Genomic DNA, 56,403 nt, shown 5'->3' with positions numbered 1-56,403 from the left:
GATGAAGCTCTCCAACGACGCGAAGTCCTTGATGTTCCTGGTGTGGAGCCGGGCGTCGTGGGCGTGCGCGGTCGCCGCGATCAGGAGATCCATCGTGCGTGCCCGCGGTTGTCTTCCCGATCTCGCCACGGCGGCGGCGAGCTCGCCGTAGCTGGCGGCGACGGCGTCGTCGATCGGTAGCGGATCAAACCGCTTCGAGAGAGCCGAAAGACGACGAAGCCGATCTGCCCTCGCGTGCTCGTCCTTGGCGACCAGCACGCCGAAGTGAAGCTCGGCCATGGTCGCGGCGCTGATCGCCAGCTCGCCGGGGATCGGTGCGGCGTCGCTGGCGATGACGACGCTGGTGTCGAGGATCGCTCTCACGCCTCGTCCCAGGGGTCGCGGAGTTGCTGGTCGATGAGGTCGCGGTCGGCTTCCCAGTCTCGATCGGGCGCGCCTACGAAGATGTCGGCGATCCCTTCGAAGGTCTGCCAACGCTGCGGGCCGGTGATCGGCACCAGTCGTGCGCTCGGACGCCCGGCGACCGTGATGGTGACCTCGTCGCCGGCTTCGACCTGTCGAACGAGATCGGAGGCGTGCTGACGAAGTTCCCGCAGGCCTACGGTGGTGGCCTCTGCTGTCATGGAGCCATGGTAGCGCATGTGCTACATCCGGGGACGCGGATGTGCTGGAGCCTCCACACCGGTCGTTCCACCATGTGGACCTGGGGGTTCGTGCGGATAGGCTCTTCCTTCGCGATTCGAACGGTTCGCAGCGTCGCGGCCGGCAGACCCCCCGTGCGAAGGAGTGCGCGTGTCCACGCAATCGGCCGCCGAGCGCCCTGCGGTGCTCATCCGCTCGGCGCAGGACGTCACCGAACTGGTCAACTCCGGTGCGGCGCGCGGCAGCCACGCGAAGATGATCGTCTTGCTGGCGCTGGGCGGGATCTTCCTCGACGCCTACGACCTGACCTCGCTGGCCTACGGCATCACCGACATCAAGCAGCAGTTCGGGCTGAGCTCGGTGGGCGCGGGCGCGGTGACGGCCTCGATCAGCGTGGGTGCGATCTTCGGTGCCTGGTTCGGCGGCGTGCTGGTGGACCGGCTCGGCCGCTACCGGGTGTTCATGGCCGACATGCTGTTCTTCGTCGTCTCCGCGCTGGGCTGCGCGCTGGCGCCCAACGCCGAGGTGCTGATCGTCTGCCGGTTCCTGATGGGAATCGGCGTGGGCATGGACATCCCGGTCGCGATGGCCTTCCTCGCGGAGTTCTCCCGGCTGCGCGGCAAGGGCAGCAAGGGCGCGCGCACCGCGTCCTGGTCGACGGCCTGGTACGTGGCCACCAGCGGCTGCTACGCGGTGATCATGGCGCTGTACTTCCTGCTGCCGGAGGCTCACCACGGTCTGCTGTGGCGCTTCACGGTCGGTTTCGGCGCGGTTCCGGCGCTGGTGATCCTGCTGGTGCGCAACAAGTACATGAACGAGTCGCCGTCCTGGGCGGCCGACAACGGTGACCTCGGGCGCGCGGCGGAGATCCTGACCCGCTCCTACGGCGTCAACGCCACCGTCGCCGAGGACGCGCGCGTCCCGGAGAAGCCGAAGCGCAAGGGACTTCCCGAGGTCAAGCGTCTCTTCGAACGCCGCTACCGGGCTCGCACCTTCCAGGCCCTGACGATCGGCCTGGCGCAGACCTTCGGCTACAACGCGGTCGCCTACGGACTCCCGGTGATCATCGGGAGTCTCCTGGCGCAGGGCGCTCTGAACACGATCAGCGCGTCGCTGGTGCTCAACCTGGTCTTCGCGGTCACCGGCGGTGTGCTGGGGATGCGGCTGGCCAACCGCGCCGGGGCCTGGCGGTTGAGCTTCGTCGGCTTCGCCGTGCAGCTGGCCTCGCTGGTGGCGCTGGCGCTGATCGGCAAGCCGGACGGAACCGCCTACGCGCTGTTCGGCATCGCCGCTCTCGGCGCGTTCATGTTCGCCCAGGCATCCGGCCCCGGCGCGCACTTCATGGCCTTCGCGTCGCTGAGCTACCCGACGTCGATGCGCGGCACCGGGCTCGGCTTCAACCAGGGCACGATGCGCGTCGGTTCGACCCTGGCCCTGTTCTTCTTCCCGGTCCTGAGTACCGCACTGGCCAGCGGTGTCTTCTGGGTGATCGCGATCGCCCCGCTGGCGGGCATGGCAGCCCTGCTCGCCAAGCGCTGGGAACCGGTCGGCTACGACGCCGACGCGGAAGCCGAGCGAGTCGGCGTCTGAGCGGGTTCGGATATCAAATATGGATGAGTAGAAACCCGGTCATGACAACCCCTCGCGTTCGATACCGTGTCAGCGCCCAACGATCCGAGGGGGATCACGAGCAGCATGGTTTACGGGGACGACCACGTGATGCGCGCGCACGACAACGTCGCGCCGTCCGTGATTGGAGCGGAGTACGTGACTCCGCCGGACGATGAGGAGATGCCCGAAACGGCATACCTGCCGACCGACCGAGCTCGCACCGACGATGACGTAGAGCTAGAGCTTCGAGACACCACCGACGGACACCGAGCGTTGCTTGCGTTCACCTCGCTGGAGCAGCTCGTCCAGGGGTGCGGGGACGGGCAGCCCTGGATTGCCGTACCCGGTGAGACGGTCACCGATATCAAGGCTCGCAGCGGTTCGGACCTGGTGCTGTGGGATGCGGCTCTGCCAGTGGAAGATCGACGCACGCGCTATCAGGGGGGCAACCAGTGAGCGAGCTCCACGCAGATCCCGGCGTACTCGAAGCACTGGCGAGCAGGCATCGCAACGCCAGCAGCGACATGGACAGCAACGCCACCCCACCCCCGGACGTGCAGGCTGGAGTCGTGACAGGTGCTGTGACGGGTGCCCTGGCATTGCTCATGGATGGGCTCGGCAACATCTCAACGGGTATCGCGGCCGTAGGCGACGCGACAGCCGACTCCCAAGCTCTCTACGTCGAAACCGACTACGAAGAAGCAACTCGGCTCAAGGCTGACGAACTCAACGCCGAGCAACCGCGTTAGGACTGGGGAACGTTGTCATGGCTCTCGATACCGAGGTGAAAGGCGACCGTATGCGACTGGGCGCAGAAGCAGTCTGCAGGTGCCGAGCAAGCGGGTAGCCAGGTTTTGGGCGCACGTGGAGAGTCCGAGTCCGGTTGGCAACACGCTGCCGGCGAGGGCTTTCGATCCGTGCTCACTGCTGCGGGCAAGATGATCGACGCTGAAGTTCACGCACTGCAAGCCATGGCTCGTGCGTTGCAGACCCACGCGGACGACCTCACCACCGTGAAACGCCGAATGCAGGACGCCCGGGATGTCGCCGTCAAAGGCGGCTTGGCGATCGACGGGTTCAAAATCCAGGAGCCGGGACCTGCCCCAGCGGAACCGGCGGCACTTCCGACGGATCAACCGGCCACGCCCGAGCAGAAGGACGCCCACGCGTCCGGCGTCGCAGCACAAGACGCGTTCCAGCAAAAAGCTACCGCGTATGCGCAGGCTTCTCAGATCGTCAAAGACGCTCGTAAGCACGAGTCCGATTCACAGCACATCCTCGTGACGTTCATCAAGGACAACTCGGATGCCGTGAAGCTCTCGCTCACGCTCACCGACATTACGGGCGGTGTACTGGGTGCGACGGCCGTTCGAACCAGGAAGTACAAGGAACTCGCTGAGTCCGAGATTCTGAAGTCCGAGCGGGCAGCGAAACTCACGACCAGCCAGAACCTCAGCATGGCGAACCGCACCAAAGCGGCCGCGATCGAAATCACCACGGATCTCCGTGCTAAAGACTACGCGGACGCGGCTACCGCCACCCGCACAGCGCGAGTCATCGAACGGTTTCCGCCGAAGGTGCAGGTGGCTATCCGAGCCCTTGACGTTAAGCTAGTCCCAGGCGGGGTGAAAGCACCAACTCCGTGGCTTGGTGGCGCGACGAAGTTTGGCAAGATTATCCCCGGTGCTGGTCTCGTGCTAACCGGCATCGGCGTCGGTTACGACATTAATCAGGGGAAAGACCCAACCCAAGCCGTTTCCAGCGCAGGCGCAAGCCTTGTGTCAGGTGCCGCTGTGGGTGCCTGCATCGGCGGCCCGGTCGGGGCAGTCGTTGGTGGTGTTGTTGGTGTCGGAGTCGGGTTCGCGGTTGACCAGAACTGGGATGCCATCACCAGCACTGGTGAGAAGCTGCAAGAGATCAATCCGAAGATGACGCGATGACAGCGGGGAACCAGTGACTACAGGACTGCCAGGTCGGCCCAACCCTCAGACCGGCGAACCGCGCCCGCCTAAAGCCCCGGTCTTTAGCGTCTGGGGGGACCTTGAGCGGACTTCGCCAAAATACGCGCGGTATCCAAAGGCGCCGGAGGGTCGCGGCCCCGTACTGGAGTGGTACCAGACCACGGCAACGGGCTTCATGCTTGGCGGGCTAATCATCTCCGTTCTCGGGTTCGGCCTTCTGTGCCTGAAAGACTGGGGATTCGAATGGATGGGCACGTGGTGGCTCTGGGTTCTTGTGCTCATCCCGATCCCGCTCTGGGCACTTATCGGGCGTCGGCATGGTATTTCGGCCGGCGCGGACTGGTTCGCCATGAAAAAGGGCTACGTCGACACGTATGAACTCACCGAAGTGAAGGTGGAAGGCGCTAGCGGCGGGCTGGCGTGGACGCTTGAGCTTGCCGACAAAAAGGGTACCGAAATGTCGGTCGATGCGGCGGACGCTCAGGCAAATTCGAAGCTGTGGGATCTCGTCTACAACGGGATCTTGCACTCCGTGCAGCAGGGGAGCGCCAAGACGAACCCGAAGGCGCTGGACAAGCTCCGATTGCGGTAGGCGCAACCGGAAGCCAATCGACGCCCGGCCGGAGCCCCTCGCGGATGTGGCGGAGTTTGGCAAGATTATCCCCGGTGCTGGTCTCGTACTAACCGGCGCAGGCATCGGGTACGACATCAGCCAGGGGAGAGACCCAACCCAGGCCGTTTCCAGCGCAGGCGCAAGTCTTGTGTCAGGTGCTGCTGTGGGTGCCTGCATCGGCGGCCCGGTCGGGGCCGTCGTTGGTGGTGTTATTGGTGTCGGAGTCGGATTTGCGGTTGACCAGAACTGGGATGCCATCACCAGTACTGGGGAGAAGCTGCAAGAGATCAACCCGAAGATGACACGATGACGGCGAGGACTACGTGACGATCCCCCGGCCTAACCCCCAGACCGGCGAACCACGGCCTCCAAAGGCTCCAGTCTTCAGCGTATGGGGGGAGCTCGAACGAACCTCCCGCAAGCGACCGAAGTACCCTGAAGCTCCAGCGGGGCGCGGTCCTGTCCTGGAGTGGTACCAAGGCACGGCAAGCGGATACGCGCTGGGCGGGGTCTTCGCTTCGTGTCTCCTCTTCGGTTTTATGTGCCTGAAGGACTGGGGATTCGCTTGGATGGGCACGTGGTGGCTTTGGATCTTTGTGCTCATCCCGCTTCCGATCTGGGCACTACTCGGCGGAAAGAAGCACGGAATCTCCGCCGGAGCGGACTGGTTCGCCTTGAAGAAGGGTTACGTGGACACGTATGAACTCACCGAAGTGAAGGTGGAAGGCGCTAGTGGTGGGCTGGCGTGGACGCTTGAGCTTGCTGACAAAAAGGGCACCGAAATGTCCGTCGATGCGGCGGACATTCAGGCAAACTCGAAGCTGTGGGATCTCGTCTACAACGGGATCTTGTACTCCGTGCAGCAGGGAAGCGCCAAGACGAACCCGAAGGCACTGGACAAGCTCCGATTGCGGTAGGCGCAACCGGAAGCCAATCGACGCCGACCGAAGCCCCTCGCGGATGTGGCGGACTCAAGGAGGGGCTTCACCGGGCCGGTGTTCGTCGTGGCCCGTGCGAAGGTGTTCGGCGTCGACGCTCGCGACCTGCACGGGGTTCGGGCTGCCGACGCCGTCGGCGATGCGGTGGAGGCGATCAGGCGGGGTTCGCGCGTGGTGATCTCGGATCCCGGTCGGCCGGAGCGTGTTGCTCATCACCACGTCGACCAGGCGCGGGCTTGGGTGTTGGAGGGCGACCGGGAGCGGGCGCTGGGGGAGCTCAACGCGGCGCGCGACGTTTCTCCGTCGCAGGTCCGGGGGCATCCGTCGGTGCGGGAGACCGCGTGGTCGCTCCTGCGGCAGCCGCGGGTGTCCGCCGGCGCGGTGGAGTTCGCGCGCTGGGTCGGGCTGAAACCGAACTGAATCGACGCCGACCGGTGCTCGGGGGGCCGAGCGGTGGGTGTGAGACTGAGCTCCCGCCGAAAAACCAGTGGCGTCGAGCGCCTATTCTGGTCCGCGTGAACTGGACCGTCGACGTCCCCGTAGATGACCTGCCCGAGTTGCCTCCGCTGCCCTCGGAGATGCGCGCCCGTCTCGATGACGCCTTGGCTCGCCCCGCGGCTCAGCAGCCGACGTGGCCGGACCAAGAGGTCGGCAGCGTTCGCAAGGTGCTGGAGAGCGTGCCGCCGGTGACCGTGCCCTCCGAGGTGGACCAGCTGCGCCACCACCTCGCGGCCGTCGCCCGAGGCGAAGCGTTTCTGCTGCAGGGAGGTGATTGCGGCGAAACGTTCGCGGACAACACCGAACCGCACATCCGCGGCAACATCCGGACCCTGCTGCAGATGGCCGTCGTGCTGACCTACGGCGCGAGCATGCCGGTGGTCAAGGTCGGACGGATCGCCGGTCAGTACGCCAAGCCGCGTTCCAGCAACACCGACGCCCTCGGTCTGCAGTCCTACCGGGGCGACATGGTCAACTCGCTGGTCGCCACCGAGGAAGCCCGTCGGCACGACCCGTCGCGGCTGATCCGGGCCTACGCCAACGCCAGCGCCGCGATGAACCTCTCGCGCGCGCTGACCAGCGCCGGCATGGCCGCGCTGACCAAGGTGCACGACTGGAACAAGGACTTCGTGCTCAACTCGCCGGCCGGGGAGCGCTACGAATCCGTCGCCGCCGAGATCGACCGCGGCCTGCGCTTCATGCACGCCTGCGGCGTCGACGACTCCAGCCTGCACTCGGTGGAGTTCTTCGCCAGCCACGAAGCCCTGGTGCTCGACTACGAGCGGGCCATGCTGAGGCTGGACACCAGCGGCGACCAGCCCCGGCTCTTCGACCTGTCCGGTCACTTCCTGTGGGTCGGGGACCGCACCCGTCAGCTCGACGGCGCGCACATCGCCTTCGCCGAGCTGATCTCCAACCCGATCGGCCTCAAGATCGGCCCGACGACCACGCCCGAGCAGGCCGTGGAATACGTCGAGCGGCTCGACCCGAACAACGAACCGGGTCGGCTCACGCTGATCAGCCGGATGGGCAACGGCAAGGTGCGCGACGTGCTGCCCGCCATCGTCGAGAAGGTCACCGCCTCCGGGCACCAGGTGATCTGGCAGTGCGACCCCATGCACGGCAACACCCACGAGTCCAGCACCGGCTACAAGACCCGTCACTTCGACCGCATCGTCGATGAGGTGCAGGGATTCTTCGAGGTGCACAACCGGCTCGGCACGCACCCGGGCGGCATCCACATCGAGCTGACCGGTGAGGACGTCACTGAGTGCCTGGGCGGTGCCCAGGAGATCTCCGACTCCGACCTGTCCGACCGCTACGAGACCGCCGTCGACCCGCGTCTGAACACTCAGCAGTCGCTGGAGCTGGCCTTCCTCGTGGCGGAGATGCTGCGAGGCTGACCGAGAGAGCGGCTGCACCGCTCGCCTGACACCGAACAGGGCCCGGAATCGCTCCGGGCCCTGTTCGGCGTTTCAGCGGCGGATCAGGGGTTCTCTGCGCAGGTCTGAGGTGAAGTCCTTGATGGGCCCGCTGAGGCCCAGCGGGTCGAAGCGCACCAGGGAGATGCCGCCCAGCACGGCTGCGCCGATGCCGACCGCCACGAACGGCCAGTTGTACATCGCCTGCTCGCCGTCCGGGTAGTAGGCGAGGACCAGCGCGATCGAGGCGCCGACCACGTAGGACAGGGCGCGCGGAGTCCAGGCGAACGCCGAGGCCAGCGCCAGCCCCCACGTCAGGTACCAGGGCAGGACGACCGGTGAGAGCAGCGCGCCGCAGCACAGCACGATCGCCGCGCGGCGGACCGCTTCGGTGCCACCGTCGCGGGCCTGCCACCAGTTCCAGGCCAGCAGCGCCAGCAGCAGCATCGAGCCGAGCGTGCGGGTGGTGCCCACGATCGGCCAGATGTTGAGGTCGCCGAACAGCGAGAGAACGGTGTGCACGGCCTGCCCCACGCCGGTGGGCGAGGACAGGTAGTTCACGATCATGCCCGGCGCGGACAGGGCGGACAGCCAGCCGAAGCCGACCTTCGCCAGCGCCGTGCAGCCGCCGAAGACCACCGCGAACACGCCCAGCGCGGGCACGACGGCGTGGGAGAACCGGCGGAGCGTCGGGCCCTCCAGCCGGGCGGCCCACATCCACACCAGGAACGGCAGCGCCAGCCCGGCGGTCGCCTTCACGGCCATCGCCGCCGACACCAGGCCGATGCCCAGCACGTTGCGGCCGTTGAGCATCGCCAGCGTCCCCGTCGCGAGCAGGCCGATCATGAGCATGTCGTTGTGCGGGCCGCCGACCAGGTGCACCACGGTCATCGGGCTCGCCGCCACGAGCCACAGCGCGATCGGAAGGCGTCCGCCCAGGTGCCGGACGAGTCCGGGCAGCGCGCAGATCAGCAGCACCAGACCGCCGAGCAGCACCAGCCGCATGACGATGACGCTGGCGATCACGTCGTGGCCGGCCAGCAGGATCACGCCCTTGGCCACGCCCATGAACAGCGGGCCGTAAGGCGCGGGAGTGGTCTGCCAGGTGGGGTGGACGTTCTCCGGGATCGGGCCGGTCAGCATCGCCGGACCCACGCCGTAGGGGTCGAGGCCGTGCAGCGCGAGCAGACCCTGCCCGAGGTAGCTGTAGACGTCGCGGCTGAACAGCGGCGGCGCGGCCAGGATCGGCGCGAGCCACGCGGCCGTCGCCCACAGCACCCCTCGTGCGGACACCAGCTCCGCGATCACGCCACGGCCGAGCCGCACCCACGCCCACACCAGCAACGCGAACCCCACGTAGACCACGGTGACCGCGAAGTCGCGGCCGTGCCCGTAGCGCAGCACCGACAGCGGGCCGTCGCCCAGGATCGGGTCGTGGATGAGAGTGCCCCCGGCACCGACCGAACCGGCCAGCAGCAGCACGGAGCCGATCGCGCCGAGAAGGATGGTGCGCAAGGGCAGCGGACGTCCGGGGTGACGTCCGCCGAGGCTGATCAGGTCGGCTGGTGTGCTGCTGGTCCGATCGGACGCGTTCGGGGCCGACTCCACAGAGACAATCGGGGCCATGTTGGGATCAATAGTTCCACAAGCTCGCACCCGTCCGGCTCTGACCAGGTCAGATCGCGTTTCGCGAAACGACGGTCGATGATCTTCGAAAGCCGGGTCGCCCCTGGTAGATCCACGCCTCGGAAAAACGTTACAACTCAGACACGAGATCAGGATCACGCTGGCGGGTGGAGATCTTCCACCGAAGAGGCGACCTCGGTCACGGGTGACGAGCCGCCTAGAACGCGGTCACGTGGATGGCCGAACCGGGCTGGACGCGGCTCCCCGGGAGCGGGTACTGACCCAGGATCACCATGTCGTCGCGCTGGAACAGGGCTTGCACGCTCAGCTGGAGCCCGAGCTGCGCCACCTGCACCTGGGCCTCGGTGACCTTCATGCCGTTGAGGCTGGGCACCGGAACGGCGTTGGAGACCACCACGCCGATGCGCGGCCGACCGACGAGCTTGACCTCGGAGCCGATCGCCGGATCCGTGCTGATCACCTTCCCGGCATCGACGTCGCCGTCGAACTGCTGACCCGCCTCGTAGGGCTCGAAACCGGCGTTGCTCAGCGTCGTGAAGGCGTCCTCGCGGCTCATCCCGCGCACATCCGGGACCTGCACCGGCGGCGGGCCCTTGCTGACCACCAGCGCCACCTCGGAGTTGAGGTTCACCCGGGTGCCGGGAGCCGGATCGGCGCTGATCACGTGCCCTTCCGGCACGGTCCGGTGGTACTGCGCCGAGGAGGAGTCCTGCTTGGGCTGGAGCTTCGCGTTGCGGATCAGGTTCTCGGCCTCGGCGACCGTGATGCCCGCCTCGATCTGCGGGACCGCGGGCTTGCCCAGCGAGACCACGACGTCCACCGAACTACCGCTGCGCGCCTGGGAACCCTCCGCGGGATTCGAGCTCAGAACGATGCCTTCCGGCACGTCGTTGTCGTTCTCCCTGGTCACGTTCGCGGTCAGCTCGGCGCCCTGCAGCGACTGGACGGCCTGCTGCTCGGACACCCCGACGATCCGGGGGACCGAGACGTAGCTGCCGAAGCCGAGCCAGAACGCCGCTCCGCCCACCAGCGCGACCAGGACCAGCACGATCGCGGCCCACATCGCGCCGTTGCGGCGGCCCCTGCGCCGTTGCGGTTCCATGCCCGCTCCCGGCGGCGGCGCGTCGTACTCGTCGGTGGCCGGGCGGGCGAGCGCGCGCGTGTGGTGGCGCGGCTGCTGCTCAAAGTTCTGCGGAACCGGTTCGACCCTGGTCGGCTGGGCGCGCACGGTCGGGAACTGCTCGGTCGGCGGGTCCGCCACCGGCGGCATCAGCGCCGTCCGAGCCTCCGAAGCCGGCACCGGGACGGCCACGGGCGCGATGCCCAGGTCGCTGCGCACCTGCTCCAGCTCGGCGGAGAACGCCTCGGCGTCCGCAGGTCGCTGCTCCGGGTCGCGCCGGGTGGCGCGCAGCACCAGCGCGTCGAGCTCGGCCGGCACCTCAGGCGAGGTCTGCGCTGCGGACGGCACGTCGTCGTTCACGTGCTGGTAGGCCACCGACATGGCGGTGTCGCCGACGAACGGCGGCCGCCCGGTCAGCAGCTCGTAGAGCACGATCCCGGCGGCGTAGACATCGGTGCGCGCGTCGGCGGCACCGGTGGTGACCTGCTCGGGGGAGAGGTAGGCGACGGTGCCGAGGATGACGCTTCCGCTGGTCGTGCCCGCTTCAGCCGCCGCGCGCACCAGCCCGAAGTCGGCGACCTTCACCGAACCGTCGTTGCCGATGAGCACGTTCTCCGGCTTGACGTCGCGGTGGACCATGCCCGCGCGGTGCGCGGAGGCCAGCGCCGAGAGCACCGGCTGCATCACGCTGATGGCCATGGCCAGCGGCAGCTTCCCGCCGCGGTCCATGATCAGGTCACGCAGCGTGCACCCCTCGACGAGCTCCATGACCAGGAACACGTGGTCGCCGTCGGCTTCGCGGTCCACGCCCTGGTCGTAGACGGCGACGACGTCGTTGTGGTGCAGCTTCGCCGCGGAACGGGCTTCGCGTTCGAACCGGTCGACGAAGGAGCGGTCGCCCGAGTAGCGGGCGTCCATCACCTTGAGCGCCACCGGGCGCTCCAACCGGGTGTCCAGACCTCGGTAAACGGTGGACATGCCGCCGCGGGCGATCACCGAGTCCACGCGGTAGCGACGTTCGAGAAAGGCTCCGACGAGGCTGTTGCCCTGTCCTTGCCGTGTCTCAGGTGTCATCGCTCGCCATTCCCCGGGTTCCTTGCCACTACCGATTGTGGCAGGTACGCGCACGATACCGGCGTTCGGTGGGGCGGTGGCGTTGATCAACAAGATAACCCGCGCGGTGCGCGGCACGCGCGAGCGCGATGTGGCAAGGTGTGCGGCGTGGTTGCAATCCCCGCTGCCCCGGACGTGCTGGCTCCCGACGTGGAGGTTGTGCCGCTGACCGCTGTGGCTGAGAAGCTCGGTCGGTCCGTCACCCGGGTGCATCAGCTCATTCGTGATGGTCATCTGCTCGCCCTGCGCCGGAACAAGGAGCTGGGGGTGCCGAGTGCCTTCTTCATCGACGACGAGATCGTGAAGGGGCTGGGCGGCACGATCACCGTGCTCCGCGACAACGGCTACCACGAGGACGAGATCCTGCGCTGGCTGTTCGCCGAGGACGCCACGCTCCCGGGCTCTCCGATCGACGCGCTGCGCGGCGATCGTGGCCGCGAGGTCAAGAGGCGCGCGCAGGCCATGGGCTTCTGACCGGCCCCCTGGTGGTGCGCGTCGAGGCGCACCACCGGGAGGGACGTTCAGCCGGGCTGGTCGTTGTCCTTCAACGATCCCCAACCGTGCCACTTGTCGATCTCGATCCAGGCGCTGACCCGCGGGTTCTCCCGGTTCGGGTACTGCTGGCCGAGGTAGTGGTTGGCGAGGCGGTCGATGTCGACGAGGCCTTCGTCATCCTTGAACTCGGTCACCCTGCCGACCACGGTGACGTGGGTGTACCAGTCGCCGGAGTCCAGCACGCTCAGCGTCACCCGAGGGTCGCGCCGGATGTGCTTGAGACGAACGCGCTGGGCGTCCATGTTGATCAGGACCCGGCCGTCGTCCCACAGGTACCAGGTGGGCGTCGACACCGGCGTTCCGTCGGAACGCAGCGTCGTGATCACGGACGGGTTGGCGCGGCGCAGCAGCTCGACGGCGTCGGGCGGCAGCGGCGGCTTGGACATGAGATCTCCTCGATCGCTCGGGTGCCGTTGCGGCGGAGCCGTGAAGATCACCGACCCCGCGATGAGCATCATCGCCACGCCGGCAGCGCGCCGCCATCCGGGGGAGCGTGCCGACCGCGGCTCAACCCCGGTCGGTCCCGCCGAGGACCCGCTGCGCGGCGAGCTTTCCCGAGATCAGGACCGGGGGAACCCCGACGCCGGGCGTCGTCCCCGAGCCCGCCAGCACGACGTTGCTCAGCCCGCGCACCAGGTTCTTCGGCCGGAACGGTCCGGTCTGGGAGAAGGTGTGCGCGGCGGAGAACGGGGTGCCTGCGGCATGGCCCTCCGCCGCCCACTCCGCCGGGGTGACCAGTTCCGAGGTCTCGATCGCGGCGTCGAGGCCGGAGAACCCGCGCCGCTCCAGTACTCCCACCAGCTCGTCGCGGTACCGGGGACCGATGCGGGACCAGTCGATCGGTCCGGCCTCCAGGTTCGGGCACGGCGCGAGAACGTAGTGCAGGTCGCGGCCTTCCGGAGCCAACGTCGGGTCGCTCGCGGTCGGCCGGGTGACCAGCAACGACGGGTCCGTCATCGGCTTGCCGTCACGGATGATCTCGGTGAAGGTGTCCTGCCACGCCTCGCCGAACGAGATCGTGTGGTGCGCTGAGGACCAGTTCCTGGTCGTGCCCGCGTGCAGCACCACGGCGGAGGGCGACCAGCGCAGGCGACGTCGCGGCCGCCTGCCCAGCAGCCGGTGGACCACGGGCAGGTCGGGGGTGAGCACCACGGCGTCAGCGGGGATCCGCTCGTCGGCGGTGCGCACGGCGGTGATGCGGACACCGCTGCGTTCCAGGTCGGTCACCTCGGTCCCGTACCGGAACCGGACACCGGCACCTTCGGCGGCTGCGGCCATGGCGGTCGGCACCGCGTGCATGCCGCCGCGCGGGAACCAGACGCCGTTGACGGTGTCCATGTAGGAGATCACCGCGTAGAGCGCGAGCGCGCGCCGCGGATCCAACCCCGCGTAGAGGGCTTGGAAGGAGAAGACCCGCCGCAACCGCTCGTCGCGCAGGAACCGGCCGATCGCCGGGCCGAGCCTGCCGAAACCGCCGAGCGCCACCAGCCGGGCCAGCTCGGGGGAGACCAGGTCGAGCGGTGAGTCGAAGTTGGCGTCGATGAACCGGTGCCTCTCCGCCCGGTGGACGTCGGTCAGCCAACGCCGAAGTCGCCGGTACCCGTCGGCTTCCCGAGGGCCGGCCAGCCTCCGCACCTCGTGCTCCATCGCCTCGGCATCGGTGTGCACGCCCAGCGTCGAGCCGTCGGCGAACCGGGCCTCGTAAGCCGGGTGCAGCGGGATCAGGTCCAGCCGTTCGCGAACCGACGAGCCGACGGCGGCCAGCGCTTCGTCGAGCAGGTCGGGCATCGTCAGCACCGTCGGGCCGGTGTCGATCCGGTACCCGTCGAGGGTGCGCAGACCTGCCCGGCCGCCGGGGGCGTCGGCGCGTTCCACGACGGTGACCTGCCGTCCCGCGCCGGCCAGGTGCAGCGCGGCGGCGAGCCCCGCCAGTCCGGCGCCGACGATCACCACGTGGTCGGTTCGGCCGGTGACCGAGCGCACGGCGTCAGTGGTTGCGGTCGGTGACCGCGATGGCCAGCTCGGCCAGCCGCGACGCGGCGGGCTCGTCGAGCCCGGCGGTGTGCAGCGCGAGCATGGCCGAGCCGGTGAGCTCGGTGATCCGCTTCTCCACGGCTGCCACCGCCCCCAGTTCGGTGAGCACCTCGCGCGCTGCCGCCACCCGCTCCTCGGTGAGCTGCGGATCGCCCAGCACCTCGTGCAGCAGGTCGAGCTTGGCCTGGTCGCCCCGCTCCTGGGCGGTCGCGACGGCCTCGGCGATCAGCACCGTCCGCTTGCCTTCGCGCAGGTCGTCACCGGCGGGCTTGCCGGTGACCGCCGGGTCGCCGAACACGCCGAGCAGGTCGTCGCGGAGCTGGAACGCCACGCCGATGTCGGAACCGAACCGGCGCAGCGCGGCCAGTGCCTCCGGCGTCGCCCCGGCGATCTCCGCGCCGAGCTCGAGAGGCCGCTGCACGGTGTAGGAAGCGGCCTTGAGCTGGCAGATCTTCAGCGCCGCTTCCGGCGACTCGTCGACGTTGACCTGTCCGAGCACGTCCAGGTACTGGCCGGAGAGCACCTCGGTGCGCATCGCGCGCCACGGCCGCAGCGCACGCTGCATCGCCTCGGCCGGGATGCCGGCGCTGTGCAGCAGGTCGTCGGCCCAGGCGAGCGCCAGGTCACCGAGCAGCACGGCGGAGGCCATGCCGAACTGGGTGTCGTCGCCGGTGAATTCGGAGTCCCGGTGCTGCTGCTGGAAGCGGCGGTGGATGGTGGGCTTGCCGCGCCGGGTGTCGGACTCGTCGATGAGATCGTCGTGCACCAGAGCGCAGGTCTGGATCAGCTCGAGGGCACTGGCCGCCTGCAGCATCGCTTCGGCTTCCGGCCCGCTCGCCGCGCCCCCGCAGGCCCGCCAGCCCCACCAGGCGAAGGTCGGGCGGATGCGCTTGCCGCCACCGAGCACGAAGTCGTTGAGCTCGGCCACCGCCGCCCCGACCGCGGGGTCGAGGTCGGCCGCCTCGTCACGCCGGGACTGCAGGCAGCTCCTCAGCACCCGCTGGATGTGACCGGGCAGATCAGCTTCGAAATCGGCGTTGCCGCCGACGGCCCGCATGGTGGCCGAGTACATGGGAGGCACACCTCCATCCTGCGCGATGCCTCCGCGTCGCTTCCTGCGGGGCCACGGCATCGCTCCCCGTGCGCGGGGCGCTCCGGAGGGTGACCGGCGGTCTCGATCAGAGCTTGGCGCCGGGCCTCGTCCGCAGGTGGTTGCGCAGCGCGAGCCCGCCGATGAGGCCCGCCGTGACGACGGCGACGCCGCACACCAGCAGCGCCCAGCCGACCCAGTCCATCCCCGTGCCGGTCATGAACTGGAAGGTCGCCGAGGGCTGGGTGACCTCGCCCGGTTCCAGCAGCCAGGTGACCGTGCCCGCGCTCTCCTCGCCGTTGGTGGTCGTGATCTGCCCGGGAGCGCTCAGCTTGACCTCGATGCCGGAATCGGTGTCGGCCAGCGGGGTCAGGTCGGCCTCGCCCTCGAAGATCACCAGTGAGCCGGAGCGGTGCATCTTCAGCGAGAACCGCGAATCGGACGGGCTCATCGCGGTCGCGAGCTGTTCGACCTCCTCGTAGGAGAGGTCGTTGAACGAGAGGTTCGCCCCGACCCGGGTGCCCTCCTTGTACGGCGTGACGTGAACCCGGTCGGCGAGATCGGGAGGAGGCCGCAGGTCGAACGGCACCTTGCCGTCCGGGGTTTCGGTGGCCACCAGCACCTCGCCGGAGACCTTGTCCTCGCCGGAAATGGTCATCGCTGCCCTGACGTGCAAGCACCCGCTGAGCATCGTGCTGAGCAGGATGATCAGCAGGACCAGCAACGTTCGGCGCGGTCTGTTCCCCTCCACGCGGGGGATGTTGCCACCGACAGGAGAAGTTTGCCGATCGTGTGATCATCGCCGGTGTCCGCTTTTCGTCGTATCGCGTCGCTTCCACGTGCGCGCGCTAGCGTGGCGGCATGGGAGTTGACCACAACGGCGTACACGCGATCAGCGACCGGTTCGTCGACGAGCTGGCGGCGCTCGACCCGATCGCGAGCACCTACCTGGGTTTGCCCGGTGGGGAAGAGGAACTGACCGACTACTCGCCCGACGGCCACCGGGCGCGCGCCGAGCTGGCGGCCCGGAGCCTCGCCGCCGTGCGGGAGGCCGAGCCGGCCGACGAGTCCGAGCGGATCGCGAAGGCGGTGTTCACCGAGCGCGTCGGGCTCGACCTCGAACTGCACGAGATCGGCGCGGACATGTCCTCGCTGAACGTGATCGCCAGCCCGGCGCAGGAACTGCGCCAGGTCTTCGACCTGATGCCCGGTGACGGCGACGCCGACTGGCGGACCATCGGCCGCAGGCTCTCGGCGATGCCGGAAGCCGTGCTGGGGTTGCGCGCCGGGCTGACCGAAGCCGCTGCGGCGGGCAACGTCTCGGCGGCGCGGCAGGTCCGCAAGGTCGCGCAGCAGTGCGACACCTGGTCCGGGCGCGACGGCGGTGACTCGTTCTTCGCCGCGATGGTCGGCCGGGCGGAGGGCATCGAGGACTCGCTGCGCCGCGAGCTGGAGACCGCCGCGGAATCGGCGGCCGAGGCCTACGCCGGTCTGGCCGACTTCCTGCGAGGCGACCTGCTGCCCCAGGCTCCCGAGAAAGACGCGGTGGGCGAGGAGCGCTACCGGCTCTGGTCCCGCTACTTCACCGGCGCGAAGCTCGACCTGCGCGAGGCCTACGAGTGGGGCTGGCAGGAGTTCTCCGGCATCGAAGCGGAGATGAGGGAAGTCGCGAACCGGATCAAGCCGGGCGCGACGCTCGCGGAGGCCGCAGCGATCCTCGACGCCGACGAGCGCTACCAGGTGCGCGGCCAGCGCGAGTTCGAGCGGTGGATGCAGGGGCTCTCCGACCAGGCCCTCGCGGACCTGCGCGGAACGCACTTCGAGATCCCGGACGCCTTGATGCGGCTGGAGTGCAAGATCGCTCCTCCCGGCGGTGGCGTCGGCGCCTACTACACCGGGCCCACCGACGACTTCTCGCGACCGGGTCGGATGTGGTGGTCGGTGCCCGCCGACCGGCAGGACTTCCCGACCTGGCGCGAAGTGTCCACTGTGTACCACGAGGGCGTGCCGGGCCATCACCTGCAGGTCGCGACCTCGGTGCACGAGGCGGAGCGGCTCAACAAGTTCCAGCGGCTGGCCTGCTTCGTCTCCGGGCACGGCGAGGGCTGGGCGCTCTACGCGGAGCGGTTGATGCGCGAGCTCGGGTACCTCTCCGACGACGGAAACCTGCTCGGCATGCTCAACGACCAGCTCTTCCGCGCCGCCCGCGTGGTCGTCGACATCGGCATGCACCTGGAGCTGGAGATCCCGGGCGGGACCGGGTTCCACGAGGGCGAGGTGTGGACGCCCGACCTGGGGCTGGAGTTCATGCTCAGCCGCACGATCACCGACCCGGCGCAGGTGCGCGACGAGATCGACCGCTACCTGGGCTGGCCGGGTCAGGCCCCGTCCTACAAGCTCGGCGAACGCCTGTGGCGCGCGGCGCGCGACGAGGCCCGCCACCGCCACGGCGCGAGCTTCGACGTCAAGGCCTTCCACACCGAAGCCCTCAAGCTGGGCTCGATGGGCCTGGACACGCTCCGCGAACAACTCGCGGAGCTCTGACCTCCCGGACCCCGCCACGAGAGCCGCGGCCTTCGCGAAGGCCGCGGCTCTCGCCGTCTCAGGGGTTCAGGGGCAGCGGGCGGCCGAGGACGGCGAAGGGGCGGGGGTCGCCGGTAAAGCTGTAGTTGCGCAGCACGTCCTCGAAACCGACGCGCTGGTACAGCTTCCAGGCGCGGGTCGGACCCTCCGGGGTCGACAGCAGCACGCGGCCGCCGGGCGCGCCGGAGAGCAGCTTGCGCAGGATCTCCTCGCCGAGACCCGCGCCCTGGGCGCTCGGGTGCACGTGCAGCTCGGTGAGCTCGAAGTAGTCCTGGAGCCAGGCGTCCGCGTCGCCGCCCGTGTCCTCCAAGCCCCGGCGGACCTGCTCGTGCCACCACTGGCCGGGCGCGCCGAGGTAGCCGTAGCCGATGCCGGTGAGCTCGTCGTCCTCGTTGAACGCGCCGATGCAGCGCCAGCCCGCGCGCAGCATGTGCGCCGACCACATCGGTGCGCGCTGCTGGGCGGTCACGGGCGGGTAGCCCATCGCGGTCACGTAGATCCGGAGAGCTTCGGGGAGTCTCGCCCGCAACTGCTCAGCGGTCAGTTCGAACACCCGGTCGCAGCTGGGGGATGGCGCAGCGGTCACGGGCCGAACACTAACGCCTCTCGTGCTCGGGGTCTTTCCTGCGCCCGGGCCACGTCGATCCGGACGGGATCCGTCGATCCCGTCCATGATCATCTTCGCAGCTCGTGACTCGAACAGGTGAGCTACAGCGCATCGCTTGAGTCGATCTCCGCTCGGCGCTAATCTGAACTCGTTCGAACGCGAGTTCGACGAACTCGCGTTCGAACCACGGTCCGGCGGTGGGGTGGGGGAAGCACCCCGCCGCCGGACCCCACCGCTGAAGGGAGAGCCGATGTCTTATCCCACCGACCTGTCGATCCCGTCGCCGCGATACTCCGTCGAGAACGCGGGACCCACGCCTGAGGCGGACACACCCGCGGGTGCGCTCTCGCTCCTGCTGCACGCGCGCACCTGCCTGCACGAGGCGGAGACCGCGGAACGTCCAGGTGAGCGGTTCATCGCGGCGCACCTGGCGGCGTTGCGGGCTGCCGCGGCCGTCGTCGTGGCGCGGTCCGCGCACCGCGAGGACAAGCGCCCGGCGAGCGTGTGGCAGCTGCTGACCGCGGCCGCGCCGGAGCTGCGCAAGTGGGCGGCCTACTTCGCCGCGCGCTCCAACCGTCGCGCCGCGGCCGAGGCCGGGGTTCCGACCACGACCGACGCGCACGCCGACGAACTGCTGGACAACAGCCGGGAATTCCTCGGCATCGTGGGGCGGAGCCTGCTGGGGGCGACCCGTGAACGGTACTGACGTGGGCATCGAGTACGGACGCATGCTCGATCAGCTGGGGATCGAAGCCCAGCTGATGACGGCCGCGACGCACGACGTGCACGTCGACGCGCCGGTGTACAGCGCGTCCGGCCGCACCGTCGGCCAGACGCTCCGGCACCTCGGTGATCTGTGCGAGGACGTGCTGTCCTGGCTCGGATCGCCCGAGGCGCAACGACGGTGGGATCTGCCGGCCGAGGCGGACCTGCGAGAGCTGACCAACCGGTTCGCCGTGCGGATGGCGGACCTCCTCGCCGAGTTCGTCTCCCGCCCGCCGGACGATCCTGCTCCGACGTGGTGGCCGGAGCAGCACACCGTCGCCTTCTGGGCGCGGCGGATGCTGCACGCCGCCACGGTCCACCGCGCAGACGTGCAGACGGCGGCCGGTATCGAGCACACGCCGATCGATCCCGAGGTGGCCGCCGACGGCATCGACGAGGTGCTGCGGGTCTGGTTCGGCTATCGCCTGCACTCGCTGCAGATCACCGCGACCAGGCCCTGCTCGGTGGGCGTGCACGTGCCCGGACGCAATTGGCTGGTCACCGCCGACCCGTCCGGTGCCGCGGTGACCAGCTCCCAGGACGTCGCCACCACCACGCCGGACGCGGTGGTCGGCGGTGAGCCCGGCTCCGTCTACCTGTGGATGTGGGGGAGGCTGCCCAGCCGGGCGGTGGAGACCAGCGGCGATCCGGACGCCATCGCCCAGCTGTGGGGCTTGTTGCAGCTGGCGACCCGGTGACCGCGCGCTCGGCGTGGCCGGTGCGCAGGAATTCGGTTGCTCGAATCCCGCGGAGGGCACACTGTGGGCGGATGCTGATCCGCCGCGAAACCCCTGCCGATCACGCCGCCATCCGCCGGGTGCACGCGGCGGCGTTCGCCGATCCTGATGCTCCGCAACGGGTTCCGGTGGAGGTCGGACTGGTCGACGCGCTGCGCGAGGACGGGTCGTGGCTGCCCGCCTTGTCGCTCGTCGCAGAACGCGATGGTGAGGTCGTCGGGCACGTGGTGTGCAGCCGGGCGCACGTCGGTGCGGTCCCGGCGCTGGCGCTCGGGCCGATCGGCGTGCCACCGGAAACGCAACGCGCGGGCGTCGGTTCGGCGCTGATGCACGCGGTGCTCGGCGCCGCCGACGCGCTCGGCGAACCGCTGGTGGCGCTGCTCGGCCACCGCGAGTACTACCCGCGGTTCGGCTTCGACCCCGCCGGGAAGTTCGGCATCACCCCTCCGGTCCCGGAGTGGGCCGAGCACTTCCAGGTCCGCCCGCTGGCCGGGTACGACCCGGCAGTGCGTGGCGAATTCGCCTACGCGGCACCGTTCATGGACCTGTAGTGCCCGATCACGCCCGCAGCCGGAGCCCTTTCGGCGTTGCCCGGAATCCCGCTTCCGTGAGGACCTCCGCGAGCTTCGACCCCCACGCGCCTTCGCCGTCGGCGCGCTCGACCGCGAGCTGATCCAGCCAGCCCTCGCGCACCACTCGGGCCAGCCCGTCCGCTGCGGACCGCAGAGCGGCTTCGTCCTCGGTGAACGACAGCAGCGACTTGCCGCCGCGTTCGACGTAGAAGACCACCTCGCCGGCCACCAGCACCACCAGCGCCCCGGCCTTCCTGCCCGGCCGGTGCCGGGTGTCGCCCATCGGCGCCGGCCAGGCCAGCGCGCCACCGTAGGGCTGCGCGGGGTCGGCGGCGGCCATCACCAGGGCATTGGTGTCCACCTCGTCGTCGCCCGAGAGGGCGCGCAGCCTGTCGATCGCGCCCGGGATGGCGAACTGCGCGGCACCGAGCCCTTCGACGACGTACCCGCGGCGGCAGCGCCCGGACTCCTCCATCGCGCGGAGCACCTTGTACACCGCGGAGAACCCGCCGGTCACCCGCTCGACGTCCAGCGCGCCCCGGGTCAGCACGCCGTGCCGTTCCAGGAACGCCTCGGCTCGGGCGTGCGCGCGGCGTGTGGGCTCGGCGGCGGGTTGCGGCGCCAGTGACCAGCGCCCCGAGACGGTCGGCGGTCCGCTGCGCGGAGGCATCGACGGTCGCCCCGACCGCAGCCGCGCGTAGCGCCCGCGCGGCGCGCTGCGGCGCGGTTTGTGCGCGGCGCCCCGGCCGGAGACCAAGGCGCGCAGCGGTGCGAGCGTGTCGTTGGTGACCGTCCCGGCCCAGACCAGGTCCCACAGGGCGGTGGTGATCGCGTCGTCGGCGGGCGCCTCCTCGTCCTGTTCGAGCAGCAGCGCGCCCGCCCGGTCGGCCAGCTGCCGGAAGAACTGCGCGCCCCCTTCCAAGGACGACAGGACCGCCCGGTGCAGCGGTGAGTCCGGTGGTTCCTCGACGAGGTCGGGCAGCAGCAGGTCGGCGACATCGGTGGGCGCCAACGCGATCCACCCGTCACCGCCGGCGAGGGAGCCCGACCCGACCCAGCTCACCTCGCCGGTCGCGGTCAGCTCGTCGAGCAGCGCGGGGGAGTAGCCGGGCATCCGGGAGGGCAGCACGAGGGACTCCAACGCGCTGGCCGGGATCGGCGCCCCGGCCAGCTGCTCGACGACCGAGTACACGTCGTCGACGGTCGGAGCGGTGCGCACTCGGGCGCCGATGCCGTGCCACACCGGCAGGAACCTGCCCAGCGCAGCGGGTTCCACCGGTTCGACCTCGGCGCGCAGCCGGGCCAGCGAAGCCCGCCGCAGCCGGCGCAGGACCTCGGCGTCGCAGTAGTCCAGCGGACCTCCGCCACCGGCCTCCAGCGGGCGCAGCTCGCCGCGCACCAGCCGTCCGGACCCGGTCAGCCGGTCCAGCACGCCGTGCACCACGGCCACCCCCAACCCGAAGCGCTGCGCTGCGGCGTCAGCGGTGAACGGGCCGCGGCAGCGGGCGTAGCGGATCAGCAGCTCGCCGAGCGGGTCGGCGACCGGCTCGGTGAAGGCCTCCGGCACTCCGACCGGCAGCGCGACGCCGAGCGCGTCACGCATCTTCCCGGCGTCCTCGATCGGGATCCACCGCTGCTCGCCGGCGATCCGGACCTGCAGGACGCGGCGCTGCTCGGCGAGTTCGGTCAGCCATTCCGGTCGTGCGCCGCGTTTCTCGGCCTCCGTCGTGGACAGATCGCCGAGGAAGCGCAGCAGGTCGGCGGTGCCTTCGGCGTCGCGCACGTGGCGGTCGGGGTCGAGCCGCTGCAGCTGCTGCTCGATCTCGGTGAGGGCCTCGGTGTCCAGCAGTTCGCGCAGGGCCTCCGAACCGAGCAGTTCGGCGAGCAGCGTGGAGTCCAGGCTCAGCGCGGCGGAACGCCGTTCCGCCAGTGGAGCGTCGGTCTCGTAGAGGAACATCCCGACGTAGCCGAACAGCAGGTTGCGCGCGAACGGCGACGGGCTCGGGGTCTCGACCTCGACCACCCGCACCTTGCGGGCCGCGACCTGCTGCATCAGCTCGGACAGGCCCGGGACGTCGTAGACGTCCTGCAGGCATTCCCGCATGGCTTCCAGCACGATCGGGAACTGCTCGTACTGCGCCGCGACGGCGAGCAGCTGAGCGGATCGCTGCCGCTGCTGCCACAGCGGCGTGCGGCGGCGCGGGTCTCGGCGCGGCAGCAGGAGCGCCCGCGCCGCGCACTCCCGGAACCGCGCGGCGAACAGCGCCGAACCGCCGACCTCGTCGGTGACCAGCTGCTGCACCTCGGCGGGCGGGAGCAGCACGTCCTCGGCGGTCGGCAGCACCTCGGCCCCGGACTCGTCGAGCGCGTCGGCGAGCCGCAGCACGATGCCGTCGTCGGAGGAGGCGATCTGCGGTTCGATGCCGCGTCGCTCCCGGATCCGCGCGCCGACCGCCAGCGCCCACGGACCGTTGACCTGCGCCCCGAAGGGGGAGTGCACCACCATCCGCCAGTCGCCGAGCTCGTCGCGGAAGCGCTCGACCACGATCGTCCGGTCGTCGGGCACGTGCCGCGTGGCTCGGCGTTGTTCGTCCAAGTAGGACAGCAGGTTCGCGCTCGCCCACTCGTCCAGCCCGGCGGCCGCGACGCGTTCCTGCGCAGCGGAGGTATCAGCGCTGCTGAGCTCGCGGACGAAGGCGCCGAGCGCCCTGCCGAGCTCCAGCGGGCGGCCGGGTTGGTCGCCCTTCCAGAACGGCATCCGGCCCGGCTGGCCCGGCGCAGGGGTGACGATGACCCGGTCGTGGGTGATGTCCTCCACCCGCCACGCGCTGGTTCCGAGCAGGAACGTGTCTCCGACGCGGGATTCGTAGACCATCTCCTCGTCGAGCTCGCCCACCCGCACGCCGCCGCGGCCCGCCTCCTCGTCTCCGGGCGTGGTCACGGTGAACAGGCCGCGGTCGGGGATGGTGCCGCCGGAGGTGACCGCGAGGCGTTGCGCGCCCGGGCGGGCGCGCAGCTCGTCGTTGACCCGGTCCCACACGATCCGCGCGCGCAGCTCGCCGAACTCCTCGCTGGGATAGCGCCCGGCGAGCATGTCCAGCACCGCGTGCAGCGCCGAGTCCGGCAGACCGGCGTAGGGGGCGGAGCGGCGCACCAGCGCAGCGAGCCCGGCCACCGGCCAGTCGTCCATCGCCGCCATCGACACGACGTGCTGGGCCAGCACGTCCAGCGGGTTGCGCGGATAGGCGATCGATTCGATCAGCCCGTCGGCCATGCGTTCCGACACCACCGCGCAGCCGACGAGGTCGCCCCGGAACTTCGGGAAGACGACGCCGCGGGAGACCGCCCCGACCTGGTGCCCGCCGCGCCCGATCCGCTGCAACCCGGAGGCCACCGTGGGCGGTGTCTCGATCTGCACCACCAGGTCGACCGCGCCCATGTCGATGCCCAGCTCCAGCGAGGAGGTGGCCACCACGCACGGCAGGCTCCCGGACTTGAGCTCCTCCTCGACCACGGCCCGCTGCTCCTTGGACATCGAGCCGTGGTGCGCTTTGGCCACCGCGGGCGGCGCTCCCGAACCGATCCCGGATCCGCCCACGGCTTCAGCGGGGAAGCGGCTCATCGGTTCCGGTTGCTCGGCGGCCAGCTCGTTGATGCCCGAGGTGAGCCGCTCCGCCAGCCGCCGCGAGTTGCTGAACACGATCGTCGAGCGGTGCTGCCGGATCAGTTCCAGAACGCGTTCCTGGACCGAGGGCCAGATCGAGGTGTGCTGCTGCGCCGCCTGGTCGCCGGGGTCGTCGGTGGAAGCGCCGAGCTCGGTCATGTCCGGCACCGGCACCTCCACCCGGACCTCGACCTCCTTCGGGTGGGCGGGTTGCACCGTGCGCACGGGTCTGCCGCCGGCCAGGTAGGTCCGCACCTCCTCGACCGGTCGCACCGTCGCCGACAGCCCGACCCGCTGCGCCGGGCGCGCCAGGAGCTCGTCGAGGCGTTCCAGCGACAGAGCGAGGTGCGCGCCGCGCTTGGTGCCCGCGACTGCGTGCACCTCGTCGACGATCACCGTCTCCACCCCGGCGAGGGATTCGCGCGCTGCCGAGGTGAGCAGCAGGAACAGTGACTCCGGCGTGGTGACGAGGACGTCCGGGGGCTTGCGGGCGAACGATCGTCGCTGGTCGGCGGGGGTGTCTCCGGTCCGGATGCCGACCTGGACGTCCGGTGGTTCGCCGCCCAGCCGCTGGGTCGCCTGCCGGATCCCGGCCAGCGGGGCGCGCAGGTTGCGCTCCACGTCGACGGCCAGGGCCTTCATCGGTGACACGTAGAGCACCCGGCAGCGCTTCTTCGGATCCGGTGGCACGGGCTCGGCTGCCAAGCGGTCCAACGCGGACAGGAAGGCCGCGAGCGTCTTGCCGGAGCCGGTCGGCGCCACCACCAGGGCGTGCTCACCCGCGGCGATGGCCTCCCACGCGCCCCGCTGCGCCTCGGTGGGCGCGGCGAAGGCGCCGCGGAACCAGTCGCGGGTCGCCTCGGTGAAGCCGTCCAGCACGTCGCTCATGCCTCCATGCTGGACCACGCCACCGACGAACGGCGCTGGTGACGGTGCCTGTCAGCCGACACCGCGGGGCGGCGCGATTCCTCGACGACGGTCAGCGGCGGTTCTGCCAGAGGAAGCGGATGGCCAGCACGATCACGACCAAGAGGGTCGCGGCGATCACCACTTGGCCGAGCGGTGTGGACATGCCGGTCGGATCGGCCTGCAGGAGCAGCACACCACCAGCGTACTGGTCACACGTAGGGTGGGCGACGATGCGCCACACCGCTTTCCGCCGACGCATGGCCGAGGAGTTCGGTCGCGTGCGGTCCGAGATGCTCGCCCAGGACCACGTGTTCTCGTCGCTGGGCGGACGGACCGTCGACCAGGCGCTCGAAGCCGGCTGCACGACCAAGGAGGTCTGGACGGCGGTCTGCGAGGCCTTCGACGTCCCGTCCGAACGGCGCTAGGCGCCGAGCGGGTCGTCAGCCTCAGCCGCGGTCCTGCTGGAAATCGGCCCAGAGGTTCTGGGCGCTGACCTGCTGCTGCTCGGTGCGCCCCGCTTCGCGGTAGTGCTCGTAGGCCCGGCGGCGCTCCTGCTGCACGTTCTGCAACCGCTCGGCGGTGACCCGCCGCTGCTGCTCCGCGGTCGGGTGTCCCTCCGCGACCGCCATCTCGTCCTCGCACATCGGCTCGATCTCGGCGATCCGCTTCTCGTCGGCGATCACGTCGCTGCGGTCCTCGTGCACCGGTGGCTGGTGGTGGCGGTAGCGGACGTAGGGGTTGTCCTCCGGAAGACCGCCGCTGACCCGGCCGTAGAGGCCGAAGAACGTCAGCACCAGGCCTGCGATGAGGCTGAACACCACGTTCCGCAGCTCGAAGGCGAAGACGTTCCACGCGGTGTTGAGCACCGCCAGGTTGGCCAGGCCGGACAGGACGAACAGCCCTCCGACGACAGCGGTCGTGGTGGAGGAGAGCGGGCCGCCCCAGGCGGCGGCGCCGACCAGGATCGCGCCGACCGCGATCGACACCACGGCGAGCAGGCCGTTGCTGGACAGGCCCAGCACGTCGACGCCGTCGGTGGTGAACAGCGGGACCCGGTTGGCGAGCCCGAGCGCGCCGAAGACCATCAGGCACGCTCCTAAGACGGCCGCTGCGATCCGGTGGAACCGGGCCAGCGGGTGTTCGGGTGGGAGGTAGCGATCCATCCGCATTCGTGCACCTCCTGGACAACGAGAGGTGCTTCCAGTGTCCACCTGCGGCGAAGGGTTCGCACTGTCACACGTCCAGGTGATGTGACCGGCGTGTCGGGCTGACGCTCGAACATCCGTTCGCTTAGTATGGGCGCAACGGGAAGGGGATCGCCCGCAAACCCCGCGAGCCGGATTGTCGGTCCCAGCCCGTAGCGTCTGAAACGACGTGAACGACTCGTCCCAGAGAGTCGCCCGAAGACCCGACTCGAAGACTTCACCGAGGTGGACCCCGATGGCAGCAGCGACACCGGACAAGGGCAAGGCGCTGGAACTGGCGCTCAGCCAGATCGACAAGCAGTTCGGCAAGGGATCGGTCATGCGGCTCGGCGAGGAGTCGCGGCCGCCGGTCGAGGTCATCCCGACCGGATCCATCTCGCTGGACGTCGCACTGGGCATCGGCGGTCTGCCGCGCGGTCGAATCGTGGAGATCTACGGCCCGGAGAGCAGCGGTAAGACCTCGGTCGCCCTGCACGCCGTGGCCGGTGCCCAGCAACTCGGCGGAACGGCGGCCTTCGTCGACGCCGAGCACGCGCTGGACCCGGAGTACGCCAAGGCGATCGGCGTGGACACCGACTCGCTGCTGGTCTCCCAGCCGGACACCGGTGAGCAGGCGCTGGAGATCGCGGACATGCTGATCCGCTCCGGCGCTCTGGACGTCATCGTCATCGACTCGGTGGCCGCGCTGGTGCCGCGCGCCGAGATCGAGGGCGAGATGGGCGACAGCCACGTCGGTCTGCAGGCCCGCCTGATGAGCCAGGCGCTGCGGAAGCTGACCTCCGCGCTCTACAACGCCAAGACCACCGCGATCTTCATCAACCAGCTCCGCGAGAAGGTCGGCGTCATGTTCGGCTCTCCGGAGACCACCACCGGTGGTAAGGCGCTGAAGTTCTACTCCTCGGTGCGGCTGGACGTGCGCCGGATCGAGACGCTCAAGGACGGCTCCGACGCGGTCGGCAACCGGACCCGCGTGAAGGTCGTCAAGAACAAGGTCGCGCCGCCGTTCAAGCAGGCCGAGTTCGACATCATCTACGGCGTCGGCATCAGCCGCGAGGGCTCGCTGATCGACATGGGTGTCGAGCAGGGCATCATCCGCAAGTCCGGTGCCTGGTACACCTACGAGGGCGACCAGCTGGGCCAGGGCAAGGAGAACGCCCGCAAGTTCATGCGGGAGAACCCCGACGTGGCCAACGAGATCGAGAAGCGGATCAAGGAGAAGCTGGGCATCGGTGCCACCCTCGACACCGAGGGCGAGAAGGCCGCCGAGCCGGCGCCGGTCGAGTTCTGATCCGAGCTTGGGCAGGATGAACGACGAAGGTGCCACGCGCCGGGGGAGAGGTCGTCGAGCCCCCGGCAGCGAGTCCGGGGAGGGCGAGGCGGCGGAGAAAAAGCCGCCTCGCAAGCCCGAAGACCCGGCTGCGCAGGCCCGTGACGTGGTGTACCGGCTGCTGGCGAGTCGCGCCCGCAGCCGGCTCGAACTGCGACAGGCATTGCTGCGCAAGGAGATCGACGAGGACGTCGCCGACGGCGTGCTGCAGAAGTTCGTCGATGCGGGTCTCGTCGACGACGCCTCGTTCGCCGAGGAATGGGTCAACCAGCGCCAGCGCTCGCAGGGCCTCGGCCGCAAGGCGCTGGGCTTCGAGCTTCGCCGCAAGGGCATCGATGAGCACCTGGTCGAGTCCGCTCTGTCCAACGTGGACAGCGATGCCGAGGCCGAGCGCGCTCGTGAACTGGTGCAGCGCAAGTTGCGCAGCATGAACTCCCTCGACCGCAACGCGAAGATGCGCCGCCTGGTCGGCATGCTCGCCCGCAAGGGCTACTCCGAGGGCCTCGCCTTCCGCATCGTCAAGGAGGAGATCGACCACGCCGGGGACGGCTCGTCGGGCTCGGACTTCGATTTCTCTTGAGACCTCAACGGTTTCTGGGCCGTTGGGGTGAACCCGGGTGAACTCCGCGAGCTGAACCGGTCGGCGTCCCTAAGCTCCTGCGCGTCGCATGGACCGGCACGACCGACGCCGGTCGCGCTCCACGGACCTGGGGGACGCTGTGAGCCAATCCGCGCGCACGCAGACGCAGAATCCGTACCTGCCGCAGCCGAAACCGAGATTCGGCAAGCTGGCGTGGGCGGCGTTGATCCTCGGGATCATCGGGCTCTGCGGTTCGATCGTGCCGATCTTGAACAACGCGACCGCGGTCGCCGCGCTCGTCGGACTCGTGCTGGGGATCATCGCGCTGTTCGGCAGCAGGAAGGCGCTGGCCGGAACCGGTTCCGTGCTGTGCGTTCTGGCGGTCGTGGCCACGGTGGTGCTCCAGGGCGCGATGGTCGCCGAGCTGAACCGGGTTCTCGCCGGCGAGAACCCGGCGCGACCAGCGGAGGACGCCGCACCCGCGCCCGTCCTCCGCCTGGGGTTCGGTGATCGGCACACCTGGCCGGACGGCCGCGCGATCTCGGTCCTCCCGCCCGCTCCCTACGTGGAGGTCAGCGAGTTCTCGCGTCCTCCCGCGGGCAAGCGGCACGTGCAGTTCCAGGTCGCCGTCCGCAACGGCGGCCAGGACTCCTACAACGCCGTCACCACGACGATCACCGTCACGCACCACGGCCACGTGGCGCAGCAGCACTTCGGCGCGGGCGATCCGATCCCGGTCGAGCAGCTGCCCCCGGGCGGAGAAGTGCGCTACACCATGGTTTTCGAGATCGACGCCGAACCGGGCGAGCTCCAGGTCAGCGTTCAGCCGACCTTCAGCGCCGAGGAGACCGCCTACTTCGTCGGCCAGGTCTGATTTTTCTCGGACGTGGGTACCAGAATGTCGGTGGTTCGTCGTAGGGTCCGTGGTCATGACGACGTCGAGCCTGCGGCACATCGTGTGGGACTGGAACGGAACGCTTCTCGATGACAACCACGCGGTGGTCTCGGCGGTGAACACCGTGTGCACCCACTTCGACCGCGATCCCATCGACATCGACGAGTGGCGCGCGATCTTCAGCCGCCCGCTGCGCGCCTGCTACGAACGCCTCCTGCGGCGCGAGATCACCGAGGACGACTGGTCCCGGGTCGACGAGCTGTACCACGTCGCCTACCGGGAGCTGCTGGATTCCTGCGGCATGACCGACGGTGTGCCGCACGTGCTGCAGGACTGGGCGGCGACGGGCGGAACCCAGTCGCTGCTGTCGATGTGGTTCCACGACGAGCTCGTCGACCTGGTCACGGCTCGCGGCCTGCACGCTCTCTTCGACCGGATGGACGGGCTGCGCAGCTCGGTGGGCGGAGGCTCCAAGGACGTGCACCTGCGAGCGCACCTCGAAGCGCAGGAGCTCGATCCGGCCGAGGTGGTGCTCATCGGTGACGTCCTCGACGACGCCCACGCCGCCGAACAGGCAGGCGCGCACTGCGTTCTGGTCACCACCGGAGTGATGGACCGCCCGAAGCTGGAGAAGTCCGGCTACCCGGTGGCGGACTCGCTCCCGGAGGCGCTCAAGCTCCTCGCGGCCTGAGGCCCGGGGCGCCCGCGTGCGAGCGGGCGCCCCGCGACCTCAGCGCAGCGCGGCGGCCTCGGCGGCCAGCTGCTCGATCTTCGTCCACTCGCCCGCGGTCAGCAGGTTCTTCGGCGCGAGCCAGGAGCCGCCGACGCAACCGACGTTGGGCAGCGCCAGGTAGTCCGGCGCGTTCGCCGGGCTGATCCCGCCCGTCGGGCAGAACCGCAGGTGCGGCAGCGGTCCGGCGATCCCCTTGAGGAACGGCACTCCACCGCTGGCCTCGGCGGGGAAGAACTTCATCGCGCTCGCACCGCGCTCGGCCAGCCGCATCGCCTCGGACGCGGTTCCCGCGCCCGCCAGGTACGGAACGCCAGAGGAGTCCAGGTCGTCCAGCAGCCGGTCCGTCGTGCCGGGCGTGACCAGGTAGCGGGCACCGGCGTCGGCCGCCTGCTTCGCCTGGCCGACCTCGGTGATCGTGCCCGCTCCCGCGACCATGTCGGGAACCTCGGCAGCGATCCGCTCGATCGCGGGGAGACCGGCCGGGGTGCGCAGGGTGACCTCGATGGTCCGGAGCCCGCCGCGCAGCAGCGCTTCGGCCAGCGGGACGGCGTGCTCGACGTCGTCCAGGGCTACCACGGGAACCACGGGCGCCAGGTCGAAAACGTCGGCTGCGGTGTTCATCTGCTCTTCCCCTCGCTTCGGTGCGGTCGTCCCGCCGCTGGTCATGCTCGCACCTGGCTGGTGCGGGGCTGCGGTTGCCCGAACACGCTCGCGCCCTGGTCGGCGCGGCCGACGGCCTGGCGGAACGCGGCGAACAGTTCGCGCCCGGTGCCGAACGGCGCCGGGTCGGCCCCGTCGGCGGGCACGCGCGAGGCGAGCTCATCGTCGGGCACGAGCGCTTCCAGGGTTTCCCGATCGGCGTCGAGGCGCACGACGTCACCGTCCTGGATCCGCGAGAGCGGCCCGCCCGCAGTGGCTTCCGGGGTGAGCTGGATCGCGGCCGGGATCTTGCCGGAGGCACCGGACATCCGGCCGTCGGTGACCAGCGCGACCTGGTGGCCGCGATCCATCAGCACGCCCAGCGCCGGGGTGAGCCCGTGCAGCTCGGGCATGCCGTTGGCCTGCGGACCTTGGTTGCGGATCACGACCACGACGTCGTGATCGATCTCGCCGGCGGCGAAAGCGGCCGTGAAGGCGTGCTGGTCGTCGAAGACCCGCGCCGACGCGGTGACGGTGCGGTGCTCGGCTGCCACCGCCGACACCTTGATCACCGCTCGCCCGAGGTTGCCCTCCAGCACTCGCAGTCCGCCGTCCGGCGCGAACGGGTCGTCGACCCCGCGCAGCACGTCGTCGTCCAGGCTCTTCGCCGGAGCGTCCCGCCACACCAGCTCGCCGTCGTCGAGGAACGGCTGCTGCCGGTAGCGGTCCAGGCCGGGTCCGGCGACGGTCTGGACGTCGGCGTGCAGCAGCCCCGCGTCCAGCAGCTCGCCGACCAGCGTCTGCACGCCACCGGCGGCGGCGAAGTGGTTGATGTCGGCCGAGCCGTTCGGGTAGACCTTCGCCAGCGACGGCACGACCGCGGACAGCTCCGAGAAGTCGTCCCAGGTCAGCTCGATGCCCGCGGCGGCCGCGATGGCGGGCAGGTGCAGCGTGTGGTTGGTCGATCCGCCGGTGGCCAGCAGCGCGACCACGCCGTTGACGATCGCCTTCTCGTCGAGCAGCTCGCCGATCGGCGCGCGCTCGTCGCCCTGCCCGAGCCGCACCACCTGCCTGCCGGCCTCCTCGGTGAGCGCCTGGCGCAGCGGGGTTCCCGGCGGGACGAAGCTGGATCCGGGCAGGTGCAGGCCCATGACCTCGACGACCAGCTGGTTGGAGTTGGCGGTGCCGTAGAACGTGCAGGTGCCGGGGGAGTGGTAGGAGGCGGACTCGGCCTCCAGCAGGTCCTCCCGAGTCGCCTTGCCCTCGGCGAACAGCTGCCGGATCCGGCTCTTCTCGCGGTTGGGGAGACCGGAGGGCATGGGGCCCGCCGGCACCAGCAGGGTCGGCAGGTGTCCGAACGACAGCGCGCCGATCAGCAGACCGGGCACGATCTTGTCGCACACGCCGAGAAGCAGCGCCCCGTCGAACATCTCGTGGGACAGCGCCACGCCGGTGGCCATCGCGATCACCTCGCGGGAGAACAGCGACAGCTCCATGCCGGTGCGTCCCTGCGTGATCCCGTCGCACATCGCGGGCACGCCGCCGGCGAATTGCGCGACACCGCCCGCGTCGCGCACCGAATCCTTCAGCCACGCGGGGAACTCGGCGTAGGGCTGGTGCGCGGAGAGCATGTCGTTGTAGGCCGACACGATCGCCACCCCGGGCTTGCGGACACCGCGCACCGCGAGCCGGTCGGAGCCGCTGCAGGCCGCGAAGCCGTGCGCGAGGTTGCTGCAGGGCAGCTCGGCCCGGACCGGGCCTTCCGCAGCCGCGGCGTTGATGCGTTCGAGGTAGGCCGAGCGGGTCTGCGCGCTGCGCTCCGCGATGCGGCGGGTGACCTGGTCGACGACGGCGTGCACTGGCGCCATGATCGCCTCCGATTGTTCAGCTGGACAAACGGGCGACAACGCTGGCGCCACATGGCGCGGGTCACACTAGCGGGTGTGGCCTGGATTTCACAATCGATCCAGTTGAGCGGAAGCCGTTCCCGCCGAGATCCGGACGTGCGCGATCATGGATCCCTCGCCCCGATGCTGAAGGAGTGGTTGTGAGGATTCGCCTGCTCGCAGTCGCGGCACTGGCCGTCGTCCTGACCGGATGCGGGCAAGTCGAACCCGCCGCGCCGCCACCACCTCCGCCCGCTCCCGAGGTCCCGGTCGCGCCGCCGAACTCCTCGGCGGGAAGCGACGTGGAACTGGGCAGCTCACCGACGCTGACCGCGATCAAGCAGCGGAAGCGGTTGCTGGTCGGTGTGCGCGCCGACCAGCCGAAATTCATCACGCGGGATCCTGCGGGCGGATATCGGGGCTTCGACGTCGACGTCGCCCGCGACATCGCTCGTCGCATCGGTCTCGACCCCAGCACCCAGGTGCAGTTCCGCCGACTGCCCCCGACGCTGCTGCGCGACGCGGTCGGCGCGGGCAACGTCGACGTCCTGCTCGGCGGTCCCTCCGACGTCCCGCAGCTCACCGCGATCCCGTACGCGGTCACCGACACCGAGCGGAACCTCGTCATCAAGGCCGACGACCCCGAGCTAGCCGAAGAGCTCCGGGGAATGCTCCAGGAAGCCGTCGCCGATGGCACCTGGCAACGCATCGCCGACCAGAACCTGACTCCCCAAGGAATCTCGGCCCACCCGTGACGCAAAACGGGGTGCCTCCGCGTGGAAGCACCCCGTTTTGCGGATCTGGTCAGAGCCGGGCGGTGTCCCGGGCTTCGCCGGTGTCCTGGAGGGCGACCGTGCCGAGCTTGCCCTTGCGGCCCTGGCTGAGGCGACGTTCGGTGAAGGTCGCCAGCCTGCTCAGCAGGTAGTTGATGAGGATGAAGATCGCGCCGACCACGATGTAGGTCTGGATCGGGTTGTTGAGGTTCTGGATGATCACCTGGGCTTCGCGGACCACGTCGACGTAGGCGACGATGAAGCCCAGCGAGGTGTCCTTGACGATCACCACGAGCTGGCTGATCAGAGCGGGCAGCATCGCCCGGAACGCCTGCGGCAGCAGCACCTGGCTCAGCACCTGGCCTCGGCGCAGGCCGATGGCGTAGGCGGCTTCGCTCTGGCCCTGGGGCAACGCGAGGATCCCGGCGCGCACGATCTCGGCGATGATCACCGAGTTGTACGCGGTCAGGCCGATCACCAGGAACCACATCGGCGAGAGGTCCAGGCCGAGCGAGGGCAGCACCCGGAAGGCGAAGAACACCATGATCACGACCGGGACGCCGCGCAGCAGCTCGACCACGCCGACCACGAGCCACCGGTACCACGGCGCGCTCACGACCCGGGTGATCGCCAGCAGGGTGCCGATGACCATCGAGAACACCATCGCCAGCGCGGCTGCGGTGAGCGTCCCCAGCAGACCGGTGCCCATCAGGCCCCACAGCGCGGTGAACGTGCCGTTGGTCGGATCCAGCAGCGGGCCCCACTTCTCGGCGGTCAGCTGCCCCTGCGTGCCCAAGGTGTAGACGATCCAGCCGACGAGCGCGAGCAGCAGCAAGCCGACGGTGGCACTGGCGACCAGCGAACGCCGCTTCGCCTGCGGGCCCGGGGTTTCGTAGAGAACCGCGTTGGTCATCGCGCGATCGCCACCTTCCGCTCCAGGTAACTCAGCAGCAGACCGGCCGGGATGGTGATCACCAGGTAGCCGAGCACCACGCCGATCAGGACCGGGAGCGCGGACAGCCCGCGCGCCGAGGTCAGCGTGTCGCCGACGGAGAACAGGTCCCCGCCGACGCCGAACGCACCCACCAGCGCCGAGTTCTTGATCATCGCGATGATCACGTTGCCCAGCGGCGGGACCACCGTGCGCACCGCCTGCGGGAGCACGACCAGCGACAGCGACTGGCCGAAGGTCAGTCCCACCGCACGAGCGGCCTCGGCCTGACCTGCCGGAACGGCGTTGACGCCGCTTCGGATCGCTTCGCACACGAAGGCCGAGGTGTAGAGCGCGAGACCGATGGTGCCGAACCAGAAGTAGGAGCCGTTGACGCCGAGTTCCGGCAGGCCGAAGGCCATGAAGAACAGCACCACGGTCAGCGGGCAGTTGCGCAGCACGTTGACCCAGCTGGTCCCGGCGCCGCGCAGCGGAGGCAGCGGGGACACCCGGAATCCCGCCGCGACGGTCCCGAGGACCAGCGCGATCAGGCCCGCCAGCAGGCAGATCTCCAGCGTGCGGACTAGGCCGCTCAGGTAGAGCGGCAGGTTGTCGATGAGGACTTGCACAGGTTCCACTCCGGCCAAGAGATGAGGGTGCCGACCGGAGCGGACGGCACCCTCATTCCGCGATCAGGTCAGCTGCAGGGGTCGGCTTGCGGAAGGTTCGGCGTCTGCTTGGACACCTTGCCCGCGGTCGCCTGCCAGGCCTTCGCGTAGGTGCCGTCCTGGCTCGCCTGCGTGAGCGTCTTGTCGATGAACTCGCAGAACTTCGTGTCGCCCTTCTTGATGCCCATGCCGTAGGGCTCCTCGGTGAAGGGCTTCTCCACGAGCTTGAACTGGCCGCCGCTCTGCTCGACCAGACCCATCAGGATCACGTTGTCCGTGGTCACCGCTTGGACCTGGCCGGTGCGCAGCGCGTCGGCGCACTTGGAGTAGACGTCGAAGAGCACCAGGTTCTGCTCGTCGACGTACTCCTTGATCTTCTCGGCCGGGGTCGAGCCCGTCACCGAGCAGACCTTCGCGCCGGTCGGACGCAGCGCCTCCGGACCGGTGATCTGGGAGTTGTCGCTCTTGACCATGATGTCCTGGCCGGCCGTGTAGTACGGCCCGGCGAAGCTGATCCGCTGCTTGCGCGAGTCGTTGATCGTGTAGGTCGCCACGACCATGTCGACGCGATCCTGCTCGATGATCTCCTCGCGCGTCTTGCTGGGAGCCTCGACCCACTGGATCTTGTCCGCGGGGATGCCCAGCTTCGCCGCGACCAGCTTGGCCATCTCGACGTCGAAGCCCTGCGGCTTGCCGTCGAGACCGTTGAGGCCGAACAGCGGCTGATCGATCTTGGTGCCGATCCGGATCGTGCCTGCCTGCTTGAGGTTGGCCATCGTCGTGCCGGGTTCGAACTGCGCGTTCTGGTCGACCGGGATCTCCGGGGCGCCACCGGCCAGCTGGTTCTCGCCGCCCCCGCCGCAGGCGGACAACGCCAGTGCCAGCGATGCCGTCAGCACCGTGACCAGGCGGAATCTATTGCCTCGCATCTGCTTGTGCCTCTCTGTGCAATGGTGGTGACACTCAGTGGGTGAGGATCTTGCCGAGGAAGTCCTTGGCCCGTTCGCTCTTCGGCTCTGCGAAGAACTTCTCGGGCTGGCCGTCCTCGACGACCTCGCCATCGGCCATGAACAGCACGCGGTGCGCGGCGCGGCGGGCGAAACCCATCTCGTGCGTGACGACGACCATCGTCATGCCCTCATCGGCGAGGCCGGTCATCACGTCGAGCACCTCGTTGACCATCTCCGGGTCCAGCGCGGAGGTCGGCTCGTCGAAGAGCATGACCTTCGGCTTCATCGCCAGCGCGCGGGCGATCGCCGCCCGCTGCTGCTGACCACCGGAGAGCTGCGCCGGGTACTTCGCGGCCTGGTCGGCGATGCCGACGCGCTCCAGCAGCTTCATCGCGTCGCGCTGCGCCTCGTCCCGGTTCTGCCCGCGGACCTTGATCGGCCCGAGCGTGACGTTCTCCAGGATCGTCTTGTGCGCGAAGAGGTTGAACTGCTGGAAGACCATGCCGACGTCGGCGCGCAGCTCCGCCAGGGCGCGTCCCTCGGCCGGGAGCGGAACACCGTCGATCTCGATGGTTCCGCCGTTGATCGGTTCGAGCCGGTTGATGGCCCGGCACAGCGTGGACTTGCCGGAACCGGAGGGGCCCAGGACCACGACGACCTGTCCCTTGGGCACTTCGAGGTCGATCGACCGCAGCACGTGCAGTGACCCGAAGAACTTGTCGACCGCGGACATCCGGATCATCGGAACGTCCGTGGGGGCTGCGGTCATTCAGTGCTCCCGAATGAGTCGGTTTTGCGGATTTCGTTGGCGGAAACTTAAGCCTGCTGTGGCTCCGGAGTCCAGTGCTTGGGATGGATCGGTTGTTTCAAATCCGTTACGCAACGGAGCGGGCTTCGTCCGCTTGGCCACTCATCGCGTCGGCAGTCCTGGAACGCCGGTTGCGTTCCGTAATCGGCGAGGTCGGGTATCTGCTGCTCGCTCGTCGTTCCGGGCGGGTGAATCGGGGATCTGACCAGGCGCTACCGTGGAACGGTGAGCACGAAGACGTACGAGATCCGCACTTTCGGCTGCCAGATGAACGTGCACGATTCCGAGCGGCTCGCGGGCATGCTGGAGGACGCCGGGTACGCGCGGGCCGAGACCGGCGGTGAGATGCCGCCCGACGTGGTCGTGTTCAACACCTGCGCCGTGCGCGAGAACGCCGACAACCGGCTGTACGGAACGCTCGGTCACATGCGCCCGCAGAAGGACATCAACCCGGGCATGCAGATCGCCGTCGGCGGCTGCCTCGCGCAGAAGGACCGCGACACGATCGTCAAGAAGGCGCCCTGGGTCGACGTCGTCTTCGGCACTCACAACCTCGGCTCGCTGCCGACGCTGCTGGAACGCGCGCGGCACAACCAGGAGGCCGAGGTCGAGATCCTGGAGTCGCTGGACGTCTTCCCGTCCACGCTCCCGGCCCGCCGCGATTCCGCCTACTCCGGCTGGGTCTCGGTGTCGGTGGGCTGCAACAACACCTGCACCTTCTGCATCGTGCCCGCGCTGCGCGGCAAGGAGAAGGACCGCAGGCCCGGCGAGGTCCTCTCCGAGGTCGAGGCGCTGGTGTCCGAGGGCGTCCTCGAGGTGACCCTGCTCGGCCAGAACGTCAACGCCTACGGCGTCGAGTTCGGCGACCGCTACGCCTTCGGCAAGCTGCTGCGCTCCTGCGGTGAGATCGACGGACTGGAGCGCGTCCGGTTCACCTCGCCGCACCCGCGCGACTTCACCGACGACGTCATCGAGGCGATGGCCGAGACGCCCAACGTCTGCCCGCAGCTGCACATGCCGCTGCAGTCCGGTTCGGACCGGATCCTCAAGGCGATGCGCCGCTCCTACCGCAGCGAGCGCTTCCTCGACATCGTCGGCAAGGTGCGCGCGGCGATGCCGGAAGCGGCCATCACCACCGACATCATCGTCGGTTTCCCGGGGGAGACCGAGGAGGACTTCGAGGCCACGATGGAGGTCGTGCGGCGCGCTCGGTTCTCCAGCGCCTTCACCTTCCAGTACTCCAAGCGCCCGGGCACGCCCGCCGCGGACATGCCCGAGCAGCTGCCCAAGGAGGTCGTCCAGCAGCGCTACGAGCGGTTGGTCGCGTTGCAGAACGAGATCTCCTGGGACGAGAACAAGAAGATCGTCGGCCGCGAGGTCGAGCTGCTGGTGGCCGAGGGCGAGGGCCGCAAGGACGCCGAGACCCACCGGCTGTCCGGCCGCGCGCGCGACGGCCGCCTGGTGCACTTCACCCCCACCGGTGCGCTCGACGGCGAGATCCGGCCCGGCGATCTCGTGCGCACCACGATCACCCGCGCCGCTCCGCACCACCTGGTCGCCGACGCCGACATCACGGGTCACCGCCGGACCCGCGCCGGCGATCACTGGGAAGAGGGCGTGCGGCCGAAGACCTCCGGGGTCAGCCTCGGGTTGCCCTCCATCGGTGCCCCGGCCTCGGAGCCGTCGGCGCAGCAGGGATGTGCGTGTTGAGCGAGGAGCAGGACGTCGAGCAGCGCGGTGAGGTGCTGCGGCAGTTCGATCCGGGCAGGAAGGCGCTGATCATCGCCTCGGTGATGCTGGTGCTCGTGGTGAGCGCCCTGCTTCCGTGGGCCGGCGGCAGCCCCGGTTGGGAAGTGCTGACCGGGCAGACCGACCCCACGCTGAAGGTGGGTCTGCTGCCCAGGCTGTTCGCGATCAACTCCACGATCGTCGGCCTCGGGTTCGGCGCGCTGGCCCTGATCACGCGGCGCTGGGGTGCGGCCTTCCTGGCAGGTGTCGCCGGACTGGTGGTCACCTTCGAAGGCATGATCGCGATCTGGTCCCGCCAGACCAGCGGTCACACGGGTCCGGGGTTCGGTCTCGTGCTCGCGGTCGTGTGCATGGCGGTGCTGGCGATCCAGTGGATGCGCATCGTCTGGTCCCGCGACTGAGGCCGGCGGCAGTTGTGGTCCGAACCGTCCCATGATCATGTCCGTTTCGCCCGGACAGTTCAGACCAACACCACCAGAGCAGAACGACGCCCGCACCGACCTCGGCGCGGGCGTCCTCGTCTCCGCAGATCAGCGGCTGGCGATCGCCTGCTCCGCCGCCTGCAGCCACTCGCGCCACTGGGCCGCCTGCTCATCGGCCTTCTTCGCGCGCCGCTCGTCGCCCGCTGCGCGCGCCTTCTCCGCCTGCGCTTCGAACTGCTCGACGCGCTCGCGGAACTGATCAACGCGCGCCTGAGCCTCCGGATCGGTGCGACGCCACTGGGCGTCGGCCGCGTCGCGCACCTTGTCGGCGACGCCGCGCAACCTGCCCTCCAGCTCGCGCATCCGCTCGCGCGGCACCTTGCCGATCTCGTCCCAGCGCTCCTGCACCCGCTGCAGCTGCGACTGCGCGGTCTTCAGATCCGCTGACGGGTCGATCTGCTCGGCCTCGACCAGCAGTTCTTCCTTGATCTTGGCGTTAGCCGCGAACTCGGCGTCGCGCTCGGAGAACGCCTCCGAGCGACGGCTGAAGAACCGGTCCTGCGCGGCGCGGAAGCGCTGCCAGAGCGCTTCGTCGCTGTCCTTCGGCGCGCGGCCGGTGGCCTTCCACTCGGCCATCAGCTGCTTGTAGCGGTTGGCGGCGTCGCCCCACTCGCTGGACTCGGTGAGCGCCTCGGCCTCCTCGACCAGCTCCTGCTTGCGGGACTTGGAAGCCGCGCGCTGCCGGTCCAGCTCGGCGAAGTGCGAGCCGCGACGGCGGCTGAACGCGTCACGTGCCTTGGAGAAGCGCCGCCACAGCTGCTCGTCGGTCTTGCGGTCGACGCCGCGGACCTTCTTCCACTCGTCGAGGATCTTGCGCAGCCGGTCGCCGGCCGACTTCCAGTGCGTCGCCTCGTGAGCGATCTCCTCGGCCTCCGCGACCAGCGCCTCCTTGCGGGCGATGGCCTCGGCGCGGGCGCGCTCCTTCTCGTGCTTGGCGCCCTCGACGGCTTCCTCGGCGCGCGCCAGCAGGTGCTGGATGCGGGCGTCGAGCGCGGCGAGATCACCGATCACCGCGGCCTCGGGCAACGCCTCCTGCAGGTGCTTGGCGCTGGTGAGGGTGTGCTTCGGCTCGCCCGCGTGGGTGCCCAGCCGGGTCTCCAGCAGCTCGACCTCGGTGACCATGTCGTCGAACTTGCGCGCGTAGAGGGCCAGACCTTCGGTCGCATCGCCGGCTTGCCAGGAACCGATCGCCCGCTCACCGTCGGCGGTGCTGACGTACACCGTGCCGTCGGCATCCACCCGTCCCCACCGGGACGGATCCGCGGACGCCTTCGGTACTGCGGGCGCGACCGCGGGTGACCCGGTGTTGCTCGTGGTCGAGTCCGCGACCGCCTTGTTGGCGACCGACTCGGGGGTCGTGTCCTGGTGCGTCATGGCCGGGTTCCTCCTTGCGTGCCCGCTCCGATGCCCGTGGCCAGCACGGGCGCCCCGCATCGGCGGGGCCCAGCAAGCGTCGGCCCGGACCGTCGAGCGGTCCGGCCTCCGCTGGCGCATTCAAACAGGTCAACGGCCGATTCGGTACTCCATGACCGAATCGGTGCCCGGTTGGAACCTGGGAGCCTCGTGACCTGCACGGCTTCATTGTCATCGGTCACCCGTGCGGCAGCAGCGAGCAGGGTGCCGATGCCTCGCATCGACCCGTCCCGCCGCACTGCGCGGCCACCTGCTCCAGCCAACTCGCCCGTGACCTCGTACCGCGCACGGGCATGACCACCCGCGCGCCGTTGTGCCGTACCCGCCGCCGCCGGTCGTTGCGCGGACCGTGCGGTCCGACCCGGGAACCGGGCGGCTGCGGGGCGCCTGTTCGCGCGCCGTGTCCAGTCTGGCGGATTCGAGCGCCGAATGGGTGGCCGTTGGCGCAGATCCCTCCGGCCCTATCCGATTCAGCTCGGGCACCGCCGCCGGTCTGGCGGAGCTCCGGCCGCCCAGGTCCGGCTCGGCGACGCGGTCCAGGGCCGCCCGGCGGAGGGGCGCTACCCGGCGTGGTCGCTCAGGGCACCTGGAAGGGTGAACTCGCAGGTCGTCGACCTGATCGCAAGTCAGCGGCGTCCTCCGGGCCCGCACCGGGGAACGATGATCACCGCGGCGTCCTCCTAGGATTCTGGACGTGTCTTCCTCCCCGCGTCCCGTCGCCGTCGTCGGCCCCACCGCGACCGGCAAGTCCGACCTCGCCCTGCAGCTCGCCGAGCGGCTCGACGGCGAAGTGATCAACGCCGATGCGATGCAGCTCTACCGCGGGATGGACATCGGCACCGCCAAGCTCCCGGTCGGCGAGCGGCGAGGCGTCCCGCACCACCAGCTCGACGTCCTCGAGGTCACCGAGACGGCCTCGGTGGCCGCCTACCAGCGGGAGGCTCGCGCAGCCGCGGAAGACGTGCTCGCCCGTGGTCGCACCCCGATCCTGGTCGGTGGCTCTGGCCTCTACGTGCAGGCCGTCGTCGACGACCTGTCGTTCCCGGGCACGGATCCGCAGGTGCGGCAAAAGTACGAGGACGAGCTGGCCGAGCTCGGTCCCGTCGCGCTGCACCGCAAGCTCGCCGAGCTCGACCCCACCGCTGCGGAGTCCATCCTGACCAGCAACGGGCGCCGCATCGTGCGGGCGTTGGAGGTCATCGAGATCACGGGTGCGCCGTTCTCCGCGAACCTGCCCACCCCGGGACCGCCTCGCTACGGCGCTGTCCTGGTCGGCCTGGACCGACCGGCCGAAGACCTCGACGACCGCGTCGACGGCCGCGTGACCAGGATGTTCGACGCAGGGCTCGCCGATGAGGTGCGCCACCTGGAGGAGAAGGGCCTGCGCCACGGCCGCACCGCCAGCCGCGCGCTGGGCTACCAGCAGGTGCTCGCCGAGTTCGACGGCGCCGACGACATGACCGCCGCTGCCGCTGAGACCGCGCGGCTGACCCGTCGCTTCGTGCGACGGCAGCGCTCGTGGTTCCGCCGCGACGAACGCATCACCTGGTTCGACGCCGCCACCCCCTCGCTCGCCGACGATGTCCTCGCCCTGCTGACTACGTAGACTGGGTGACGTGCACGCCTTCGGAGGACCCGAGTACACCAAGGGCCACGGGACCCAGAACGACTTCGTCATCCTGCCCGACCCGAGCGGTGAGCTGGAGCTCACCGATGATCGGGTGCGCGCGCTGTGCGACCGGCAGCGGGGCTTGGGCGCCGACGGGGTGCTGCGCGTGATCCGCGCGGGCGACCTGCCGGGCGCTCCCGCCGACGTCCCGGACGACGTGTGGTTCATGGACTACCGCAACGCCGACGGGTCGATCGCCGAGATGTGCGGCAACGGGGTGCGAGTCTTCGCCCGCTACCTCGTCGAGTCCGGGCTGGCCGAGCAGGGGGAACTGGCGATCGGCACCCGTGCGGGTGTCCGCCCGGTGCGCACCCACGCCGACGGCCGGGTGACCGTCGAGATGGGACAGGCCAAGATCTTCGGCGAGTCCACCACCACCGTGGCCGGGACGTCGTTCCCGGGCGTCGCGATCGACGTCGGCAACCCCCACCTGGCCTGCGTCGGAGAGCACGAGCTCGACCTGCTCGACCTGACCGTCGCCCCGCCGCACGACCCGAACCTGTTCCCGGACGGCGTGAACGTCGAGTTCGTCCAGCCGGTGAACGACGACGAGGTGCGGATGCGGGTCCACGAGCGCGGCGTGGGCGAGACCCGCTCCTGCGGCACCGGCACGGTCGCCGCGACCGCCGCCGCGCTGCACGCCGCAGGTCAGACCACCGGTCGCCGGTTGGTGCACATCCCGGGCGGTACCGTCGAGGTCGAGATCACCGCCAGCGGGTCCACCCTGACCGGCCCGGCGGTGCTGGTCGGCAGCGGCAGGTTGGCGTCCGAGTGGTGGCAGAACCCGTGACGGCCTCGTCGGCGAACCTGACTTCGCAGCTCAGCGCTGCGCGGTCAGGTCCGGGAGAGCGCAGTGCCCGATAATGAGTCGCGCTGCGTGGGACAATGAAGGTGATATGAGAGATTCCTTGACCGCATCCCCAGAGCTCGACAACGACGCCGCGCTGGACCAGGACATGGCAGCCGACGCCGAATTCGAACCGATCCTGGCCGGAAGCGAACCCTCCACGGGCGAGATGGAGCTGGAGGAGCGCGCATCTCTGCGGCGCATCTCCGGTCTGTCCACCGAGCTCGAGGACATCACCGAGGTCGAGTACCGGCGGCTCCGCTTGGAGCGCGTGGTGCTCGTCGGTGTCTGGACCGAAGGCGACGCCGAGCACGCGGACGCGTCGCTGGCCGAGCTCGCCCGCCTCGCCGAGACCGCGGGCTCGGAGGTGCTCGAAGGCATCATCCAGCGGCGCGACCGGCCGGACCCGGGTACCTACGTGGGCTCCGGCAAGGTCCGCGAGCTGCGCGACCTCGTCGCCTCCAACGGCGCCGACACCGTGATCTGCGATGGTGAGCTCTCGCCCGGTCAGCTCCGGCAGCTGGAGGAGAAGCTCAAGGTCAAGGTGGTCGACCGCACCGCGCTGATCCTCGACATCTTCGCCCAGCACGCCCGTTCCAAGGAGGGCAAGGCGCAGGTCGAGCTCGCTCAGCTGCAGTACTTCCTGCCGCGGCTTCGCGGTTGGGGTGAAGCGATGTCCCGTCAGGCCGGTGGCCGGGCGGGCGCCAACGGCGGCGTGGGCACCCGTGGCCCAGGTGAGACCAAGCTGGAGACCGACCGCCGGAGCGTCCACAAGCGCATCAGCAAGCTCCGCAAGGAGCTCGCCGCGATGAAGACCGTCCGCGGCACCAAGCGCAGCCGTCGCGAGGCCAACGAGGTTCCCGGCGTCGCCATCGCCGGCTACACCAACGCGGGCAAGTCCAGCCTGCTCAACGCGCTGACCGGCGCAGGGGTTCTGGTCGAGGACGCGCTGTTCGCGACCCTGGACCCGACCACGCGCAAGGCGGTCACCCCGGAGGGTCGTCCGCACACGCTCACCGACACCGTCGGGTTCGTGCGGCACCTCCCGCACCAGTTGGTCGAGGCGTTCCGCTCGACCCTCGAGGAGGTCGCCAGCGCGGACCTGCTGGTCCACGTCGTCGACGGTTCGGAAGGGTCGCCGCACGAGCAGGTCGCCGCGGTGCGCGAGGTGCTCAGCGAGATCTCCGAGGAGCACTCGGACATGCCGCCGGAGCTGCTCGTCGTCAACAAGATCGACTCGGTGGACGCGACTCGGATGGCCGAACTGCGCCGCCTGCTGCCGGAGGCCGTGTTCGTCTCCGCGCACAGCGGCAAGGGCATCGAGGGCCTGCGCGAGATCATCGCCGACCGGCTCCCGCGTCCGGAGGTGTTCGTCGACGCCTTGATCCCCTACACCCGGGGCGACCTGGTGGCGCGGCTGCACAACGACGGTGAGGTCGTCGTGGAGGAGCACACCCCGGAGGGCACTCGGATCCAGGCCAAGGTCCGTCCCGACCTCGCTTCGCTGATCGAACCGTTCGCGGCGCACGGTGCGGCCTGACCGAGCCCGCGGTCTGACCGGGGCCGCACTGCTCGCCGCGTGCACGATCCTCTTCGGCGTGCCCGCGAGCGCTCAGTCGGCGCCTGTCGAGCTGTGCACGGTCGAGGACTCGGAACTCTCCGAGCTCTCCGGCCTGGTTTCGGACGGCGCCAGTTGGTGGGCCGTCAGCGACAGCGGGTCCGCGGTGCGAGCGTTCGAGCTCGACCCGCGGACCTGCGAGGTCCGCTCGGAGCGCGTCGGGGACAACGATCCCTACGACGTGGAGGACTTGGCGCTCGCGCCGGACGGCGCGCTGTGGCTGGCCGACACCGGCGACAACCGGCACAAGCGCAAGGACGTCGCGCTGCACGTGCTCCCCGCGGGCGGTGGCTCAGCGATCTACCGGATGTCCTATCCGGACAGCCCGCACGACGCCGAAGCGCTGCTGCTGGACCGGACCGGCGTGCCCTACGTCGTCACCAAGGAGCCTCTCGGTTGGGCCGGGGTCTACCGGCCCGCGCAGCCGCTGGACCCGCAGCGCACCGTCCCGATGGAGCGGGTCGGTTCGGTGTCTCTGCGGACGACGAAGACGCCGGGCGGTCCGCTCGACGGATCGATGGGCTCGGTCCTGGTCACGGGCGGTTCGGTGAGCGCGGATGGCACTCTGGTTGCCCTGCGCACCTACACCGAGGCCTACGTCTACCGCTCGCCGAACGGCGACGTGCTGGAAGCCCTCAAGAGCGAACCGGTGCGGATCCCGCTTCCCGACGAGGAGCAGGGCGAGGCCATCGCCTGGGAACCGGGCGGAGGCCTGCTGTCGGGCTCGGAAGGCAACGAACCGGTCCGCCGGATCTCCGGAGCGAACGGCGACCCGGCGGCATCGACTCCCGCCGACCAACCTGCGGCCCCAGGCGGGGCCGACCAGGCTCAGCCCGCGAATGAGGACGAGGGCATGTCAACCGGACGGGCGCTGCTGTTCGCCGGGGTCTGCGCCGCCGTGCTGCTCTACTTCATCGGCTGGCGGCGCAGGCGCGCCTGAGCGCACACCGCGAACCCGCATCCGGTGCTGCTCGCGCGACCGGACATCACGCCAACCGGCGCGCGGTTGCGCGTGCGCCGTCGCGCACGCGCAACGACTGCTGGGACGGGCGTTCAGAGGCGACGCAGGACCGCGACGACCTTGCCCAGGATCTGGGCGTCGTCGCCGAGGATCGGTTCGAAGGCCGAGTTGTGCGGCATCAGCCAGACGTGCTCGTCGGTGCGCTTGAACGTCTTCACCGTCGCCTCGCCGTCGATCATCGCCGCGACCACCTCGCCGTTGTCGGCATCTGGCTGCTGGCGCACGGCGACCCAGTCGCCATCGGTGATGGCCAGGTCGACCATCGAGTCGCCGACGACCTTCAGCAGGAAGAGCGTCCCGTCTCCGACGATCTCCTTCGGCAGCGGGAAGACGTCCTCGATGGACTCCTCGGCCAGGATGGGGCCGCCCGCGGCGATGCGGCCGACGACGGGCACGTAGGCCGGCTTCGTCTGAGGCTCGTTGTCCGGCTCGCCACCGACCAGCACGCCCACCGTGCGCGGCCGGTGCGGGTCACGGCGCAGGAAGCCCTTCCGCTCCAGCACGCGCAGCTGGTAGGCGACGGACGAGGTCGACGTGAGGCCCACGGCGTCGCCGATCTCCCGGACGCTGGGTGGATAACCGTGCTCGCTCATCCACTCCCGGATGGCGTCGAGCACCTTCAGCTGGCGGTCGCTGAGCTCCTCCGCCGCGGTGGCCTGTTCTGGCACGCTGTCCACCTCGGCAGGGGAGTCCTTGATGTCGTTTACGCGGCCCCCGATAGAGCCGGTCGCATTGCTCGCCACCGCTGCCTCCTGATCCGTGTGAACTGCGGTGCTGGTCTGCGTCGAGCGAGATGCCGCCCCCGGTCGTGGTCGCCGGTCACCGCTGCCCGCCGCGCGCTTTCCACAGTAGACGCGAGAAACACGGAGATCAAACACCTGTTCGAGTTAATTTTCGGCCCGGGTCTCGCGTTGAAGGCCACTCTTGGTACACAATCGCACGGAGGTTCGATCGAACAACCTTTCGATCATCGTTCCGCGCGGGAGGCGACATGACCACGTTCATCGACACAGTACGGCGGGTTCGACCGGTTGAGCGGGAGTCGCTCGCCGTTGAGCCGGAAGTCGAGCCGATCGTGTCGCCGCGCCGCCGGGTCCATGAGCGCCGCTCGCACGGCCGGGTGCTCGAGGCCGCTGACCGGGGGCGGGGCCGGGTGGCCAGATCGTGCGCAGGGCCTGCCCGCGAGACCGGCAGACTCGGCGAGTGGCTGGTGCTGGCCGGCGTGGGTGCGGCGACCTTCCTGGTCGTGGTGCTGCTGGGGCTCTTCGGGTCGGGCGACGCGCCGGTGACGGGAGGTACCGCCGTGGTGCAGGTGCGAACGGGGGACACTCTGTGGGGCATCGCGACGCGGATGGCGCCCGACGCGGACCCGCGTTCGGCGGTCGACCGCATCGTCGAGCTGAACGGCCTCGGGGCGGCTTCCGCTGAGGCGGGCCGGTTCCTGGTGGTGCCGGTCGACAGCTGACCGAACCCCAAGATGTTGTGGTTCGCTGGGTTTCCGCAGCTGGCGCAGGGGGTGCGTCATCCGGGCGGGCGAAACGGGTGTGTCGGTTTGCAACGCGGTCTGGCGCGGGTTTAGAGTCGACCACAACATCTAGTAGTTACGTCCATGTGGTTAGTCCATAGATTGGGCCTCTGGCCCTCTGGGTACCCCGTGGGCGTACTGGTCGCGCCCGGTGTGATCCCGGGCGGCGGCCGCTCAGGGGGAAGGGGGGTGCATGCCCGGTGCGGTGCCCGTTCTGCCGCGGTGATGACTCCAGGGTCGTGGACTCGCGCGAAGTGGAGGACGGCCAGGCGATCCGTCGCCGACGGTCGTGCTCGTCGTGCGGTCGTCGATTCACGACCATTGAAGAACTGGTGTTGTCGGTCGTGAAGCGGTCGGGCGTCACCGAGCCCTTCAGCCGGGAGAAGGTGGTGACCGGGGTGCGCCGCGCTTGTCAGGGGCGCCCGGTAGAAGAGGACGCGCTGCAGCAGTTGGCCCACCAGGTGGAGGAGGCGATCCGGTCCTCCGGAGTTGCCGAACTGCCCAGCCACGAAGTCGGGCTGGCCATCCTCGGGCCGCTGCGGGAGCTGGACGAAGTCGCCTACCTGCGATTCGCGAGCGTCTACCGCGCGTACTCCTCGGTGGAGGACTTCGAGAAGGAAATTGTCGACCTGCGGGCAGCGAGGGAGATCCCGCAGGACGGCGAACGACTAGACGTGGAGTGCGGCGGTTGAGCAAGCCGCGACGGCGCGCGTCCCGCAGTGGGGGCGGAAGCGCGAAAGGCCCGTCGTCCCGGGCGGGGACGACGAAGAAGACAGGGTCACGACCGAACCGGACGGGGAGCCCGGACGGGGCCGACGAAACGCTACGAGTGACTGAGCGAGCGATGAAGAAGGAAAAGGGGCAGGTCATGACAGAGACCGTCGGTAGCCCGGCCGGCGCAGCGGGGGAGCCGGAAGCAGATGCCCGCGAGGGCATGCGGGTCGAGCGCGTCTACACCACCGAGGGGGTGCACCCCTACGACGACGTCAAGTGGGAACGCCGCGACGTGGTGATGACCAACTGGCGGGACGGTTCGGTCAACTTCGAGCAGCGCGGGGTCGAGTTCCCCGACTCCTGGTCGTTGAACGCGGTCAACATCGTCACCAGCAAGTACTTCCGCGGTGCTGTCGGTACCGAGGAGCGCGAGAGCAGCCTGCGGCAGCTCATCGACCGGGTCGTGAAGACCTACGTCGCTTCGGGCGTCGAGAACGGCTACTTCGCGACCGACACCGACGCGGAGATCTTCGAGCACGAGCTGACCTACATGCTCCTGCACCAGGTCTTCAGCTTCAACTCGCCGGTCTGGTTCAACGTGGGAACCAGCTCCCGCCAGCAGGTTTCGGCCTGCTTCATCCTGTCGGTCGACGACACGATGGAGTCGATCCTCGACTGGTACAAGGAAGAGGGCCTGATCTTCAAGGGCGGTTCCGGCGCCGGTCTGAACCTGTCCCGCATCCGCTCCTCCAAGGAGCTGCTGTCCTCCGGTGGCACCGCTTCGGGGCCGGTCTCCTTCATGCGCGGTGCGGACGCCTCGGCGGGCACCATCAAGTCGGGCGGCGCCACCCGTCGCGCGGCCAAGATGGTCGTGCTCGACGTGGATCACCCCGATGTCGAGGAGTTCATCGACACCAAGGCGCGCGAGGAGCACAAGATCCGCGCGCTGCGGGACTCCGGTTTCGACATGGACCTCGGCGGAGCCGATGCCAACTCCGTGCAGTACCAGAACGCCAACAACTCGGTGCGCGTCTCCGACGAGTTCATGCGCTCGGTCGAGAGCGACAACGACTTCGGGCTGCGCTCCCGCACCGACGGCGACGTGATCGAGACCGTCAAGGGCCGGAACCTGTTCCGCAAGCTCGCCAAGGCGGCGTGGGAGTGCGCGGACCCGGGCATCCAGTACGACGACACGATCAACGACTGGCACACCTCGCCGGAGACGGGCCGGATCACCGCGTCGAACCCGTGCTCGGAGTACATGCACCTGGACAACTCCAGCTGCAACCTGGCTTCGTTGAACCTGATGAAGTTCCTGCGCGATGACCTGACCTTCGACGCCGAGCTGTTCGAGAAGGCCGTCGAGTTCGTCATCACCGCGATGGACATCTCCATCTGCTTCGCGGACTTCCCGACCGAGTCGATCGGCGTCACGACGCGCAAGTTCCGCCAGCTGGGCATCGGCTACGCCAACCTCGGCGCGCTGCTGATGGCCACCGGCCACGCCTACGACTCCGACGGCGGTCGCGCGCTCGCGGCGTCGATCACCTCGCTGATGACGGGTACCGCTTACAAGCGCTCGGCGGAGCTCGCCGGTGTCGTCGGCCCCTACGAGGGCTACGCCCGCAACGCCGAGGGCCACCAGCGCGTCATGCGCAAGCACGCCGCTGCCAACGATCTGGTGCGCACCTACCACCACAACGACAAGGCCGTGCACAAGCTGGCCACGAGCGTGTGGCAGCAGGGCCTGGAGATCGGCAACCGCAACGGCTGGCGCAACGCCCAGGCGTCGGTGCTGGCTCCGACCGGCACGATCGGCCTGATGATGGACTGCGACACCACCGGTGTCGAGCCCGACCTGGCGCTCGTGAAGTTCAAGAAGCTGGTCGGCGGCGGCTCGATGCAGATCGTCAACCAGACGGTGCCGCGCGCTCTGCAGTCGCTGGGCTACCAGGAAGAGCAGATCGAGGCGATCGTCGAGTACATCGCCGAGCACGGGCACGTCGTGGACGCGCCGGGCCTGCGCCAGGAGCACTACGAGGTCTTCGACTGCGCGATGGGCGAGCGCTCGATCGCTCCGATGGGCCACGTGCGGATGATGGCCGCGGTGCAGTCGTTCATCTCGGGCGCGATCTCCAAGACGGTGAACATGCCGGAGGCGGCGACCGTCGAAGAGGTCGAGGAGCTCTACTTCGAAGGCTGGAAGCTCGGCCTGAAGGCGCTGGCGATCTACCGCGACAACTGCAAGGTCGGCCAGCCGCTGTCCGCGGGCAAGGGCGACAAGGCCGAGTCGGAGAAGGCGGTCGAGAAGCAGATCGAGTACCGCCCGGTCCGCAAGCGCCTGCCGAAGAAGCGCCCGAGCCAGACGGTGTCGTTCACCGTTGGCGGTGCCGAGGGCTACCTGCACGCCGGTTCCTACCCGGACGACGGGCTGGGCGAGATCTTCGTCAAGCTCGGCAAGCAGGGTTCGACCCTGGCCGGTGTGATGGACGCGTTCTCGATGTCGATCTCCGTGGGCCTGCAGTACGGCATCCCGCTGGAGTTCTACGTCGCGAAGTTCCAGAACCTGCGCTTCGAGCCCGCCGGCATGACCGACGACCCGGACATCCGGATGGCCAGCAGCGTCCTGGACTACCTGTTCCGCCGCCTGGCGCTGGACTACCTGTCGTACGAGAAGCGCGCCCAGCTGGGCATCTTCACGGTCGACGAGCGGGAAGCTCAGGTCAACAACACGGAACCGGCTCAGGGCACCGACAACGTCGACCTGGACACGATGCGGTCCACGGTGGACTACTCGAGGGCCGAGAAGTCCGAGTCCAAGGACGAGGTCCGCGCTGGTAGCTCCACCGAGCTGCTCGAGCTCCAGCTGGGCAAGGCCGCTGACGCGCCGCTGTGCATGACCTGCGGCACGAAGATGCGTCCGTCCGGCTCCTGCTACCTCTGCGAGGGCTGCGGCTCGACCTCGGGCTGCAGCTGAGCCTGAGCGCTGAATGAACGAAGTCCGGGGCGGGTGCGCGACGCGCACCCGCCCCGGACTTCTTCGCACCGCTTATGGCGACGACGAAGGCCGGTGCGGTTCACGAGGAACCGCACCGGCCTTCATCGTCGTGCTCAGGTCAGGACTGCTTCTCCGCCAGGAGCTTCTCGGTGGCGACGAGCCGCACGCAGACGGCGAGACCCGCGGTGGCGGCCTCGACGTCGGCGAGTTCCGGGAAGGTCGGGGCGATGCGGATCACCGAGTCGGTCGGGTCGTCCCCGTAGGGGTGGGTCGAACCGGCAGGGGTGAGGGCGACACCCGCTTCCTTGGCCTTGGCGACGACGGCCTTGGCGCAGCCTTCGGGGACTTCCAGGCTGATGAAGTAGCCGCCGGCCGGGTTGCTCCACTTCGCCAGGCCGGTACCGCCGAGTTCGGCGCTGAGGATCTTGTCCACGGCTTCGAACTTGGGCCGGATCAGCGCGGCGTGCTTGCGCATGTGCTCCCGGAGGCCTTCGGCGTCGCGGAGCAGCCGGGCGTGGGCCCGCTGGTTGACCTTGTTCGGGCCGATGCTGCGCTTGGACGTGGAGGCCAGCCACCACTCGATGTTCGCCGGCGAGGAGCCGAAGAACGAGACGCCGGCACCGGCGAAAGTGATCTTCGAGGTGGACCCGAAGACCAAGGCGCGATCAGGATTGCCGTTCTCGGCGCACAGCGCGAGCAGGTCGGCGATCTCGGCTTCGTCGTCGGTGAGGTGGTGCACCGCGTAGGCGTTGTCCCAGAAGATCCGGAAGTCCGGAGCCGCCGTGCTCATCGTGGAGAGGCGTCGCACGGTCTCGTCGGAGTACACCGCCCCGTCGGGGTTGCTGTACTTCGGGACGCACCAGATGCCCTTGATCCGCGAGTCCTCGGCGACCAGCTGCTCGACGACGTCCATGTCGGGGCCGTCGGGCGTCATCGGAACCGTGATCATCTTGATCCCGAGCCGCTCCGACAGCGCGAAGTGGCGGTCGTAGCCGGGCACCGGGCAGAGGAAGACGATCTCCGGCTCGGAGACCCATCGCTGCGTGCCACCGGGAACCCCGTTGAGCAGCGCGAAGACGAGGGCGTCGTGCATGAGTTCCAGGCTGGAGTTTCCCGCGGCGAGCAGCTGGTCGACCGGCACCTGCAGGCCGTCGCTGAAGATCTCGCGTAGCTCGACCAGGCCGTTGAGCCCGCCGTAGTTGCGCAGGTCGGCGCCGTTCGCGTCAGTTCCGCTGGAGAGCTCGTGCAGCCCGTCGGAGAGATCGAGCTGCTTCGGCGACGGCTTCCCCCGGGTGATGTCCAGTTTCAGGCCGCGGGCCGCGAGATCTGCGAACTCCTGGCGGGCGCGGTCGCGTTGGGCGGTCAGCTCTTCAAGGGATGAAGCTGGATCAGGCACCGGTTGTTCCTTCGCCGTGTCGGTTAACGAGCTGCAAACAGCCTAGTCCTTGCACCGGGCTCTGCGCCCACGACCTGCGACCAAGGCAACGCCGCGCGTGTCGGGTATGAGGTGGATCACGCGAGTGCGCAGGTCACGGTGTCACGTTCGACTCGCCGGTCTCGTCCACTCGACGACAACACCGAGGAGGGGCGAAACGTGACCAAGAAGATCCTGGTGACCGGTGGGACCGGCACGCTCGGCAGTGCGCTCGTGCGACGACTGCGGGAGACGGAGCAAGAGGTGACCGCGCTGAGCCGCCGACCGGGGCCGGGTCGCGCCGTCGGAGACCTGCGCACCCGGCGGGGCGTCGAGTCCGCGGTGTCCGGCGCGGACGTGATCGTGCACTGCGCTACCACCAACAGCGGGAAGGACGTGGAGATCACCCGGAACCTCGTCGAGTGCTCCCGTCGGGCCTCTCGCCCGCACCTGATCTACATCTCGATCGTCGGCATCGACCGGGTTCCGCTGTCCTACTACCGGGCGAAGCTCGAGGCGGAACGCATCGTGGTCGAGGCCGGAGCGCCCTGGACGATCCTGCGCACCACGCAGTTCCACGACCTGATCGCCAAGATCAGCTCCCTGCAGAGCCGTTCGCCGGTGGTGGCGGCGCTTTTGGGCGTGCGCTTCCAGCCGATCTCGGTCGACGACGTCGCAGCACGTTTGGCGACACTGGCCTGCGGGGATCCGGCGGGTCGCGTTGCCGACATGGGTGGCCCGGAGATCCGCGACCACGAGGACCTGACCAGGGCCTACTTCGAGGCGCGCGGTCTGCGGCGTCGCGTGGTGAGGCTCCGCCCGCCGGGTGCGGTCTTCCGGGCGTTGCGCTCCGGCGCCAACCTCGCCCCGGAGCAGGCGGTGGGGCGGGGAACCTTCGACGAGTTCCTCAGCGCCGGCTGAGCAGGTGGGCCGCCGTCGCGGTCGCCGCGGTCACGGCGAACACCGACGGCCAAGCACCGATCTTCTTCGCCAGCGGGTGTGAACCGGCCAGCGCCGTCCCGTAGGTCGTGCCCAGGGCCAGTGCCGGGAGCACGCCTGCACGGCGTCGGCAGATCTCCATCGCGCCGAGACCGGCGCCTGCCGCCACGACTCCGCCCCAGTGCCGGTGCTGGGAGGCGCGAGCGACCGCGAAGCCACCGATCAACCCGGCCGAGGTCAGCAGGCTGGACGGGATCGACATGCGGACTCCTCGTTGGTTCCGGTGTGCGATGCCTCGACCTTACTGCCGCACGGGTGGTTCTGGCGGGAACCCGCCGCAGTGGTGATTGACTTCCGATTTCGCGCTAAGAAAAGTGCCGGTGTCGTCCCTCTTCCAGCTTCGGGAGCCCTGCATGCGGCGCGTTCGGACAGGTTTGCTCGCAGCGATCATCGCCTTGCCCTTGGTCGGGTCCACGGCCGCGGCTCAACCGCCGCAGGGGCCGGTGTTCTCCGATGGCGAGGCGCAGCCGGTGTTCGACCCGGCTGCCGCGGTGCGCGAGGACCTGTTCGTCACCGCGCCGGTCGACAGCGACCACGACGGCCGGCAGGACCGGGTGCACGTCCAGGTCGTGCGGCCGAAGGAGTCCGACCAGGGGCTGCGGGTCCCGGTCGTGTACCAGGCCAGCCCGTACTTCTCCGGCGGCAACGACGTGCCCAACCACAACGTGGACACCGAGCTGTTCGTGCCCGAGCAGGCGGGGCCGCGGACGATGCGCGGTGCAGCGGGGGATGAGCGGATCGCGGTCGCGGCCGAGATCGACTGGGCCTACGAGCAGTACCTGCTGGCCAGGGGTTATGCGGTGGTCTACGCCGAATCGCTGGGCACCGGCGAGTCCACGGGGTGCCCGACCACCGGGGCCGAGAACGAGACGATCGGCGCCAAGTCGGTGGTGGACTGGCTCAACCGGCGCGCCCCGGGCAAGGACGCCGGTGGCGCACCCGTCGAGGCGCACTGGTCGACCGGGAAGGTCGGCATGATGGGCGTCTCCTACAACGGGACCCTGCCCAACGCGGTCGCCTCCACGGGGGTGGAGGGCCTGGAAGCGATCGTGCCGATCGGGGCGATCTCGAACTGGTACGACTACTACCGGACCGACGGAGCGGTGGTGGCACCCGGCGGTTACCAGGGTGAGGACGCCGACGTGCTCGCGAAGTACGTCCACACCCGTGCGGACCGGGAGCCGTGCCGCCCGGTGATCGAGGGGATCACGGCCGAACAGGACCGGATCACCGGTGATGACAACGGTTTCTGGGACGAGCGCAACTACCTCGACGACGTCGGTCAGGTGCGCGCGGCAGTGCTGTCGGTGCACGGGCTCAACGACTGGAACGTCAAGACGCGCCAGGCCGCGCAGTGGTACCGGGCGCTGCGGGAGCACGACGTCCCGCACAAGATCTGGTGGCACCAGTCCGGTCACACCGATCCGATCAAGCTGCGCGAGCAGGAGTGGTTGCGGACGCTGAACCGCTGGTTCACCCGCTACCTCCACCAGGTGCCCAACGGCGTCGAGGAGGAGCCGCGCGCGACGATCCAGCGCGAGGACGGAAGCTGGGTGGAGGAGGCCGAGTGGCCCGCTCCGGGTGCGGCTGAGGCGGTGCTGCGCCCGACGGCCGGTGGGCCGCAACGAGGCGGGCTCAGCGCTGAGCGTCCGGCGGAGCAGGTGGTGGAAGGTCTCACCGACGACTCCGGTCAGCTGGCCGAAGACCTCGCGGCTGCGCCGAGCTCGCCGAACAGGCTGGCTTACTTCACCGAGCCGCTCGCGGAGGAAGCCCGGGTCAGCGGGGAGGTTCGGGCCGAGCTGGCGCTCGCCTTCGACCGACCGGCCGCCAACGTGACGGCTCTGCTGGTCGACCAGGCGCCGGGTGGTTCGGTCTCGGTGGTCACCCGCGGCTGGGCGGACCCGCAGAACCGGGAGGCGCTGGACCGGACCACGCCGATCGAGCCGGGTCAGACCTACCCGATCAACGTGGCCATGCAGCCCGACGACTACGTGTTCGCGCCGGGGCACCGGCTGGGCGTCGTGGTGCTCTCCAGCGACCACGACTTCACCCTGCGTCCCGATCCGGGGGCCGGATTGCAGCTGGATCTCGCCCGAAGCACGCTTTCCGTGCCGGTCGTCGGAAGGATTTCGTGACGGAGTTTCACGAGAGCGGGTGCTGTTGCGGGCGGTGATCCCCGATGGAGTGAGGGAATTGGCCCGATCGGTCGTCGCTGGCGGGGGTGGTCTCCGGGGTCTCGGCCGCTGACCATCCACATCGGACAAATCTGTCCACAGATTTGCGAACCATGTTTCGCGGAAGGGGTTCTCGTCCTCATCGTTGAGTCATGACAACGCGATTGAACGACGAGGTCTCGATGAGCGATCCCGGCGACGTGCTCGCCGCGCTCCCGCACATGCTCGGCTTCCACCCGACCGACTCCTTCGTCCTGGTCACGCTGCACGACCTGACGGCGACTCCGAGGTTCGGGATGACCATGCGGGTCGACCTGCCATGTCCGACGAGGGCCTGCGCGTTCGGTGATTTCCTGCTCGCAGGGCCGCTGAGCATGCAGAACGCAGAAGCCGTGATCATGGTCGTGGTCGGGGACAAGCCCAACCGCTCGGCCTGCCCGGAGAGCTGCGGGAGTCTGTGCCACGAGGCGGACGAGACCGACTCCGACTGCGACCCGCCGATGTTCGACCTGATCGAGAGCGCCCGGACAACGCTGCTGCGGTCCGGGATCGCGATCGCGCACGCGCTGCACGTGCCGAAGGTCGAGGTCGGCGAGCCGTGGCGCTGCTACTACGACGAGGACTGCCGCGGCGTGGTCGCGGACCCGAAGGAATCCCAGATGGGGGCGGTGATGGCCGCCGAAGGATCGGTGACCTTCGGCAGCAGGGAAGAACTGCGCGAACTCGTGGCGCCCGAATCAGCGGAGGTGATCAGCCGCTGGTCGGCCAAGCTCGACGCGCTGACCGAGGACGCCATCGACTCCTACGATCCGTCACGCGTCACCGAAGACCTGCGCAAGGTCTTCGGCGCCGTTCAGCGCATCGCGGCAGGCTCGGCGCTCACCGAGGACGATCTGCTCGGTGTGCTTCGGGCGGTGTCGGACGTGCAGATCCGGGACATCGTCATGGCCCTCTCGCTGACCGAGCTGGCGCGTCCTGCCGAAGAGCTCTGGCTGACGCTCGTGCGCAAGTCGCCCGAGCCGGAGCTGGTCGAGGTCGCGGCGCTGCTGGCGTTCTCGGCCTACGTGCGCGGCGAGGGTGCTCTGGCGGGCGTCGCGCTGGAACGCATCGGTGAGGTCAAGCCCGGGCACAACCTCGCCCGCATGCTTCGCCGGGCGATGGATGCCGGGATCCCGCCCGCAGAGCTGGCCGCCATCGCCCGGCACTCGGTCGACGACGTCCAGCTCATGCTCGGCGAGGACGGATCCTGCTGATGTGCGCGAAGAAGAGGAAGAAGCGATCAGGCCGAGTGGCGCGCGCGGGTGA

The 56,403-nt window shown here is 69.5% G+C and carries 54 protein-coding genes (2 of these 54 cut by a window edge); 31 read left to right on the top strand and 23 right to left on the bottom strand.

The features are described 5' to 3' along the window. Together FHU35_RS20875 and FHU35_RS20870 are read right to left on the bottom strand one after the other, a co-directional pair. Positions 1–363: the 5' portion of a type II toxin-antitoxin system VapC family toxin gene (locus tag FHU35_RS20875; RefSeq protein ID WP_145742299.1), read on the bottom strand. 18 nt of this gene lie to the left of the window's left edge; 363 of the gene's 381 nt are visible here — the first part of the coding sequence; its start codon is at positions 361–363; its stop codon lies off the left edge, out of view. Beyond that, entirely contained in the window at positions 360–623 is a 264-nt protein-coding gene (locus FHU35_RS20870) for a type II toxin-antitoxin system Phd/YefM family antitoxin (RefSeq protein WP_145742297.1), read from the bottom strand. The genes FHU35_RS20875 and FHU35_RS20870 overlap by 4 nt, the downstream gene beginning before the upstream one ends. Positions 624–792: 169 nt before the next feature. Here FHU35_RS20870 and FHU35_RS20865 point away from each other — a divergent pair, with 169 nt between their 5' ends. The 8 genes from FHU35_RS20865 (at position 793) to FHU35_RS20825 (ending at position 7,666) form a co-directional block, all read left to right on the top strand. Next, positions 793–2,232, top strand: a complete 1,440-nt coding sequence (locus FHU35_RS20865) for an MFS transporter (RefSeq protein WP_145742295.1) — start codon at positions 793–795, stop codon at positions 2,230–2,232. A 105-nt stretch (positions 2,233–2,337) separates the two neighbouring features. Further along, entirely contained in the window at positions 2,338–2,709 is a 372-nt protein-coding gene (locus tag FHU35_RS20860) for an SAV_915 family protein (RefSeq protein WP_246110455.1), read from the top strand. After that, positions 2,706–3,002, top strand: coding sequence for a hypothetical protein (locus FHU35_RS20855; protein ID WP_145742293.1), 297 nt, complete (start codon positions 2,706–2,708; stop codon positions 3,000–3,002). Before FHU35_RS20860 ends, FHU35_RS20855 begins: the two co-directional genes overlap by 4 nt. A 168-nt stretch (positions 3,003–3,170) precedes the next feature. Then, positions 3,171–4,193 (top strand): hypothetical protein, encoded by a 1,023-nt coding sequence (locus tag FHU35_RS20850; RefSeq protein WP_145742291.1) that lies wholly within the window; start codon positions 3,171–3,173, stop codon positions 4,191–4,193. Between the two features lie 268 nt (positions 4,194–4,461). Further along, complete coding sequence (locus tag FHU35_RS20845; RefSeq protein WP_222429444.1) at positions 4,462–4,806, top strand: hypothetical protein; 345 nt, start codon at positions 4,462–4,464, stop codon at positions 4,804–4,806. 590 nt (positions 4,807–5,396) lie between these two features. Continuing rightward, positions 5,397–5,744, top strand: coding sequence for a hypothetical protein (locus tag FHU35_RS20835; RefSeq protein ID WP_222429443.1), 348 nt, complete (start codon positions 5,397–5,399; stop codon positions 5,742–5,744). Positions 5,745–5,831: 87 nt separating this feature from the next. Next, positions 5,832–6,185, top strand: coding sequence for a hypothetical protein (locus tag FHU35_RS20830; protein WP_145742287.1), 354 nt, complete (start codon positions 5,832–5,834; stop codon positions 6,183–6,185). Between the two features lie 95 nt (positions 6,186–6,280). Further along, positions 6,281–7,666: a class II 3-deoxy-7-phosphoheptulonate synthase gene (locus FHU35_RS20825; protein ID WP_145742285.1), complete on the top strand. Its 1,386-nt coding sequence runs from the start codon at positions 6,281–6,283 to the stop codon at positions 7,664–7,666. A gap of 72 nt (positions 7,667–7,738) precedes the next feature. On the opposite strand, the gene mptB is transcribed toward FHU35_RS20825, so the two are convergent. Continuing rightward, the gene (mptB, locus tag FHU35_RS20820; RefSeq protein WP_186459527.1) at positions 7,739–9,310 is read right to left on the bottom strand and encodes a polyprenol phosphomannose-dependent alpha 1,6 mannosyltransferase MptB; all 1,572 of its coding nucleotides are present in this window, start codon (positions 9,308–9,310) and stop codon (positions 7,739–7,741) included. 217 nt (positions 9,311–9,527) lie between these two features. After that, positions 9,528–11,525, bottom strand: coding sequence for a Stk1 family PASTA domain-containing Ser/Thr kinase (pknB, locus tag FHU35_RS20815; protein ID WP_145742282.1), 1,998 nt, complete (start codon positions 11,523–11,525; stop codon positions 9,528–9,530). 147 nt (positions 11,526–11,672) lie between these two features. Between pknB and FHU35_RS20810 the strand changes: the two genes are divergently transcribed. Next, complete coding sequence (locus FHU35_RS20810) at positions 11,673–12,038, top strand: Rv2175c family DNA-binding protein (protein WP_222429442.1); 366 nt, start codon at positions 11,673–11,675, stop codon at positions 12,036–12,038. A gap of 47 nt (positions 12,039–12,085) precedes the next feature. On the opposite strand, the gene FHU35_RS20805 is transcribed toward FHU35_RS20810, so the two are convergent. The 4 genes from FHU35_RS20805 to FHU35_RS20790 all read right to left on the bottom strand — a co-directional run bounded on the left by FHU35_RS20805 (position 12,086) and on the right by FHU35_RS20790 (position 15,994). Then, on the bottom strand, positions 12,086–12,505 hold the full coding sequence (locus FHU35_RS20805; protein WP_145742280.1) for a PPOX class F420-dependent oxidoreductase: 420 nt from the start codon (positions 12,503–12,505) through the stop codon (positions 12,086–12,088). A gap of 121 nt (positions 12,506–12,626) precedes the next feature. After that, on the bottom strand, positions 12,627–14,102 hold the full coding sequence (crtI, locus tag FHU35_RS20800) for a phytoene desaturase family protein (protein ID WP_145742278.1): 1,476 nt from the start codon (positions 14,100–14,102) through the stop codon (positions 12,627–12,629). Between the two features lie 4 nt (positions 14,103–14,106). Continuing rightward, complete coding sequence (locus FHU35_RS20795) at positions 14,107–15,225, bottom strand: polyprenyl synthetase family protein (RefSeq protein WP_246110454.1); 1,119 nt, start codon at positions 15,223–15,225, stop codon at positions 14,107–14,109. A gap of 106 nt (positions 15,226–15,331) precedes the next feature. Further along, complete coding sequence (locus FHU35_RS20790; RefSeq protein ID WP_246110453.1) at positions 15,332–15,994, bottom strand: DUF3153 domain-containing protein; 663 nt, start codon at positions 15,992–15,994, stop codon at positions 15,332–15,334. A 110-nt stretch (positions 15,995–16,104) separates the two neighbouring features. Between FHU35_RS20790 and FHU35_RS20785 the strand changes: the two genes are divergently transcribed. Then, the gene (locus tag FHU35_RS20785) at positions 16,105–17,787 is read left to right on the top strand and encodes a DUF885 domain-containing protein (protein WP_145742276.1); all 1,683 of its coding nucleotides are present in this window, start codon (positions 16,105–16,107) and stop codon (positions 17,785–17,787) included. 58 nt (positions 17,788–17,845) lie between these two features. Here the strand turns inward: FHU35_RS20785 and FHU35_RS20780 are convergent, their stop codons facing one another. After that, the gene (locus tag FHU35_RS20780) at positions 17,846–18,412 is read right to left on the bottom strand and encodes a GNAT family N-acetyltransferase (RefSeq protein ID WP_145742274.1); all 567 of its coding nucleotides are present in this window, start codon (positions 18,410–18,412) and stop codon (positions 17,846–17,848) included. A gap of 271 nt (positions 18,413–18,683) precedes the next feature. On the opposite strand from FHU35_RS20780, the gene FHU35_RS20775 reads away from it, so the two are divergent. From FHU35_RS20775 to FHU35_RS20765, 3 genes are all read left to right on the top strand, one after another. Next, the gene (locus tag FHU35_RS20775; RefSeq protein ID WP_145742272.1) at positions 18,684–19,139 is read left to right on the top strand and encodes an SAV_6107 family HEPN domain-containing protein; all 456 of its coding nucleotides are present in this window, start codon (positions 18,684–18,686) and stop codon (positions 19,137–19,139) included. Beyond that, positions 19,126–19,896 carry a maleylpyruvate isomerase N-terminal domain-containing protein gene (locus FHU35_RS20770; RefSeq protein ID WP_246110452.1) on the top strand — a complete coding sequence of 257 codons (771 nt, stop codon included), beginning with the start codon at positions 19,126–19,128 and terminating at the stop codon, positions 19,894–19,896. Before FHU35_RS20775 ends, FHU35_RS20770 begins: the two co-directional genes overlap by 14 nt. A 71-nt stretch (positions 19,897–19,967) precedes the next feature. After that, positions 19,968–20,486 carry a GNAT family N-acetyltransferase gene (locus FHU35_RS20765; protein WP_145742270.1) on the top strand — a complete coding sequence of 173 codons (519 nt, stop codon included), beginning with the start codon at positions 19,968–19,970 and terminating at the stop codon, positions 20,484–20,486. A gap of 7 nt (positions 20,487–20,493) precedes the next feature. Here FHU35_RS20765 and FHU35_RS20760 read toward each other — a convergent pair whose 3' ends face one another. Continuing rightward, positions 20,494–25,059 (bottom strand): ATP-dependent helicase, encoded by a 4,566-nt coding sequence (locus FHU35_RS20760; protein ID WP_145742267.1) that lies wholly within the window; start codon positions 25,057–25,059, stop codon positions 20,494–20,496. A gap of 91 nt (positions 25,060–25,150) precedes the next feature. Then, entirely contained in the window at positions 25,151–25,273 is a 123-nt protein-coding gene (locus tag FHU35_RS30210; RefSeq protein WP_281290252.1) for a hypothetical protein, read from the bottom strand. Positions 25,274–25,310: 37 nt separating this feature from the next. On the opposite strand from FHU35_RS30210, the gene FHU35_RS20755 reads away from it, so the two are divergent. Further along, a complete protein-coding gene (locus FHU35_RS20755; RefSeq protein WP_145742266.1) occupies positions 25,311–25,505 on the top strand; it encodes a DUF3046 domain-containing protein in 195 nt (64 codons plus the stop codon). 21 nt (positions 25,506–25,526) lie between these two features. On the opposite strand, the gene FHU35_RS20750 is transcribed toward FHU35_RS20755, so the two are convergent. Then, complete coding sequence (locus FHU35_RS20750) at positions 25,527–26,249, bottom strand: DUF4383 domain-containing protein (protein ID WP_145742264.1); 723 nt, start codon at positions 26,247–26,249, stop codon at positions 25,527–25,529. Positions 26,250–26,520: 271 nt separating this feature from the next. On the opposite strand from FHU35_RS20750, the gene recA reads away from it, so the two are divergent. From recA to FHU35_RS20730, 4 genes are all read left to right on the top strand, one after another. Further along, positions 26,521–27,573, top strand: a complete 1,053-nt coding sequence (gene recA / locus FHU35_RS20745; protein ID WP_145742262.1) for a recombinase RecA — start codon at positions 26,521–26,523, stop codon at positions 27,571–27,573. Positions 27,574–27,589: 16 nt separating this feature from the next. After that, complete coding sequence (locus tag FHU35_RS20740) at positions 27,590–28,192, top strand: regulatory protein RecX (RefSeq protein WP_145742260.1); 603 nt, start codon at positions 27,590–27,592, stop codon at positions 28,190–28,192. A gap of 139 nt (positions 28,193–28,331) precedes the next feature. Then, entirely contained in the window at positions 28,332–29,066 is a 735-nt protein-coding gene (locus tag FHU35_RS20735) for a hypothetical protein (RefSeq protein ID WP_145742258.1), read from the top strand. Positions 29,067–29,121: 55 nt separating this feature from the next. Next, positions 29,122–29,778: an HAD family hydrolase gene (locus FHU35_RS20730; RefSeq protein ID WP_145742256.1), complete on the top strand. Its 657-nt coding sequence runs from the start codon at positions 29,122–29,124 to the stop codon at positions 29,776–29,778. Positions 29,779–29,817: 39 nt separating this feature from the next. Here FHU35_RS20730 and eda read toward each other — a convergent pair whose 3' ends face one another. Both eda and edd read right to left on the bottom strand, forming a co-directional pair. After that, the gene (gene eda / locus FHU35_RS20725) at positions 29,818–30,441 is read right to left on the bottom strand and encodes a bifunctional 4-hydroxy-2-oxoglutarate aldolase/2-dehydro-3-deoxy-phosphogluconate aldolase (RefSeq protein ID WP_145742254.1); all 624 of its coding nucleotides are present in this window, start codon (positions 30,439–30,441) and stop codon (positions 29,818–29,820) included. Between the two features lie 41 nt (positions 30,442–30,482). After that, complete coding sequence (gene edd, locus FHU35_RS20720; RefSeq protein ID WP_145742252.1) at positions 30,483–32,327, bottom strand: phosphogluconate dehydratase; 1,845 nt, start codon at positions 32,325–32,327, stop codon at positions 30,483–30,485. A 179-nt stretch (positions 32,328–32,506) separates the two neighbouring features. On the opposite strand from edd, the gene FHU35_RS20715 reads away from it, so the two are divergent. Then, entirely contained in the window at positions 32,507–33,100 is a 594-nt protein-coding gene (locus FHU35_RS20715) for a transporter substrate-binding domain-containing protein (protein WP_186459526.1), read from the top strand. 49 nt (positions 33,101–33,149) lie between these two features. On the opposite strand, the gene FHU35_RS20710 is transcribed toward FHU35_RS20715, so the two are convergent. The 4 genes from FHU35_RS20710 to FHU35_RS20695 are packed head-to-tail and all read right to left on the bottom strand — an operon-like array spanning position 33,150 to position 36,409. Further along, positions 33,150–34,031: an amino acid ABC transporter permease gene (locus tag FHU35_RS20710; protein WP_145742248.1), complete on the bottom strand. Its 882-nt coding sequence runs from the start codon at positions 34,029–34,031 to the stop codon at positions 33,150–33,152. Continuing rightward, complete coding sequence (locus FHU35_RS20705; protein WP_246110451.1) at positions 34,028–34,687, bottom strand: amino acid ABC transporter permease; 660 nt, start codon at positions 34,685–34,687, stop codon at positions 34,028–34,030. The genes FHU35_RS20710 and FHU35_RS20705 overlap by 4 nt, the downstream gene beginning before the upstream one ends. Positions 34,688–34,746: 59 nt before the next feature. Beyond that, entirely contained in the window at positions 34,747–35,646 is a 900-nt protein-coding gene (locus FHU35_RS20700; RefSeq protein ID WP_222429441.1) for a glutamate ABC transporter substrate-binding protein, read from the bottom strand. Positions 35,647–35,680: 34 nt separating this feature from the next. Continuing rightward, a complete protein-coding gene (locus FHU35_RS20695) occupies positions 35,681–36,409 on the bottom strand; it encodes an amino acid ABC transporter ATP-binding protein (protein ID WP_186459548.1) in 729 nt (242 codons plus the stop codon). A gap of 291 nt (positions 36,410–36,700) precedes the next feature. On the opposite strand from FHU35_RS20695, the gene miaB reads away from it, so the two are divergent. Together miaB and FHU35_RS20685 are read left to right on the top strand one after the other, a co-directional pair. Next, positions 36,701–38,185, top strand: coding sequence for a tRNA (N6-isopentenyl adenosine(37)-C2)-methylthiotransferase MiaB (miaB, locus tag FHU35_RS20690; RefSeq protein ID WP_145742242.1), 1,485 nt, complete (start codon positions 36,701–36,703; stop codon positions 38,183–38,185). Next, the gene (locus tag FHU35_RS20685; protein WP_246110450.1) at positions 38,182–38,625 is read left to right on the top strand and encodes an Rv2732c family membrane protein; all 444 of its coding nucleotides are present in this window, start codon (positions 38,182–38,184) and stop codon (positions 38,623–38,625) included. Before miaB ends, FHU35_RS20685 begins: the two co-directional genes overlap by 4 nt. Positions 38,626–38,754: 129 nt before the next feature. On the opposite strand, the gene FHU35_RS20680 is transcribed toward FHU35_RS20685, so the two are convergent. Further along, positions 38,755–40,080, bottom strand: a complete 1,326-nt coding sequence (locus FHU35_RS20680) for a DUF349 domain-containing protein (protein WP_145742238.1) — start codon at positions 40,078–40,080, stop codon at positions 38,755–38,757. A gap of 733 nt (positions 40,081–40,813) precedes the next feature. On the opposite strand from FHU35_RS20680, the gene miaA reads away from it, so the two are divergent. The 4 genes from miaA to FHU35_RS20655 all read left to right on the top strand — a co-directional run bounded on the left by miaA (position 40,814) and on the right by FHU35_RS20655 (position 45,193). Continuing rightward, positions 40,814–41,725 (top strand): tRNA (adenosine(37)-N6)-dimethylallyltransferase MiaA, encoded by a 912-nt coding sequence (gene miaA / locus FHU35_RS20670; protein ID WP_222429440.1) that lies wholly within the window; start codon positions 40,814–40,816, stop codon positions 41,723–41,725. Positions 41,726–41,735: 10 nt separating this feature from the next. Beyond that, complete coding sequence (dapF, locus tag FHU35_RS20665) at positions 41,736–42,578, top strand: diaminopimelate epimerase (protein ID WP_145742232.1); 843 nt, start codon at positions 41,736–41,738, stop codon at positions 42,576–42,578. A 166-nt stretch (positions 42,579–42,744) separates the two neighbouring features. Beyond that, positions 42,745–44,175, top strand: coding sequence for a GTPase HflX (gene hflX, locus FHU35_RS20660; protein ID WP_145742661.1), 1,431 nt, complete (start codon positions 42,745–42,747; stop codon positions 44,173–44,175). Further along, entirely contained in the window at positions 44,165–45,193 is a 1,029-nt protein-coding gene (locus FHU35_RS20655; protein WP_246110449.1) for an SdiA-regulated/phytase-like domain-containing protein, read from the top strand. Before hflX ends, FHU35_RS20655 begins: the two co-directional genes overlap by 11 nt. A gap of 113 nt (positions 45,194–45,306) precedes the next feature. On the opposite strand, the gene lexA is transcribed toward FHU35_RS20655, so the two are convergent. Then, the gene (lexA, locus tag FHU35_RS20650; protein WP_145742230.1) at positions 45,307–46,017 is read right to left on the bottom strand and encodes a transcriptional repressor LexA; all 711 of its coding nucleotides are present in this window, start codon (positions 46,015–46,017) and stop codon (positions 45,307–45,309) included. A 248-nt stretch (positions 46,018–46,265) separates the two neighbouring features. Here lexA and FHU35_RS29995 point away from each other — a divergent pair, with 248 nt between their 5' ends. From FHU35_RS29995 to FHU35_RS20635, 3 genes are all read left to right on the top strand, one after another. Then, positions 46,266–46,739 (top strand): LysM peptidoglycan-binding domain-containing protein, encoded by a 474-nt coding sequence (locus FHU35_RS29995; RefSeq protein WP_246110448.1) that lies wholly within the window; start codon positions 46,266–46,268, stop codon positions 46,737–46,739. Between the two features lie 260 nt (positions 46,740–46,999). Further along, on the top strand, positions 47,000–47,491 hold the full coding sequence (gene nrdR / locus FHU35_RS20640) for a transcriptional regulator NrdR (protein ID WP_145742228.1): 492 nt from the start codon (positions 47,000–47,002) through the stop codon (positions 47,489–47,491). Between the two features lie 176 nt (positions 47,492–47,667). Further along, entirely contained in the window at positions 47,668–50,490 is a 2,823-nt protein-coding gene (locus FHU35_RS20635; protein ID WP_145742226.1) for a vitamin B12-dependent ribonucleotide reductase, read from the top strand. Between the two features lie 139 nt (positions 50,491–50,629). Here FHU35_RS20635 and FHU35_RS20630 read toward each other — a convergent pair whose 3' ends face one another. Continuing rightward, on the bottom strand, positions 50,630–51,907 hold the full coding sequence (locus FHU35_RS20630; protein ID WP_145742224.1) for an aspartate aminotransferase type Ic: 1,278 nt from the start codon (positions 51,905–51,907) through the stop codon (positions 50,630–50,632). Positions 51,908–52,105: 198 nt separating this feature from the next. Here FHU35_RS20630 and FHU35_RS20625 point away from each other — a divergent pair, with 198 nt between their 5' ends. Beyond that, entirely contained in the window at positions 52,106–52,846 is a 741-nt protein-coding gene (locus tag FHU35_RS20625) for an SDR family oxidoreductase (RefSeq protein ID WP_145742222.1), read from the top strand. On the opposite strand, the gene FHU35_RS20620 is transcribed toward FHU35_RS20625, so the two are convergent. Next, positions 52,833–53,126 carry a hypothetical protein gene (locus FHU35_RS20620; RefSeq protein ID WP_145742220.1) on the bottom strand — a complete coding sequence of 98 codons (294 nt, stop codon included), beginning with the start codon at positions 53,124–53,126 and terminating at the stop codon, positions 52,833–52,835. The genes FHU35_RS20625 and FHU35_RS20620 overlap by 14 nt on opposite strands. A gap of 151 nt (positions 53,127–53,277) precedes the next feature. On the opposite strand from FHU35_RS20620, the gene FHU35_RS20615 reads away from it, so the two are divergent. After that, positions 53,278–55,059 (top strand): Xaa-Pro dipeptidyl-peptidase, encoded by a 1,782-nt coding sequence (locus tag FHU35_RS20615; protein ID WP_145742218.1) that lies wholly within the window; start codon positions 53,278–53,280, stop codon positions 55,057–55,059. 191 nt (positions 55,060–55,250) lie between these two features. Continuing rightward, positions 55,251–56,351, top strand: coding sequence for a DUF4192 domain-containing protein (locus FHU35_RS20610; protein WP_145742216.1), 1,101 nt, complete (start codon positions 55,251–55,253; stop codon positions 56,349–56,351). Between the two features lie 26 nt (positions 56,352–56,377). Here FHU35_RS20610 and galE read toward each other — a convergent pair whose 3' ends face one another. After that, on the bottom strand, positions 56,378–56,403 hold the 3' end of the coding sequence (gene galE / locus FHU35_RS20605; RefSeq protein WP_145742214.1) for a UDP-glucose 4-epimerase GalE. 937 nt of this gene lie beyond the right edge of the window; only the last 26 of its 963 coding nucleotides appear in the window; its start codon lies off the right edge, out of view — the gene reads right to left on this strand; it ends in the stop codon at positions 56,378–56,380.

This window comes from Saccharopolyspora dendranthemae, from assembly GCF_007829955.1.
In the GTDB taxonomy this organism is placed as follows: domain Bacteria; phylum Actinomycetota; class Actinomycetes; order Mycobacteriales; family Pseudonocardiaceae; genus Saccharopolyspora; species Saccharopolyspora dendranthemae.
This window is presented reverse-complemented; position numbering and strand designations above follow the sequence as displayed.

Excerpts from the sequence above, each read along its gene's own strand:
- FHU35_RS20870 (WP_145742297.1), bottom strand. The coding sequence starts at position 623 with ATGACAGCAGAGGCCACCACCGTAGGCCTGCGGGAACTTCGTCAGCAC.
- FHU35_RS20860 (WP_246110455.1), top strand. The coding sequence starts at position 2,338 with ATGGTTTACGGGGACGACCACGTGATGCGCGCGCACGACAACGTCGCG.
- FHU35_RS20845 (WP_222429444.1), top strand. The coding sequence starts at position 4,462 with ATGGGCACGTGGTGGCTCTGGGTTCTTGTGCTCATCCCGATCCCGCTC.
- FHU35_RS20835 (WP_222429443.1), top strand. The coding sequence starts at position 5,397 with ATGGGCACGTGGTGGCTTTGGATCTTTGTGCTCATCCCGCTTCCGATC.
- mptB (WP_186459527.1), bottom strand. The coding sequence starts at position 9,310 with ATGGCCCCGATTGTCTCTGTGGAGTCGGCCCCGAACGCGTCCGATCGG.
- pknB (WP_145742282.1), bottom strand. The coding sequence starts at position 11,525 with ATGACACCTGAGACACGGCAAGGACAGGGCAACAGCCTCGTCGGAGCC.
- FHU35_RS20805 (WP_145742280.1), bottom strand. The coding sequence starts at position 12,505 with ATGTCCAAGCCGCCGCTGCCGCCCGACGCCGTCGAGCTGCTGCGCCGC.
- FHU35_RS20795 (WP_246110454.1), bottom strand. The coding sequence starts at position 15,225 with ATGTACTCGGCCACCATGCGGGCCGTCGGCGGCAACGCCGATTTCGAA.
- FHU35_RS20785 (WP_145742276.1), top strand. The coding sequence starts at position 16,105 with ATGGGAGTTGACCACAACGGCGTACACGCGATCAGCGACCGGTTCGTC.
- FHU35_RS20775 (WP_145742272.1), top strand. The coding sequence starts at position 18,684 with ATGTCTTATCCCACCGACCTGTCGATCCCGTCGCCGCGATACTCCGTC.
- FHU35_RS20765 (WP_145742270.1), top strand. The coding sequence starts at position 19,968 with ATGCTGATCCGCCGCGAAACCCCTGCCGATCACGCCGCCATCCGCCGG.
- FHU35_RS20760 (WP_145742267.1), bottom strand. The coding sequence starts at position 25,059 with ATGAGCGACGTGCTGGACGGCTTCACCGAGGCGACCCGCGACTGGTTC.
- FHU35_RS20755 (WP_145742266.1), top strand. The coding sequence starts at position 25,311 with ATGCGCCACACCGCTTTCCGCCGACGCATGGCCGAGGAGTTCGGTCGC.
- FHU35_RS20750 (WP_145742264.1), bottom strand. The coding sequence starts at position 26,249 with ATGCGGATGGATCGCTACCTCCCACCCGAACACCCGCTGGCCCGGTTC.
- recA (WP_145742262.1), top strand. The coding sequence starts at position 26,521 with ATGGCAGCAGCGACACCGGACAAGGGCAAGGCGCTGGAACTGGCGCTC.
- FHU35_RS20740 (WP_145742260.1), top strand. The coding sequence starts at position 27,590 with ATGAACGACGAAGGTGCCACGCGCCGGGGGAGAGGTCGTCGAGCCCCC.
- FHU35_RS20730 (WP_145742256.1), top strand. The coding sequence starts at position 29,122 with ATGACGACGTCGAGCCTGCGGCACATCGTGTGGGACTGGAACGGAACG.
- eda (WP_145742254.1), bottom strand. The coding sequence starts at position 30,441 with ATGAACACCGCAGCCGACGTTTTCGACCTGGCGCCCGTGGTTCCCGTG.
- edd (WP_145742252.1), bottom strand. The coding sequence starts at position 32,327 with ATGGCGCCAGTGCACGCCGTCGTCGACCAGGTCACCCGCCGCATCGCG.
- FHU35_RS20710 (WP_145742248.1), bottom strand. The coding sequence starts at position 34,031 with ATGACCAACGCGGTTCTCTACGAAACCCCGGGCCCGCAGGCGAAGCGG.
- FHU35_RS20700 (WP_222429441.1), bottom strand. The coding sequence starts at position 35,646 with ATGCGAGGCAATAGATTCCGCCTGGTCACGGTGCTGACGGCATCGCTG.
- FHU35_RS20695 (WP_186459548.1), bottom strand. The coding sequence starts at position 36,409 with ATGATCCGGATGTCCGCGGTCGACAAGTTCTTCGGGTCACTGCACGTG.
- FHU35_RS20680 (WP_145742238.1), bottom strand. The coding sequence starts at position 40,080 with ATGACGCACCAGGACACGACCCCCGAGTCGGTCGCCAACAAGGCGGTC.
- hflX (WP_145742661.1), top strand. The coding sequence starts at position 42,745 with ATGGCAGCCGACGCCGAATTCGAACCGATCCTGGCCGGAAGCGAACCC.
- FHU35_RS29995 (WP_246110448.1), top strand. The coding sequence starts at position 46,266 with ATGACCACGTTCATCGACACAGTACGGCGGGTTCGACCGGTTGAGCGG.
- FHU35_RS20635 (WP_145742226.1), top strand. The coding sequence starts at position 47,668 with ATGACAGAGACCGTCGGTAGCCCGGCCGGCGCAGCGGGGGAGCCGGAA.
- FHU35_RS20620 (WP_145742220.1), bottom strand. The coding sequence starts at position 53,126 with ATGTCGATCCCGTCCAGCCTGCTGACCTCGGCCGGGTTGATCGGTGGC.
- FHU35_RS20615 (WP_145742218.1), top strand. The coding sequence starts at position 53,278 with ATGCGGCGCGTTCGGACAGGTTTGCTCGCAGCGATCATCGCCTTGCCC.
- FHU35_RS20610 (WP_145742216.1), top strand. The coding sequence starts at position 55,251 with ATGACAACGCGATTGAACGACGAGGTCTCGATGAGCGATCCCGGCGAC.